This is a genomic window from Nocardia sp. NPDC003963 (assembly GCF_053605105.1).
In genome coordinates this window covers 862246-917243 of record NZ_JBSGIP010000001.1, presented here as the reverse complement: position 1 = coordinate 917243, position 54998 = coordinate 862246, and the positions used below count along the sequence as shown (strand labels likewise).

Here is a 54998-nt window from a genome sequence, read left to right as displayed (position 1 = left end):
ATCCAGTCGAATACCGCGCTCGCGGGTGCGGCGATCGTGCGTTCCACGATGATCGTTTCCATGGCGGTCCCTCCCTTCGCCGAGGATCCCCCTGCCGGAATCCTTCTACTACACCCGATAGTAGATAGAGACCGGGCCACTGTCAGTACTTTTCGGCGATCCATCGCCACCGGACAGGATCGGCGCGATCCTCCCGACACTCACCACGACGCCGTCAGCCGACGATCAGAGGCGCTATATAGGAGTGCGCGAATTCGGTGAGTTGCTCCTCGGATTCGAGAGCGCGCGTACCGACGGGTTGCAGGATCAGCGAATGTACCACGCGGCCCGCGATCTCGATACGGGTGACGAGATCGGGAATCCCGGGCAGTCCCCGCTGCTGTATCACCCCGGCGAGGATGGCGGCGGTGGTGCCGATGGCCGTGGTGAAGAAGGCGCCACCCTCGGTGGTGAGCTGGGGCAGCAGCCGACCGGGTTCGAGACTGAGGACCCGGTTGATCAGCCCGTGCGCACGCCACCGGGTGATCACCGTAACGAAGATATCGGCGACGATATCCGCCAGGTTCTCGTGCCGGGCGGGTATATCGTACAGCTCGGCGAGCAGAACACCCACCTCGCGCGCGCTCACCGCGCGTACGAGGTCCTCACGCGAGCCGATCCGCCGATAGATCGTGCCGCGGTCGACCTCGGCCTGCCGCGCGACGTCGCCGATGGTCGTCTTCTTCACTCCGAACGTCTCGAACTGCGTACGGGCCGCGTCGAGGATGCGGGTTTCGATATCGTCGGCGGCGGACCGGTCCTGCGAGGTAGATGACGGGGCGGACACGGGACCACGCTAGCAGCGATCGGCACTCTTGCAACAATCTGAAAGGATTTGTTGCGACAACATTGCAAGGGATTATGTTGCATTGTACGGTCAGGGTATGTCCGACGACAGTGCCACGACGAGCACCTACCGCGAAGAGGCCCACGCGATCCACGCGCGGGACGTGAACTTCGATTTCTCGACGGTCCCCATGCATTACATCCCCGGCGAGGTGCTCGCAACTCATGTGACCAATGTGATGCACCTGGTACTGCCGGAGGGCGAACGCGCGATGGCCGCCTGCCTGGCCGAAGCATTGCCCGAGATCGACGACGAACGCCTGCGCGAAGAGGTGACCGGCTTCATCGGCCAGGAGTCGATGCACGCCAGCAGCCACGAGGGCGCCCGCAAACATCTGCAGTCGATCGGGCTCGATGTCGACTCCTACGTCGAGAAGATCGGCTGGCTCGTCGACCGTGTCCTCGGCGAACACGGGCTGACCGGCCGCGCCGAGGAGGAGTGGCTCAAGGAACGCCTCGGACTGTTCGCGGGCATGGAACACTTCACCGCCGTCATCGGCGAATGGCTCCTCGAATCGGACGTCCTCGAGGAGCTCGGCATGCATCCGACCATGCTCGACCTGGTGCGGTGGCACGGAGCCGAGGAGGTGGAGCACCGCAGCGTGGTCTTCGACGCCTATATGCACGTGGACGGCGGTTACGCTCGGCGGGTACGCACCGGCCTGCTCGCCAGTGGTCTGCTGTTGCCGCTGTTCGTGGTCTCGACCGCCTACCTGTACCGCAAGGATCCCAGCCCGGCCAAGGGTCGCTTCTGGGGCCAGCAGTTCGTCAGCGCCACCCTGCGCGGGGTCATCCCCAGCTTCACCACCTTCTTCACCGAGATGCCGCGCTATCTGCGGCCGAGCTTCCACCCCTCCCAGCTGGGGTCGATGGACAACGCGCTGCGCTATCTGGCGCATTCCCCCGCGGCGCGATCATGACCACCGCGTCCGGCACCGCGACTCCCGGGCTGCGCATGCTCGGCCTGGCGGTGGATGCCTACAAGAAGGTCTTCACCAATCCGGCCCTGTCGACGCCGAACCCGGTGCGCCGCAGCGGCTTCGATATCGATGTAGTTGTCGACGAGATCGCCGCCGAAGCAGCGGATGTCGTCTCGCTGCGCCTGGTCCGGCCGGACGGAGCACAGTTGCCGTCCTGGCGGCCCGGATCCCATATCGATGTGTTCCTGCCCTCGGGGCAGCAGCGCCAGTACTCGCTCTGCGGTGACCCCGCCGACCGCCACCACTACCGGATCGCGGTCCGCCGGATCCCGGACGGTGGCGGCGGATCGGTCGAGGTGCACGATCTGCGACCCGGTGCCGCCCTGCGGATCCGGGGCCCGCGCAACGCGTTCACTTTCGTCGATTCCGCGCCGGCCTATCTCTTCCTCGCCGCCGGAATCGGTATCACCCCGATCCTGCCGATGGCACATGCGGCCGGGCGCCGGGGGCGGCTGGTGTATCTCGGCCGTTCGCGCGCGACCATGCCTTTCCTGGACGAGCTTCCCGCCGGTTCCGAGATCCGCCCCGACGACGAAGCCGGCCCCTCCGATATCCCGGCACTGCTCGCCACCGCGGCACCCGGCGCCGCCGTCTACGTCTGTGGACCGCCGCCGGTCCTGGAGGCCGCCCAGCACTGCATGTTCGACCTGAACCCGACCGGATCACTACACACCGAACGCTTCTCGGCACCACCGGTCCGCGACGGACAGGAATTCGATCTCACGCTCGCCCGCTCCGGACGCCAGGTCCGCGTCGGTGCCACCGAGACGACACTCGACGCCATCCGCCGCGTCCGGCCGGATGTCGTCTACTCCTGCCGCCAAGGCTTCTGCGGTACCTGCAAGATCGGCGTCTCGGCCGGTTCGGTCGAGCACCGCGACCGGCTGCTGACCGACGGTGAACGCGCCGGCCACATGCTCACCTGCGTCTCCCGGTCGGCCGGTGGCCCGCTGGTACTCGATCTCTGATTGCGAAAGGCTCTCCGCCCCATGAGCGCACGTTATCGCCTCGCCCCCTCCGACGACGCCTTCCTCGACACCGCACCCCACCGCTACACCCATATCGTCGATATCCCGGCGCCGACACCGCGGGTATGGGACACCCTGATCGCGGACGACGCGCTGGTCTCGTGGTCTCCGGTGATCACGGCGGCGACCTGGACCGCACCGCGGCCGTTCGGAATCGGCACCACCCGCGATGTCACACTCGGCGGGTTCGTCCGGCTCGAGGAGCGTTTCTACCGCTGGGACGAGGGTTCGCGGATGACCTTCACCGTCGACGCCGCCTCGATCCCCGGATTGAAACGATTCGCCGAGGACATCACCCTGCTCCCCCTGGCCACCGGAACCCGGATCGTCTGGACCTTCGCGCTGGAGGGCACCGCGGCGCTGCGCCCCCTACTGACGGTCGCGAGCCCGGTCAACCGGTTCGTCACCAAAACCATCGCCGGCGGTACCGGCCGTCGCGTCCGTACCGAGACCGTGGGGGCACGATGAGCGACGCCGCACCCGAACATCACCGCATCGTCGTTCTCGGTGCCGGTTTCGGCGGTATCGGACTGGCGATCAAACTCCGCGAAGCCGGTTTCGACGATCTGGTCGTGCTCGAACGCGCCGACGATCTCGGCGGCACCTGGCAGGCCAATACCTATCCCGGCTGTGCCTGCGATGTCCCGTCGCAGCTCTACAGCTATTCGTTCGCGCCGAACCCCGATTGGTCACGGACCTACGGCAAACAGCGCGAGATCCTGGAGTACCTGCGCCGGGTCGCCGTCGAACACGATGTGGTGCGCCATATCCGGCTCGCTACCGAGCTGACCGAGGCCCGCTGGGACGAGGACGAGCGGGTGTGGCGGATCGCGACCTCCCGCGGGTCGATGACGGCCGATTTCTTCATCTCGGCCGCCGGGATCTTCGCCGAGGCGAAATACCCCGACCTCCCGGGCCTGGACAGTTTCGAGGGCACCGCGTTCCATTCGCTGCACTGGGACCACGACCACGATCTGACCGGAGAACGGGTGGCGGTCATCGGAACCGGCGCCTCCGCGGTCCAGTTCGTCCCCGAGATACAACCGCGGGTGGCGGCGCTGACAGTGTTCCAGCGGTCCGCGCCGTGGATCGTGCCACGGATGGACCGTCCGACCCTGGGCGTCGAACGCACGCTGCTGCGACGGATACCGTTGGCGCAGAAGGCGATACGTGGTACCTGGTACACCCTGATCGAGGGCTTCGGTCTGGTCGGGTTCGTCGACAACCGATTCCGTCACCCCTACGAAATGCTCGGACGGCTCCAGCTGCGGCGCCAGATCCGCGATCCCCACCTACGCCGCAAAGCCACTCCCGACTACATCATCGGCTGTAAACGCGCGATCTTCTCCGACGCCTACCTGCCCGCGCTGGACCAGGAGAACGTCGATGTCGTCACCGACGGTATCGCCGAGGTGCGGGCCCACTCCGTCCTCACCCGGGCCGGGGTGGAGATCCCCGTGGACACCATCATCTACGGCACCGGATTCACCACCATCCCGTCCGCCTTCGAACGGATCATCGGGCTCGACGATCTCTCGATCGCCGATCTGTACCACCACCGGCCGCAGACCTATCTGGGTGCGGCGATGGCCGGGTTCCCGAACTTCTTCTGCACCCTCGGCCCGTTCGGCGCCGCGGGTAATCAATCCGCGATCTACATGCTGGAATCGCAGATCAGCTACATCGTCGACGCCCTGCAGACCCTGCGCAGCCACGGTGCCCAGCGAATCGAGGTGCGCCAGGCGACCCAGGACGCGTTCGTCGAGGAGATGGCCCGCCGTAGCGTCGATACGGTCTGGCTGACCGGCGGCTGCCAGAGCTACTACACCACCCCCGACGGCGGCAATGCGGGCCTCTACCCGAACTGGAGTTTCGAATACCGGCGGCGCACCAGACAATTCGATGCCGAATCCTACGAGGTGACCCGATGAAACCGGCGCTACCGGACCCGCTGGGCTGGATCTCGCACTCCGCGAGCTTCGACGTGAAAGGTAAGACGGTGCTGGTCACCGGTGCGGGACAGGGCATCGGGCTCGAACTGGTCACCATCCTGCACCGGCGCGGCGCCCAGGTGGTCGTGGTCGATATCGACGAGGCGGCCGCCCGGCGCACCGCGGACCAGTTGGGTACCGGCGCATACGGTATCGGCGGCGATGTCGCCGACCGCGCGCGGATGGAAGCGGTGATCGGCGAAGTCGTCGAGAAGTTCGGGAGCCTGGACGTGGTGGTCGCCAACGCCGGGGTCACACCGGTGCCCGCGACCATCCGGACCATGGATCCGGCGGATTTCGACCGGGTCATGAGCATCAACCTGACCGGTGTTTTCAATACCGTGCATCCGGCGCTCGACCATATCGTGCGATCCCGCGGCCATGTGGTCGTCGTCTCGTCCTGCGCGGCCTTCGCACCCGGTATGGGCGGATCGCCCTATATGGTCAGCAAGGCCGCGGTGGAACAGCTGGGCCGGGCCCTGCGGGTCGAACTCGGCGCCTCCGGCGCGACCGCCGGCATCGCCTATTTCGGCGTCGTGGAGACCTCGATGACCCACGATCTGCTCGACGCCGACGATCTGGGCCGCAAGCTCAACGATCTGCTGCCGTGGCCGTTGAACGTCCGCATCACCGCCGAACAGGCCGCACGCACCATCGCCGACGGCATCGGGCGCCGCGCCGCGCGCACCATCGCGCCCAGCGGCTGGCAGCCCTACGCGTTGCTGCGCGGCGCGATCAACACCGTGCTCGACCGCCGGCTCGCCGCCGATTCGACAGTGCACGAACTGGTTCGCGCGATCGAGCGGCGCCGATGACACCACCGGCGCGCGGATCGCTGCGCGCCCGGTCGGTCCGGCAGATTTCCGCGCTCACCGCGCGGCGGCTGGCGGAACTCGCGCCGGTGAACGCCCACACCCTCCCCACTGCCCGGGCACTCATCGACCGGGCGATGCGGACGGCTGCCCCGACGCTGCGCGGAACCACAGTCGACGAGGTCCGCAGCGGAACGGTCGCCGGTGAATGGGTGCGTGGTCCCCGGGCCGTCCGCGACGACGCGGTGATCCTCTACGTGCACGGCGGTGGATTCGTCGCCGGATCGGCCGCCGGATATCGCGGGGTGGCGTCCCGCCTGTCCACCGCCACCCGGTTGCCCGTGTTCACTCTCGACTACCGGCTCGCGCCCGAACACCCGTATCCGGCGGCGCCCCGGGATGTGGCCGCCGCGTTCCGGTGGCTGGTGGCACAGGGCTGTCGCCCCGATCGCCTCGTCGTCGCGGGCGATTCGGCCGGCGGGTTCCTGACCGCCGATTTCGCCATCTCCAACGCGCGCACCGGTTTCCCGGCCCCCGCGGGCATTGTCCTGTTCTCCCCGATGGCGGATCTGAGTCTGGCGCTCGCCGCCGGATTCGAGGGCGCGGCGGCCGAAGGGCTGCTGTCCGCGGGGCTGTCGCGCCGCGCGGTCGCCCATTTCACCGCCGACCCTTACGAACTGCGGCCGGTGCGGGGAATGCCGCTGCCCCCGGCGTTGATCCACACCAGCGATACCGAATTCTTCGGTGGTGACGGCATCGCTCTCGCCGAACGCTGGGTAGCCGCCGGCGCCGCGTGTGAACTACGGGTGTGGCGTGACCAGATGCATGCCTTCCAGGTGCTGCCCGCTCTCGTCCCCGAATCACGCCTCGCCTACCGGGCGGCGGCCCGATTCGTCTCCTCGGTCCTCGATACCGCCGCCACCGCGGTCTGATCCGGAAAGGCTCATCGTGAGCACCGTTCGTTTCGACACACTCCCTGCCGCGTTCCAGCACATCGCCACCGTCGACCCGGCCGCGATCGCCCTGCGCACCCCAGGTGACGCGCACACCCTCACCTGGTCCGACTACGCCACACAGGTTCGTGAGTTCGCCGCGGGCCTGCACGGACTGGGTGTCCGCCGCGGCGATACCGTCGCGCTGATGATGGGCAACCGGATCGAGTTCTACCCGCTCGAAATAGCCGCACAGCATCTCGGCGCCACGTCGTTCTCGGTGTACAACACTCTCCCGCCCGAACAGCTGAACCATGTTCTCGGCAATGCCGGGGCCCGGGTGGTGATCTGCGAACCGCACTACGTCGCCCGGGTCCGGGCCAGCGGGATCGCGCTCGACCACATCGTCTGTCTCGACGACGCGGTGGACGGGACCCGCTCGGTGGCCGAGGTGATCGCCGCGGCGGCCACCGATTTCGATTTCGACGGCGCCTGGCGCGCGGTGCGCGGCGACGATGTGGCCACCCTGATCTATACCTCCGGCACCACCGGAAGTCCCAAGGGTGTGGAGACCACGCACGCCAACCTGCTGTTCCAGGTCTACGGGATCGCCGATGTGCTGGGCATCGAATTCGGTGACACCATCACCTCCTTCATGCCGAGCGCCCATATCGCCGACCGGCTCACCGCCCTCTACGTCCAGGAAGTACTGGGGATCCAGGTGACCTGCGTATCCGATCCCAAACTGATCGCCGCGGCACTGGCGGATCTGCGGCCGACCCTGTGGGGTGCGGTGCCGCGGGTATGGGAGAAACTGCGCGCCGGAATCGAGTACAAGGTTGCCGCCGAAACCGACGAGGACCGGCGCGCGGCACTGCGGTGGGCCCTGTCGGTGGCGACCGCACGAGGCGAACACGAACTGGCCGGGACCCCACTACCCGGCGATCTCGCCGCGGAATGGCAACGCGCCGACGAACTCGTGCTCCAGGGCCTGCGCGCGGCCCTGGGATTCGACCGGATGCGCTGGGCACTGTCCGGTGCCGCACCGATCCCGCCGGCGACCTTGGGATTCTTCGCCGGGATCGGTGTCCCGATCACCGAGATCTGGGGTATGTCGGAGTTGTCCTGTATCTGCAGTGTCAGCCCGCCGCACGAGGTCCGGCTGGGAACCGTCGGAAAGTTGCTGCCGGGTATGGAACACCGCATCGCCCCCGACGGTGAATTCCTCGTCCGGGGCCCGCTGGTGATGAAGAGCTATCGCGGTGAACCGGAGAAGACCGGCGAGGCCCTCGATACCGACGGCTGGTTGCGCACCGGCGATATCGTGACAGTCGACGATGCGGGCTACCTCAGGGTCGTCGACCGTAAGAAAGAGATCATCATCAACGCGTCCGGTAAGAACATGTCGCCGACCCATATCGAGAACGCGGTCAAGGCGGCGACCCCGCTGATCGGAGCCATGTCGGTGATCGGCGACGGTCGCCCCTACAACACCGCGCTGATCGTGCTCGACGCCGAAACCGCCGGCCCCTACGCGGAACAACACGGACTGGCCGACGCTTCGGCCGCCGCGCTGGCCACCGAACCGTCGGTGATCAGGGCGATCCGGGCGGGCGTGGCGGCCGGCAACGCGCAGTTGTCCCGGGTGGAGCAGATCAAACGGTTCCTGATCCTGCCGGTCTTCTGGGAGGCGGGCGGCGACGAGGTCACCCTCACCATGAAACTCAAGCGCCGCGTCGTCGCCGAGAAGTACGCGTCCCGGATCGCCGGCCTCTACCACGATCCTCCGGCAGCCGACGTCCACGAACCCACCGGCGAAGTCCACTCCGTCCCGGCGAGCTGATACCCGTGCGCGGCACCGGCCCGTTTCAGACGTCGAGTTCCTCCTCGATACCCCGCAGCCGGTGCCGGGCCAGTGCCAGATTCGCCCGGGCGCGGTCGAGCGCCAGGTACAGGAACAGGCCCCGCGATTTGCGCCCGGTCATGGGCCGGATGAGATGGTACTGACTGCTGAGCGAGATGAGGATGTCCTCGATATCCTCCTGCAGTCCCAGCTGTTCGATGGTCCGCAACTTCGCGCGCACCACCTCGGTATTACCGGCGGCGGCCACATTCAGGTCCAGTGCCTTCGAGCTGCCGAGCACCCCGAGTGCCATACCGCTGTTGTAATCGACGACGGCTGCCCCGAGGGCACCGTCGATCGACATCATATCCTTCAGAGCCAGATCCATATCGGACACAGGTCGTTCCTCTCGATAATTCCTGTTTACTGAGTACTGCGGTTGTTGCCGGGCTGCTTCGCCGCGGCGGCGAGATGTTCGGCGATCCGGCGGGCCACCGGGCGCGACTCCAGATGCAGCCGGCCGATATTCACCTCGGGGGCCGCGAGCACGGTCAGCGATGCCCAACCGGCCGCGTAGATCACCACATGCCCGCCGGTGCCGGCCACCACGACCTCTCGGAAACCGCCGCCGTGGGCGGTCTGGACGAGCCGGTCCGACAGCGACAGTTCCGCCGCCGACAGCGCGGCCATGCCGGTCGGTTCGATATGCGCGGGTAGATCGTGGGTGACCAGCAGCCCGTCACTCGAGGCCACCAGCGTCCCCTGCAACCGGGGCACGCGTTCCCGCAGCGCCCGAAGTTCCGCCGTCACCACGGCGTTCGGTTCGGGTACGGTCATCGGCACCTTCGTAAGCCTTCCCATCAATTCACCGAGCAGATTCTTACGCGCCGTCACGCGAGTTCCTCCAGAGCGGCTCGCAGGCGGGTGAGCAGTTCCCGATCCACCGGTTCCCACTCGTCCCCTTCGGGGACCGGTGTGGCGTGCCGGACCCGGCGCCGCAACGGCGGGTCCGGTACCGACCCGTCCGACGTCGCCCGGTCCGCCGCGGCCGGGGCCGGCTCGGCATCCGGCGGATCGAACCCGGATGCCGGTGTGCCCAGCGCGGGTTCGATCAACCCGGCCGCGGTCAGATCGCGTACCGCCTCGAGGCAGCCGTACGCCGTCCGGCCCAGATCACGAGCGATTACGGTGACACTGCGACGATTATCCGCCGCGGCCAGGACCTCGGCCTGACCGCCGGTGAGCACCACCCGGCGCCGCCGGACCCGGCGCACCGGGACCACTGCGGCCAGGTCGACCATCTCCACGGGCCACGGCCCCGAACCCGGATCCCCGCGGCGTTCGCACTCCCGTACCAGGGCCCGCGGACGGATATGGCAGACGGCCGACAGCCAATGCGCCGGCGCCTGCCGGAACTCCGGGACATCCGGTGTGGCCAGCAGGAAATACGCCGCGTCGAAAACCGAGAGAAGCGCCAGAGTCTCGAGCAGCGGCCGCCCCAGTATCGGCCCCGGATCGCCGGTGCCCGCGCGCTGCCAGTCCTCGGCACTGGCCACACCGGCTTCGACCACCAAACGGTCCAACCCGGTGGTGCGTGCGCAGGACGCCGACGCGATGGCGCCGTCGGCGAGGTGGAACTCCCCGTCACCTACCCGCAGAACTCCGGTCCGCCCTTCGTCTTCCAGTCGGTGGAGTTCGTCCGCGAGCTCAACGCGCATGACCGTCCTCGGCCAGATCCGCGAGAATATCGCGCAACCGGAATCGGGCCATCGCGAGGTTGCCGGAATCCTCGTCGAACAGGACGTGGAGGAACAGGCGTCCACCGAAATCGCCGTCCACCAGGTTGAGCACGTGATACCCACCGGTACCGCAGACGATGATCTCGTTCACATCGTCATCGGCGTCACCGGTCGTCAGCGCCGGACAGCCGAGGACCGCACGTACTACATCGGTGGTGGTCGCGGCGTCCTCGTGCTCATCGACCAGATCGTGCCGACCCGCGGCGGCCACCGCCAGACCGCTCGCCCCGTCCACCAGAGTCACGCTGCGCGCCCCCGGGATGTCCATGATCCGTTCCAGACATCCATCGATCCCGCTCACTGCGCCTCTGCTCTGTTCATGCGTGTTTCAGATTCGTGGAAACACTACACACACGAGGCGTTCGCTGCCGATCGAACGCATGGCTCAATTGGGCACCCGGGCTGTCCCGGCCGGAATCGGGATAGGCCTCGAGCACGAGATATGCAGTACGGCAATAGAGTTCGACGCCACGCCGGCGATCCCGCGACCGCCGTGTTTTCTCAATCCTGCGCACGCAATCCGAAATCTTCTCGCTCGCACACCGCCGGAGTCACTATGTTCGGTGCATGGCCGATCTGTCTCCCGGACGCGGACGCGCACTACTCGCCGCGGCTGTCACCGTCGTCCTCTGGGCATCGGCGTTCGTGTTCATCCGCACCGCCGGAGCGGATTTCTCGCCGGGAGCGCTGGCGCTGGGCCGATTGGCCTCCGGATCGGTGGTACTGGTGACGATCCTGCTGGTCACCGGCACCGCGCTGCCGCCACGATCGGCCCTGCGCGGAATCCTCGTCTCCGGACTGCTCTGGTTCGGGATCTACATGGTGGCACTGAACTGGGCCGAACAGCACGTCGACGCCGGGACCGCGGCGCTGGTGATCAATACCGGACCGGTCATGATCGCCCTGCTCGGCGGACTCTTTCTCGGCGAGGGCTTCCCGAAACAGCTGATGGCCGGTATCGCGGTGGCGTTCACCGGCGCGGTCGTGGTGGGACTGGCCGGTTCCGAGGGTGCGGCGACCGTGCTCGGGGTGCTGCTGTGCCTCGTCGCGGCGGCCGCGTGGGCGGTGGCGGTGCTGGCGCAGAAACCGGCGCTCGTGCACGGAACAGCGCTACAGGTGACCGCCGGCGGATGCGTCGTCGGCACGATCGCCTGTCTGCCCTTCACCGGTCAGCTCATCGGTGAGGCGGCCGCGGCACCGATCCCGGCGACACTGAGCCTGATCTATCTCGGGGTGTTCCCGACCGCCGTCGCCTTCACCACCTGGGCCTACGCCCTGGCCCGGATGACCGCCGGTCAGGTCGGCGCCACCACCTACGCGGTGCCGGCGCTCGTGGTGGTGCTGTCCTGGCTCGTCATCGGCGAAGTCCCGGCACCACTGACGCTGGCCGGCGGGGCGCTGTGCCTGGCGGGCGTCGCGATAACCCGGTGGCGGCCCGGCCCGCGAAAAGCTCCGGCCCGGCCCACCGACCACGACCTCAGCTCGGACCCGGTATGAGCGTGGGCGTCCGGATCATCGCTGCCCGGACGAGCCCGGTATCGTGCGCTCCCCCTCGTGATCACCCGCGAGTCGGACGGTCGTGACCCGGAGGAACTGCTGTACGAGCGGTCCCATCGCCACCGCGATCAGCACTGTTCCGAGCCCGACTGTCCCGCCCAGCATCCAGCCGATCACCAGGACGACAACTTCGATACCGGTGCGCACCATCCAGATCGGTTTGCCCGAGACGCGTACCGCGCCGGTCATCAGACCGTCGCGCGGGCCCGGCCCGAAACGGGCGCCCAGGTACACGGCGTCGAACCAGGTGAGCATGACCAGACCCACCACGTAGCAGAGCAGCTGCTGCGGCAGGGCCGACGGCGTGGGGAGCACGGCCGCCGCCAGATCGGCGGCGGCGCCGACGACTACGACATTCAGCACGGTCCCCAGGCCGGGAAGTTCGCGCAGCGGGATCCAGAACAGCAGAACGACGACCGCGATGATATTGGTGGCCCAGCCGAACGACAGGCCGGAACGCAGCGCCACTCCTTCGGCCAGGATGTTCCAGCTGGAGGCGCCCAGCGCGGATTCGACCAGCAGCGTGATCGATACGCCGTATCCGGCCAGGCCGAGCAGGAGTTGCGCCGTCCGCCGGACCTTCTTCTCCGCACGCAACTGTTCGACCGCTGTCATCCGGCGTGCGACGGAACGGCCGGAGTCATCGGCTCGGCGGATAGCTGTCATCGTTCTCCCTTGCTGCGGTCCGGCCCATCCGCACGGCGGCGGCACCCGAGTACACGATCTTGCTCGGGTATCGATTCGACCGGAACAGCCGGTTGGGAGAAACCGGACCCCTCGGCGCGGGAGCGACTGCGACTCAGCCGTCGGACGCACCGTATTCGCTGACAGCACCGAGGTATTCGGTGATCGCGGAACGATTGTGCTCGAGGCGGCGGATCCGCTCGTCCATCCGGTCACCTTCGCCCTCGGGCGTCGCCGGCATCTCGGGTGCGGCGTCCGGGAAGTACCGCCCCGGCCTGGACTGGACCAACGACGACCAGCCGTACCCGCGGCGGGTACCCGGCCTGTTCAGCGTCTCCAATTCGGTGGAGTTGAACGACAACACAATGTTTCTCGGCACCGGGCTCACCGGTCCCGATTTCGTCCGGATCGTCCGGGACCAGCCCGACCAGTTGTGGACGGAATCCGCGATCGGCGGCCGCGTACCGGCCCTGGCACTGCGTCCTTTCGTCACCGGTCAGGCGTTCCGGGCACGGTATCTCGACGAGGCGCCCGCGTATATCGTCGAACACCCCGGGGTCCGGGTCACCACCAGCGACGAGATCGCGGCACACTACGCGGCCGGCCGGACCGGCGACGGGCTCAGAAGTACGTCCCGCTGAACGGATGCGCGTCGACCTCGAACAGTACGTCCGCGGCCGCCGCGGCACCGGGCCGATGCTCGGTGACGCGGCCCGCGAGCGCGAGATGACGCCAGCGAGTGCCGCCGAGATAGGCCGCACCCAGGGCGGCGATATCGGTGGTGAGATCGGCGGGTTCGTCCACCGCGGTCACAGTGCCGTCCGCGATCCGGTAGGTCCCGGTGTTGGTGGTCAGGAGCGGGTCGGTCACCGCGACGGTCACCGCCGGCCCCGGCCGGTAGGCGCGGCGGGCCAGCGCGGCCGGTACATCGATCAGCCGCAACCAGGTCTCGTCCCGGATATCGGTGACCCGCAGTGCTCGTTCGTCGGTCAGCAGATACCGCAGCGGGGAGTCGGGCGCGGACGCGTTCAGTACGACCGCGTCGACGATATCGGCACCGAGCAGATGCCGGACCAGGCCGATATAGGCGGCCGGAGTGGTCGCCACCAGATCCTCCACCACCACGGTCCGCCGCGGACCACGGGTCCATTCGGTGGACTCGGCGGCGCGGTAGCGGACGAACCCGTCCTCCGCACCGGGTTCTCCGTGTACGGCGATATGACCGTGCCCCCGCATCAGCTCCTGTAACCGCCACCAGTACGGGGGACGATCGATGGCCCCGGTCCACGCCACGTCCGCGGTGGCGTAGATCTTGGCGGGCACCTCCCAGGCGTCGGCGGGCGCGAGTAGTCGAACCGGCCCGGCCGCGGGGACGGTATCGCGGAGGCGGGCCCGGTGCACATCGATCTCGCAGCGGGCCGAGGACCCGGCGACTCCGTACCCGAACCGTTCGTAGATCCCGCCCTGGGTGGCTCGCAGCGAGGCCACGACCTCCCCGCGCGCGGCGATCTCGCCGAGTTGCCGGCGCAGCAGCGCGCTCGCGATCCCCTGCCGGGCATGCGTGGACAGGACCCCGACATGGGTGACCGCGGCGTGCGGGAGGCGGTCACCGCCCGGCGCCACCAGCCAGCTGGTGTACGAGTTCGCCGTTCCCACCAGGGCACCCTCGACGCGCGCACCGAGCGTGCGACCCGGTTCGTGCAGCGAATCCCCGGCCTCCGCCGACAGCGGCGGGACACCGACCATCGCGGTACGGAACACCTGCTGCGCGGTACGGAGATCCGCCGGATCGGTCAATATATCGATATCTATGGGCATATCGGGTCACTCCGGTGGGTCGGGCTCGATGCGGACACGCGCCGGGCACAGCCGGCCCGCCCGCTGTTGCTCATGGGAAACCTTGTCATATCGGGCGCGGCGCTAGATCACGCACGGTGCCGAGCCCGGCGCCGCCCCCGCGGCCAGGCCCGGCCGCGTCTCCGGTACCGGATCCCACCGTCCCGCCGAGCAGGAGTAGTCCCACCGGGGACCGCGGGCGACCAGCGATCGCACGGCGTCGAGGAGGCGATCGATATCGGCGGCCGTGGTACCGAGGCCGATACTGGCACGCAGCGCGGCGTCGATACCGAATCGGGCCAGCAGCGGATGTGCGCAGAAGCGGCCGTCACGTACGCCGATCGCGTGTTCCGCCGACAGATACGCGGCGACCCGTCCCGCTTCGAAACCGGCGACGGTGAAGGCCACTATTCCCACGCGATCCGGGCTGTCGGCCCAGATCCGCAGGCATCGGACACCGGCGATCCCGGCGAGTCCGTCGCGTAACCGGTCGGTGAGCACACGCTCGTGCGCATCGGCGGAGTCGCCGAGTCCGGCCAGCACGTCACAGGCCGCGGCCAGCGCCGCGGCACCCAGTACGTTCGGTGAACCTGCCTCGTGCCGATGCGGGGCCGCCGCCCATGCCGCGGTTTCGGCGGTGACCTCGGTGACCGCGCCGCCGCCGGCCAGATACGGCGGGGCGGCGTCGAGCCAGTCGCGGCGTCCGGCGAGCACTCCGGCACCGAAGGGCGCGTACAGCTTGTGGCCGGAGAAGACCACATAGTCGATATCCGTGGCGCCCAGATCGATTCGCCGGTGCGGCGCCAGCTGTGCCGCGTCCACCACGATCCGCGTGCCGTGGCGGTGCGCGAGCGCCGTGAGCTCCGCCAGCGGCAGCACCTCCCCGGTGACATTGGACGCACCGGTCACCGCGAGCAGGGCGGCGGGCCGCGCGCGCAGTTCCGCGGCGACCCGGTCGATCGTCCCGGCCAGAGTGTCCGCCGCGGACACCACCCGGCGGCCGCGCCGGGTCCAGGGCAGGAGATTCGCGTGGTGCTCGATATCCAGCACCACGGTATCGCCCGGCACACAACCGGCCAGCAGGTTCAGCGCGTCGGTGGTGTTGCGGGTGAACACGACCTCCTGATCGGCGGCGCAGCGCAGGAAATCACGCACGGTTTCGCGGGCCGCCTCGTAGCACTGGGTGGAGATCCGCGAGGCGTAGCCCGCGCCACGGTGCACACTCGCGTAGTACGGCAGCAGCCCGGCGACCCGATCGGCCACCTGTGCGAGAGCCGGAGCGCTGGCCGCGTAGTCGAAATTCGCGTAGCCGCGAGTACCGCCCTGTACCAGCGGAACCCGCAGCTCGTCGCCGGATACCCGGGCGAGGGCGCAGGAGGGGTCGAGTACAGCGGTCATCACGTGATCCCTTCGTGGAGGGACTCCGGATCTCGGGTGAACGGAGTCCGCGCTTGCCGCGCTCGGTCGAGCAGCGGCCAGGTCGTCACCCGGGGCACCCCACCGCGGAGGAGGGTTGCCGGCCAGCAAGCCGGGGCTTCACGCTGGCACTCATGACCTGGTGCGAGGTTGTCAGAGGACCTCCGGGTTGTCAACTCGACCCGACGACGGCTCGATTTCGGCGCGGCCCGCTCGTCGCCGCGCGCACCCACCGGTCCGCCGGACCGGGTCGTCCGCACCGCCGGTTGCGACCCGGCCGAACCCGTCCCCCGGGTGCCCGCTCAGGAACCGTAGAACGGATCGCCCTCGACCGATTCCGACAGGCGGCCGTCCACGCCCTGCGGTACATCGCCTTCGATCGTCACCCGGTAGAGCACCCGATCGTGTCCGAGGTGCCCGGCATCCGGGATCGCGAGGTGCGCGGTCGCGCGGTTGTCCCAGAACGCGATACTGCCCGGCTGCCAGCGGAAGCGGACGGTGTACTCGGTACGCGTCGCCGCTTCCCACAGGGCGTCGAAAAGATGCGAGCTCAGCCGTGGTCCGAGCTGACGGATGTTCTTGGCCCGGCGGGTGAAGCCGGGGCTCACGAACAGTGCCCGCTCCCCCGTTTCCGGGTGCACCCGGACGACCGGATGGAAGGTGCGCAGCGGGTTGCTGGCGATCGCCTCGGCCCGGCTGCTGCGCCGTGCGGCGCGATTGTCGAAGGTGTGTTCGGCGTCGAGGGTGTCCAGGAAGTCACGCAACTCCGCGGGCAGGTTCGCATAGGCGGCCACCAGATTGGTCCACGCGGTATCCCCACCGTAGGGCGGCAGGATATCGGCCCGCAGGATCGAGAAGGCCGGCGGATTCACCAGCGCGGTGACATCGGTGTGCCAGCTGCTGTCGTAGGACGTGCGTTTACGCCCGTATTGCACGTCGTAGCGCCGGCTGTCGATCGGCAGGATTTCGGGGAACCCCTCCGGCGGATTGTCCTCGTAGGGGTGGGCCGGAGTCACCTTCCCGAATCGGCGCGCGAAGGCGATCTGTTCCGCGTGCCCGATCGTCTGGTCGCGGAAGAACACCACCTTCCATTCGAGCAGTGCCTGCCTGATCTCGGTGATCACCTCGTCGGAGAGATCCCGGGAGAGATCGACTCCGGCGATCTCGGCGCCGGTGTAACCCGATTGCGGCAGCACCGTGATCGCCGGTGCCGCGGAAATGGGTTCTGTCGCTGAGATTGTCATCGGAAACACCGCCTGATTCGTCCGGACGAGATATCGGGGAAAGGCTATGTCCGGCCCGGTCGATTACCCGACCGTTGGGATCGGCAAGATTTTCTGCACATTCGGTCGAGTTCGGCTCGAGATCCGCTCGCCGACCGAGAATTTCGAATCACGGTGATCCGGTTCGTAGCCCGGACCGGGAATACGGCGCATCGTTCTCTCCGTACGACCACCCCTGCCGGTCGGCCGATCACCAGCAAGCGAACAGGAGCCGCCCCGATGGCCGAATACCTCTGGTACATCCCGAATCAGGTGGCCGCCGGGCATCGCGGTGATGCTGTCACCGCCGATCACAACAGTCTGGAAACACTGACTGTCCAGGCTCGGGCACTCGAAGAGTACGGCTGGCAGGGCGCGTTGATCGGTACCGGCTGGGGACGGCCGGATACGTTCACGGTCGCCACTGCGCTGGCGGCCCGGACCACCACCTTCGAACCGCTGGTGGCGATCCGCCCCGGCTACTGGCAACCCGCCCATTTCGCCTCCGCCGCGGCGAGTCTGGACCATCTGACCGGAGGCCGCCTGCGGATCAATATCGTCTCCGGCAAGGACGATCTCGCGGCCTACGGGGCGGCCGAGGAGGATCAGGCCGACCGCTACGCCCGCACCCGGGAATTCATCCGGCTGGTCCGCCGGTTGTGGACCGAGGAGAACGTCACCTACCGGGGTGAGCACTACCGGGTGGACGGATCCACCGTTACGCCGCGGATCGAGGTACGCGGGGGCCGTCCGCACCCGAAGCTCTACTTCGGTGGCGCGTCGGCGGCCGCCGAGCGGGTCGCCGCGACCGAAGCCGATGTCCAGCTGTTCTGGGGTGAACCGCTGGCCGGGGTCCGCGAGCGCATCGAACGGCTGCGCGCGCTGAGCGCGGACCTCGGACGTTCGCTGCCGCCACTGGAATTCGGCCTGCGGATCACCACGTTCGTCCGTGATACCACCGAGCAGGCGTGGGCCGATGCCGAGGCGAAGGTCGCCGAGATGGCGACGAAGCACGATCCGGGGGCGCGCCGCCGGGAGGCGGTCGGCCAGCAGCGGCTACTCGATCTCGCCGCCCGCGGTGAGGTCCTCGACGACAACCTCTACACCACCCCGGGCACCGTCGGCGGTGGGGGCGCGGGAACCACCTGGTTGGTCGGTTCCGCCGAGGAGGTGGCGAAATCGCTGCGCCGCTATCAGGATCTCGGCGTCACCCATTTCGTCCTGTCCGATACCCCCTACCTACCGGAGATCCGCAGGCAGGGGGCGTCGCTGCTGCCGCTGCTGCGCGACTGAGCGCACCGGTTCAGAGATTCAGCCCGGTCCCGTGGATGCCGTGCTCGTCGATGAGGGCGAGCTCGTCGTCGGTGAGCTCCGGGAACTGCAGGGCGGCGATATTGTGATCGAGCTGTGCGGTACTGCTGGCACCGATCAGCGCCGAGGTGACCTCGGGCCGGCGCAGTACCCACTGCAGGGCGAGCTGCGCCAGCGATTGACCGCGCGCGGCCGCGATCTTGTCGAGTTCCGCCGTCCGCCGGCGATAGGTCTCGTCGATCACATCCGGCGACAGGAATGTGCTGTCGGCCGCGCGGGCGCCCTCGGGAATACCGGTCAGGTATTTATCGGTCAGTAATCCCTGCGCCAACGGCGAATAGACAATGGTGCCGAATCCGTCCTGCCGGGCGGTGTCCAGCAGGCCGTTCTGTTCGGGCCGCCGATCGTAGACGGAGTACCGGGTCTGGTGGATGAGCAGCGGTACACCCGCCGCGCGCAATAATTCGGCGGCCTCGTGGGCGCGGTCGGGCAGGTAGTTCGAGATACCGATGTACAGCGCCTTGCCCTGCTGCACCGCGGCGGCCAGCGCGTTCACCGTCTCCTCCAGCGGCGTCCCGGGATCGGGGCTGTGATGGTAGAAGATATCGACGTGATCGGTGCCGAGATCACGCAGGCTGTGTTCGAGCGAGGTCAGCAGCGATTTACGGGATCCGCCCCGCAGATAGGGGCTCGGCCCGATCGGGTTCCCGGCCTTGGTCGCCAGAATCAGCTCGTCCCGGTAGGGCGCGAGATCCCGGGCGAGTACCCGCCCGAAGTTCCGCTGCGCGGCCCGATGCGGCGGGCCGTAGCGGTCGGCATTGTCGAAATGGGTGATTCCCAGATCGAATGCGTGCAGGATGATCTCGCGCTGTGTCTCGAACGGGTAGTCGGTGCCGAACTTCTGCCACAGCCCGAAGGAGAAGGCGGGCAGCTCGAGTCCGGATTCGCCACTGCGCCGATACGGGAGCTCCTCGTAACGATCCGCGGCGGCGCTGTAGGTCAGGTCGAAGGGGCCATAGCTCATCCGGACAGTTGACCATCGACGTATCGGCGAAAGCGACGGGTCTGCTCACCCTGATCGAAATCTCCCATCCGAACGTACCGGCGCGCCGGTCGTGGCCGACCTGTTCGCCCGGCGCGCTCAGTTCCCGGTCCGCGCCGCCAGACCGTCGAGCACCTCGAACCGCTCGGCGGGTACCGCGATATCCATCCACACCGGAGCCTCCGCGCCCGCACCACGGGTGAACCCGAAGGTGAAGAACGAACAGCACTGCGATTCCCGCGCGGCGAGTTCGCGCGCGGCCGCCTCGGCGTTCGCGCTCAGCTCCACCCGCAGCCGGGTCGGCGACAACCGCACGATACTGCGCGCCGCATCCCGGAAGAGGGCGTCGAATTCGGCGACCCGCAGCGGCTGTTCCCGGGTCGGCAGGGTGCACACCTGCACCGGTACCCATGCCGAACCGTGGTCGCCGTCCGCCGCAGTGGCGCCGATCGCGCCGAGCCGGTTGTGCTCGCCCATTTCGTATCCTCCAGCGATTCGTGCACCGGATCCGCCGACATGATGTTCCGGTACCGGTGGCAACCACCACCGAACCGTCGTCATTCCGGCCACCGCCGAGAAGGGGCGCGCCGCGCACCGCGCGGCCACGAAACATCCGGTACCGGCGACAGCGCGGTCAGGCCAGCCCGCCGTTGACGTAGAGCACCTGCCCGTCGATCCAGCGGGCCGGGCCCGCGAGGAAGGCCACCGTCTCGGCGATATCGGCGGGTTCGCCGAGTCGTTCCAGCGGCGACATCCGGGCGAGCCCTTCGATGGCGGCATCGTCCTTACCGTCGAGGAACAGTGGCGTCGCGGTGGGACCGGGGGCCACCACGTTGACCGTCACATCGCGGCCGCGCAACTCCCGGGCCAGGATCAGGGTCATCGCCTCCACCGCGCCTTTGGTGGCCGCGTAGGCGGCATAGCCCGGCTGCTGGAGCCGGATCACCGAGGACGAGAAATTGATCAGCGCGCCACCGGGGTTCAGGATGCGCGCGGCCAGCCGCGAGACGACGAAGGTCCCGCGGACATTGGTGCGGTGCATCCGGTCGAACGCGTCGAGATCGAATTCGGCGACCGGCCCGAGCAGCATGATGCCCGCGGTGTTGACCACCACGTCGATCCCGCCGAAGCGTTCGGTGATCTCGGTGAACAGCTGTTCCATCCGCGCGGGATCGGCCACGTCCCCGCCCAGTGCCGTCGCGGTCCCACCGTGGCCGGTGATGGCGGAGACGACTTCTTCGGCCCGTCCGGCGTTACCGGCGTAGTGCACGACAACGGTCGCTCCGTCCGCGGCGAGGCGTTCGGCCACCGCCCGTCCGATACCACCGGAGCCACCGGTGACCAGGGCTATACGATCGGACGACGCGGGCACGGGCACCTCCGGGGACGTCACTCGAGTGCGGCACCGGCCGGCGGAACCACACGAATTCCGCGTCGATCCTCGCATCGGTGCTCGTGATCGAGCGACGACACGCGGGCGCGGCGCCGGCGAACAGATCGCGCACCGCCGGCGGTCTCCCGGCGCGGATACATCCGGCGCGAATACGGCCGCCGGGTCCGCGTGCTCCCCGCCGGACCACCCGCACTCGGCGACGTCGCTGTCCCGGTGTCAGTACAGTGGAAAACCCTGGGCCGCCAGAGATTCACGCAGCCGGTCCCGGCCCTTCAGCGCTTGTGCCGACGCCAGCCGCGCCAGCACCCGGGCGGTCCACGAATGCGACAGGTCCTGTTCGGCGTAGAACTGCGCGATCCGCTGCTCGTAATCGTCGATCCGGCCGGATTGTGCGGGCCGGTAGATTTCCTCGTGCAGCACGGCGGCCTGCGGCAGGCGCGGTTTGACCCGGGCGCCCTCCACCGGATCCGGTGTACCCACCACCAGCCCGACCACCGCGAACACACCCGAGGGCAATGCCAGCTCGGCCGCAACCTGTTCGGGGTTGTTGCGGATCGCGCCGATATAGACGGTGCCCAGACCCAGCGATTCCGCCGCGACCACCGCGTTCTGCGCGGCCAGCGCGGCATCGAGGAACGCGACATAGCTGGATTCCAGATAGTCGGCTCCGTCCAGCGGCGCACCCCGCCCGGCGGCCAGGCCGCGCAACCGGGCGAGGTCGGCGGTCCACACCAGCAGCAGCGGAGCCTGCCGGATCTGTTCCTGATCGCCGGCCAGGGCGGCCAGCCGCGCCTTGCGCTCCGGATCCCGCACCGCCACCACACTCCACACCTGCAGATTGGAGGAGGTGGGGGCGGACTGGGCTGCCGAGATCAGCAGTTCCAGGACACCGTCGGGCAGCGGATCGGGCAGATAACGCCGTACCGAACGGTGCTCGTGCAGCACCTGTAGCACCTGATTCCATTCGGCCGGGGGCGTCGGTGCGGGATCACGGTAGCGCTGGGCCACCACCTGGTCCGGGGACGGGGCGATCTGGGTCATGGAGCCATCGTCGCCGCCCCGGCGTCCGCGGTCAGCGGTTGGCCGCACCTCGAGCCGAACCGCGGCCCACCGCGTCCACCGCTCGAGCGCCGGAAAGATCCTCCGACAGGTCTCGCGCCTCGACACCTTCGGGCAGCTGCACCTCTTCGATCGACTCGGGCCGGTCATCGTATTCGAGCCGCAGCGCCCGGCAGATTGTCGCGTGCATGTCGTACAGCGTGGTGATGTAGGTGAGCTCGAGGATCTCTTTATCGCTCAGCTCGCCCCGCAGTACCTCGAACACCTCGTCCGCGACTCGGCCGCCGTCGTAGACCAGCGCGTCGGTATAGGCCAGCACCGCCCGCTCGAGCGGCGAGAAACTATCACTGACCTGCCAGTGCGGCACGGCCGCGATCTTCTCCTCGGGCACGCCGAGCGAGCGCATCTGCTTACAGTGCTGCGAGAACACGAACTGGCTGCCCCGGGCGAAACCGGCCCGGCTCTGGCCGAGTTCGCGCAACGTCGGATCCAGGGTCGCGTTGCGGTACACCGCGAAGCCGCGGACCGCGTGCCGGAAAACATCGGGGGACTGGGCGAACACGGTCCACCAGTCGCCGGGCGTGGCATGGACGGTACCGTGATCTACCGCCGGATCCTTGTCCGGCCCGAACAGCCGGTCGTAGTAGAACAGGATCCGTTCGTCGGTGACTTCGGCACGCGGGATCTCACGCAATCTGGGCACGGTGGTGCTCCTTTCGGCTCAGTGCGACGCGGGGACGCGGCGGTCGGCGGCGGTCTTCGGTTCGTGCGAGATATCCGCCTCGGTGAAGGTGCGTGTCCAGCAGGCGAATTCGAGCAGCACCCCGTCGGGGTCCTGGAAGTAGAAGGAACGTACGAAGGTCCCCGGATGCACCTCTCGCGACACCCCGGCGCGGCTGTCGTCGTGATTGAGCACGCGACTGACCTCGATACCTTCGGTGCGCAACCGCTCGTAGTATTCGTCGAATTTCTCCGGCGGGACGGCGAAGGCGACATGGTTCATCGAACCCACCGCGCTGACGAGTTCGCCCGCGTCGGGCAGCCCCTTGGGTGCGGCCACGCCGGGCGCCGCGTCCGGTGCGTCGGCGAGCCAGAAGAAGGCGAGCGTATTACCGTTCCCGCAGTCGAAGAAGAAGTGCTGCCCCAGGTCTCCGGGCAGTTCGATGGTCTTGATCAACGGCATACCGAGTACGCCTGTATAGAAATCGATGGTCCGGCGCATATCGGAGCACACCAGCGCGAGATGATTGATCCCGCGTAGTTCGTACCTCGGGTCGGTGTCGTTCATCGCAATCCTTCCTGTGGGCGACAATGTCGCGTACGCGGCCACGGCGGCGGCCAGCGGGAGGAGCGGAACATGACTTGACAGTCATGTCAGCTTCAGGAATAGTCTGTCCCGTGGCGAAGTCATCTGTCAACAGCTCACCCGCCTCGGTCGACACACTGACCCCCCGGGGACGCAAGACGCGTGACGCACTCCTGGACGCGGCACGTACCGTCTTCGAAACGGTCGGCTTTCTCGATGCGCGGGTGGAGCAGATCGCACAGGAGGCCGGGGTCTCCTATGGCACCTTCTATCGGTACTTCGAGTCGAAGGACGATGTCTTCGGGGAGCTGAGCAATCGACTGTTCGAGGATATGCACCGCCGGGAACCCGCGGCAGCCGGCCTGTCCCCCGCCGAACGATTGATCGCCTCGAACCGGTCGTACTACCAGGCCTACCGGCGCAACGCGCCGATGATGGCCATCATCGAACAGGTCGCGACCTTCAACGACGACTTCCGCCTGCTGCGACACGAACACCGCCGCCAGCTCATCGATCGCACCGCCCGCGCGATCACCCGCTGGCAATCCGAAGGCCTGGTCCCCACCGGGCTCGACCCCGAACTCGCCGCCCGCGCCATCTCCGCCATGGTCGACCACACGCTGTACCTGTGGCTGATCCAGGGCGAGGACGCCGACGAGGAAGCGCTGCTGGAGACGCTCGACAAGATGTGCGTCGGCGCGCTGTATCTCGACCGAACGCCCTGACCGGCGCCACCGCGTCGTATCGCACGAATCCGGCTCCTGCGCGGGACACCCCGTTCGCTACGACAGTTCCCACCCTCTGCCGTTCCGAGGAGGCAAGTATGACAACGGATTCGCAGCCCGGCGCGGACGCGCCGCCGCGCGGCCCGCTCGATGGCTACCGCGTGCTGGAGTTGGGGACCCTCATCGCGGGTCCCTACTGCGGCCGCCTGCTCGGTGACCTGGGCGCCGACGTCATCAAGGTCGAAGCGCCGGATCGTCCCGACCCGCTGCGCGAATGGGGGCAGGCCGAAGGTGGTCACCAGTACTTCTGGACAGTCCACGCCCGCAACAAGCGCTGCGTCGGTATCGATCTGCGGACCGACGCGGGTCGCGCGATCTTTCTCGAACTGGTGCGTACCGCCGATGTGGTCGTGGAGAGTTTCCGGCCGGGGACCCTGGAACGCTGGGGGCTCGGCTACGACGTCCTCACCGCGATCTCGCCCGGCCTGGTACTCGCCCGGGTATCGGGCTACGGCCAGACCGGCCCCTATGCCGCGCGGCCGGGTTACGCATCGGTCGCCGAGGGCATCAGCGGCCTCCGCCACCTCAACGGGTTCCCCGGTCAGGCCCCGCCTCGGATCGCGCTGTCCCTCGGCGACAGCCTCGCCGGGATGTTCGCCTTCCAGGGTGTGCTCGCGGCGCTGCTGGTACGCGAACGCACCGGGCGCGGGCAGATCGTCGACGCGGCACTCACCGAGGCGTCGCTGGCCATCCAGGAGTCGACCGTCCCCGACTATCACAAGACCGGCCATATCAGGCAGCCGTCGGGCACCCGGCTGGACCGGATCGCGCCCTCGAATCTGTACCGCGCGAAGGACGGCCTGTGGGTCATCATCGCGGCCAACCAGGACACCGTGTTCGGGCGGCTGGTCGCGGCCATGGGCCGGCCCGAACTGGCGACCGACCCCCGATACATCGACCACACCGCGCGCGGTCGCAATCAGGACGAGCTGGACGAACTCATCGCGGCGTGGGCGGTGGATTTCACCGCCGCCGAACTCATCGATCTACTGGCCACCGCCGGCGTCGTCGCGGGCCCGGTCAATACGGTCGCCGAAGTGATGGCCGACCCCCAGTTCCTCGCCCGCGATCTCTTCGTCGATCATCACGACCCCGCGGCACGACCTACCGACCCCGAATACGATCCGGTACCGGTCAAAGGCGTCGGAGTCGTACCCAGGCTGAGCGAGACGCCGGGCGGGGTGCGCTGGGGCGGCCCCGGCCGGCCGGGTACCCATACCGACGAAGTCCTCGGCGAGATCCTCGGCTACGACGGCGACCGGCTCCGCGAACTCCGGGCGCAGGGAACCGTCGCATGACCGCCCCGCGGCAGGTCGATATCCGTGAGGTCGCGCCCCGCGACGGCCTGCAGATCGAGGCACCTGTCACCACCGCGGCGAAACTCGAACTGATCGCGGCTCTGGTCGCCACCGGAGTCGGCCGGATCGAAGTCACCTCGTTCGTCTCCCCGCGCGCGATACCGGCACTGGCCGACGCCGAAGCGGTCGCGGCCCAGTTGCACCGCTGGCCGGACGTGACGTTCTCGGCGCTGGTCGCCGGCTTCGGCGGGGTCCGGCGCGCGCTCGCCGCGGGTATGCCCCGGCTCGAGTACGTGGTGTCGGCCTCCGACGGGCACAGTGTGGCCAATGTCGGTCGCACCAGCGAAGAGTCGATCGCACTGATCGGTTCCGTCGCCGATCTGGTCCATCGGGCAGGCGGTGAGCTCGAGGTGATCATCGCGATCGCCTTCGACTGTCCCTTCGACGGACCCACCCCGGCACACCGCGTCGCCGAGATCGCGGCGCGCGCGGTGGCCGCCGGCGCCGACAGCCTTTCCGTCGCCGATACCGTCGGCACCGCCACCCCGCGCCGGACCGCGGAGGTCGTCGACCTCGTCCGCGCCGCGGCGCCGGCCGTGGAGATCGGTCTGCATCTGCACAACACCCGGGGGCAGGGCCTGGCCAACGCGTGGTCGGGATATCTGCACGGTATCCGCCGGTTCGACGCCGCCGCAGGTGGTTTCGGTGGCTGCCCGTTCGCCCCGGGGGCCAGCGGCAATATCGCGACCGAGGAACTGGTCTATCTGTTCGAGGACAGTGGTATCGCCACCGGAATAGATCTGCCCGCCGCCCTGGATGCCGCGAATATCGCCGCCACACTGCTCGGCAGGTCCGCCGACAGCAATCTGCTCCGCGCCGGTGGGCGCCTGATCCCCTCGTCCGTGCCCCAGCACTGAGCCCGTCGCGGGCCGTGCCGGCGGACCAGGTTTTGCCGAAAGTAGAGGACCAGAGATGAACGAACTCGCCGATCGATTCTTCGCCGCCGTCAGCGCCGGTGACGAGGCGGCGCTGACCGAACTGTACGACCCGGACGCCCGGATCTGGCACAACGACAAGAACGCCGAGGAAACCGTCACCGAGAATCTGCGCGTACTGCGCTGGCTCTCGCGCACGCTCGAGAACATGCGCTACGAGGATATCCGCCGATACCCGCTGCCTCAGGGTTTCGCGCAGCAGCACGTCCTGCGCGGAGAAATCCCGGGGCACGGCCCGCTCGACGTCCCGGCGAGCATGTTCGTCGAAGTCCGCGCCGGGCGCATCGTCCGGATCGACGAATACGTCGACTCCGCGGCGACCCTGCCACTACGCGAACTCGCCACCCGGAAGCAGCGGTGACGGCGATGGACAGCCGACTGACCGAACTCACCGGCCTGATGCGCCGGTTCATCGACGACGAGGTCATCCCCCAGGAGCCCACGCTCGCCCGGGACGACGACCAAGCCCGCGAGGTGCTCGCCGGCTTGCGTACGCGAGCGAAGGAACTGGGGATCTGGGCGCTGGGCCATCCGGCCGAGGTCGGCGGCGGTGGACTGCCGTTCCTCGACTTCGTCTACCTCAACGAGATCATCGGTCGTTCCGAGTTCGGGCAACTGGCGGTCGGCTCGGTGTCCATGCAGGACACACTCATGCTGCATCAGCACGGCACCGAGGAGCAGCGGCAGCGCTGGATCCCCGGCCTGGTGTCCGGGGAGATCCTGCCCTCGGTGGGGCTCACCGAACCCGAGGTGGCGGGTTCGGATCCGACCCTGATCGAGACCCGCGCCGACGTCGACGGCGACAGCTGGGTCATCAACGGGCACAAATGGTTCACCACCGGTGCGGAGCAGGCGGCGTTCTGCACCGTGTTCGCCCGTACCGAACCCGACAGCGAGCCCCGGCACGCCCGGATCAGCGCGATCATCGTGCCGACGGACACACCCGGCTTCGAGATCGTCCGTTCGATCCCGACGATGGGGCACGATCCCAGCGATCACTACGAAGTACGTCTCACCGATGTCCGGGTCCCGCTGGAAAGCCTGCTCGGGGAGCGGGGTAGAGGCTTCGCGGTGGCACAGGACCGGCTCGGCGCCGGCCGGATCTTCCACGGTATGCGCTGGCTGGGTCAGGCCCAGCGGGCCTACGAACTCATGTGCGCCCGCGCCGGCACCCGCTTCGCCCACGGGTCGCTGCTGGCGGAGAAGGGCGAAATCCATCGCTATATCGCCGAATCCGCCGCCCAGATCCACGCTGCGCGACTCATGACCCTGGATGCCGCGCAGGCGATGGACAGCGGGGCCGATTACCGCGTACGGGTCGGACTGGTGAAATTCTGGGGTGCCCGGATGCTGCACGATGTCGTCGATCGCGCCATCCAGGTGCACGGCGCGCTCGGTCTCACCGCCGATACCCCGCTGGAACGGATGTACCGCCAGGCGCGGTACGCCCGCATCTACGACGGTCCCGACGAAGTGCACCGGATGTCGACGGCGCGCCGCCTGCTGCGCGACCCCGGGACCGCACCGTGGCTGTGACAACTCCGCCGACCTTCGCCGACGGCGTAGGAGCAATCCTCGGCACAGCCGTCGGCACCGAACTCCGCCTCACCGGCCTGCGCCGGCTCACCGGCGGTGCCAGCCGCGAGATCTTCGCGGTACATGCCGTCGACGACACCGGACGTGAATACAGCGCGGTTCTCCGCCGAGACCCACCGGGACAGGGCGATATCGCGCGGATGCGGGCCGAGGTGGCGTGTCTGCGGGCCGCCGGCGCGGCCGGTGTACCGGTTCCCCGAGTGCTGGCCAGTGGCGACACCGCACCCGGTATCGACGCCCCCTACTTGCTCATGAACACCGTCGCCGGGGAGTCGATCCCGCGAAAACTCCAGCGGGACCCCGAGTTCGCCCCGGTGCGGGACAGTCTGGCCGAAGAGTTCGGGTACCTGCTGGGTCGTATCCACCGCACCCCGGTGGATACGCTCACCATGCTCGACGACCGGGATCCCCTGGACGCCATCGAGGAGACCTATCGCGCCCTGGCCGAACCCCGGCCGGTGGTGGAGATCGGCCTGCGGTGGCTGCGGGAGAACCGGCCGCCGCAGCGATCGGCGTGCCTGGTGCACGGCGATTTCCGGCTCGGCAATCTGCTCGTCGACACCGGCGGAATCCAGGGTGTACTCGACTGGGAACTGGCCCATCTCGGCAACCCGATCGAGGATCTCGGCTGGTTGTGCGTGCGCGCCTGGCGTTTCGGCGCGGCGGCTCCGGTGGGCGGGCTCGGCACCCGGGACCGGCTACTCGACGGCTATCAGCGCGCCACCGGTGACCGGCCCACCGCGGCGGAACTGCACTGGTGGGAGGTGTTCGGCACCCTGAAGTGGCTGGTGCTGAGCAGGTTCCAGGCACAGCGCCATCTCGGCGGTGCGGAACATTCCCTCGAACTGGCCGCGATCGGGCGGCGGGTCTGCGAATCCGAATACGACCTGCTCGACGTCCTCGGCCTGCTCGACTCCGTGCCCGCCCCTGGTGCACCCGAGGATCCCGCACCCGGTGTCCAGGATCGCCCCGATATCACCGAGATCCTCGATCTCGTCACCGGAACTCTCACCGAGGATATCGGTCCGGCCCTGTCCGCCGACGCGCACCAACAGCGCTATCTGCTGCGTATCTGCGTCTCGCTGCTGCGGATCGCCGAGCGGGAACTGCGGGCCGGCCCCGGACCGACGGCGGCGGTGCACGAGATGCTTCGCGCCCTGGACTGTTCCGCGGAGGCAGAACTGGCCGAGCGGTTGCGTGCGGGTGTCCTGTCCGATGGCGACATGCGGGTCCGCACCGTGGTGACAGCCGCTGTCGTCGCGCGGTTACGTGTATCGAATCCGCGCCGCCTCGACTGATCAACCGCGGATCGGTACCGCCGATCGGACCTCGGATCCCGCGCCCACCGCGCCGCGCGATCGGACCGCCGCACTGTCACAACGAAAAACCCGGTTCCGGCTCATAGCCGTGACCGGGTCTTTCTCATGTTCCGCAGCAGCCCCGGGAGATCGACCGGGCCATGACACGAGCAGGGCCGGCCGGTGGTCGATGCACCGGCCGGCCCCGTCCCTCATCCCTCGGGTGCGAACCGCTCCCGGAGCTCTCTTTTCAGGATCTTGCCGGTCACGTTCTTCGGTAGGGCGTCCACGAACTCGACCCGGCGCGGGACCTGGAAACCGGCCAGATGCTCCCGGCAGCCGGCGATGATATCGGCGGCCACGACGGTCACACCGTCGCGCGGCACCACGACCGCGCAGACCACTTCACCCCAGGTTTCGTCGGGTACGCCGATCGCCGCGGCTTCCGCGACGGCGGTCTGCCGGTAGAGGGCCTGCTCCACCATGAGCGAGGCGACATTCTCCCCGCCACTGATGATGAGATCTTTCTTCCGGTCGACGATGTAGACGAAACCTTCGTCGTCCTGCCGGACCAGATCCCCGGTGTGGAACCAGCCGTCGGTGGATGCGTCGGCGGTCGCCTGCGGATCGTTCCAGTACCCGGCCGTGACCTGATCGGCGCGCACCACCATCTCGCCGATCTCCCCGGCCGCGACATCGGCGAAATCCTCGTCGACGATCCGGATATCGGCCAGCCGCATCGGTTTACCCGCCGACATCAGCAGGCCGGTTTCGCCGGCCGCGGCGCGACGATGCGCCGCGGAATCCAGATGCAGCACATTGCCGGCGAGTTCGGTCATGCCCATCCCCTGGTAGAAGTCACAGCCGAACCGCTGCAACCCCTCCCGCAGCACCGCGGCCGGAATCGCCGCCGAACCGTAGCCCACCGCTTGCAACGTTTTCAGCGCACCCGGGTCCAGCGCCGGGTCCCGGAGCAGGAAGCTGATCATGGTGGGTGCCAGGCCGGTCTGCGTGACCTGCCATTCGTCCACCAGCCGGAGGAAGGTGGCGTTGTCGTAGGCGCGCAGGAATCCGACGGTGGCGCCCAGCAGATGGTTGACCAGCGTGACGTATCCGCCCACATGGCACAGCGGGAAGCAGAACAGGAACACCGTGTCCTCGGGCAGTTCCCACTGCAGCGCCGACGAGGTGATCCCGGCGAGCAGGTTGCGGTGACTGAGCATCACCCCCTTCGGGGTGCCGGTCGTCCCGCTCGTGTACACCAGCCAGGCGGTATCGTCGGCGGCCGGGCGAACCGGCGGCTCCGAAGTATCCGCGCGGCCGACGAATACGTCCCATTCCGTCGCGGTTTCGACGGCGCCACCGATCGACACCACCGTGTGCACAGTGGGGACCTCCGCCCGTATTCGTGCCACCAGGTCGGCGAATTCCGCGGCGACGACGAGCACAGCGGCACCGGAATGCTCCAGCAGTGCCATCACCTGATCCGGGTGGGACCGGAAGTTCAGGACGGTCAGCGCCATTCCCGCCATGGGCACGCCGTAGTAGCAGTCGAAATACTCCGTGCAGTTCCCGGACAGGATCGCGACCCGATCGCCGGGCGCGGCAACGCCCAGCAGGGCATTGGCCAGGCGCCGGCTCCGATCACGCAACTCCCGGTAGCCGATTCGCTCGTCCTCGAATCGCAGAGCGATCCGGTCCGGATGTTTACGCGCGCCGTATTCGACGATGTCACCGAGCAGCATCGGTTCCGCTCCCTTTCCGCCGCGTCCCCGCGAACGTTGTCGTCACGGCCCTCATCTGATCGCCAGGGGGTTGATCGGCGAGCCGATACCGCGCGTGAACTGCAGCGGCGGCCCGGCATAGAAGAAGTCGTACCGGCCGTCCGCGGCGCACGCCGCGGCCAAATCCTCGAAGTCGAGCATCTCAGCGAGGGTCAGTCCCATATCCCGGATCAGCACCATATGGAGCTCGAAGGCGGTGCCCGGGTTCTCACCCGGCATCACTTCGACCGCCCAGTTGTCCGAGCCGACCACGGCCACATCACGTTCGCGCAACCACGTCGCGCAGCTCAAGCTCAGTCCCGGCTCTCCCGCCATGAACCCGGCGGCGTCGCCGTCGGACAGGAACTTCTTCCGCCAGCCCGTCCGGATCAGCAGGATATCGCCCGCGCCGACGGTGACCCCCTGGGCCGCGGCGACCTCGTCGAGTTCCTCCGGGGTGATCGCTGTCCCCGCCGCGAGCCAGTCCACGCCGCGCGCCTTCGCGATATCGAGCAGGACGCCGCGCCCCGCGATACCCCCCGCCTGGGTATGGATACCGCATTTGGCGGCGCCCTTGACCGAGACGCCGTCGCCGGGGAAACCGTTGTAGAGCTGGTCGTCGTAGTGGACATGGGCCAGCGAATCGTATTGCGAGCCCGCCTGCAGCGGCATGAACACGTAGTCGTCGGCCCATTTGAAGCCGCCGGGCAGTACCTGTTCCTGGCCGTTCTCCGACATCAAGCGGATCGGATTGATGCGCAGGCCACCGGGCTGCGGACCGTCGCCGTCCAGTGGGATACCCAGGTGGAACACCTCGCCGGTGCGGATCGAGGCGGCCGCGGCGGCGACCCGCTCGGGGGTGATCAGATTCGTGGTCCCCCGTTCGTCGTCGCTCCCCCAGCGACCCCAGTTGCTCACTTCTCGCCCGAGCGCGCGCATATCCGGAACTGCAGGCACCGATGCCTCCTGAATCACTGATAATGACGTGACAGTCATGTCAACTTCCGAGGCAAGTGTGATGGCTGACACGCCGGCTGTCAAGGGTGGGACCTGCGCCCGGATCACCCACCTCGTCTGGATACCGGAGATCCGGGCGGGCCGCTGATCAGCACCGGAACGCCACCAGGGCGACCCACGGAGGCGCGCACCGACGCACCGGCACGACCACACAACTCCGGAACCAGGTGCGCCGGCAACAGGTGCACCGGGGGCGAGCCCGGCGCGAAACCATTTCCGTGACTCGCCCACCTCACCTACGCGTGCGGCACGGAAACCGTTACGCGGGAACCACTCCCACCCTTGCCGGCCGAACCCCGCAGGACCGGCCGAACATACAGAAGTGGCGCCGGCCTACCAGCCGCCGACGTGCACGATGCGGTCCAGATCCGTCCGGGCGGCGGGTTTGAAATCAGTACCCTTCGTGTACGCGACCGGGAGCAGCGCGCCCTGGGACACCGTGTCGTACGGGATTCCGAGAATATCGGCCGCCTCGCGCTCGTATCCGAGATGCAGGGTGGTCCACGCCGTACCGAGGCCGCGCGAACGGGCCGCCAGGCAGAAGCTCCACACCGCGGGGAACAGTGACGACCAATGGGATGCGCTCTGCGCGCTGGGCGCCTCGTCCACCCGGCCCTCGATACACGGAACGAGCAGGGTGGGTACCTCCCCCATCTTCTCCGCCAGATACGTCGCCGAACTCGCGATCCGCTGCCGGGCCGCATCGGCCGCCGAGTCCGCGCCGACCTGGTTTCCGGGGAAGTACTTCGAGGCCGCGTAGCGTTCGAACGCCTTCCGGTACAGCTCCCCCAGCCCACGTTTCTGCTCGGCGTCGGTGACCACCACCCAGTGCCAGCCCTGCCGGTTGGAACCGCTCGGCGCCTGCACCGCCAGTTCGATACACTCCCGCACGACCTCGAGCGGGACCTCGCGATCGAGGTCGAGTCGCTTGCGCACCGCCCGGGTGGTGGACAGCAGTTCGTCGGTCGACAGGTCCAGCTCTATCGGCACAGTTGCCCTTTCGATCGGACCGGGCACCACGCCCGGTTCGGCTGTTCGGATCCACTTCGAGGCTAATCGAGGCAGCGCACGCGGAGAGCCGCGCACGGACGGCTCACGAATGCCGGATTTGCGATAGTTGATTACTGCAAGCAACTGATCTAGTTTTAGTTAGCGAAGGGAACTAACCACCGTTTTGGAGTCATCGTGCCAGTCTCATCCGATACCACACAGAACCTCCTCGGTGAACTGTTCCTGATCAGCCGCGCTCTCCGGAGCACCCTGGCCCATTCCGACGCGGGCCAGCTCCTCCCCGGCGGGCTCGGAGTACTGTCCACCCTCGAAACGGTGGGCCCCTGCCGGCAGGTGGGCCTCGCGGCCGATCTGCGTATCACCCCGTCGGCCATGAGCCGGCACATCACCGAACTGGCCGCCGCCGGATATATCAGCCGTACGGCCGATCCCAGCGACGGCCGCGCCAGCCTGGTCCAGCTCACCCCCGAGGGCCAGGATCTACTGCATCGCGTACGGGCATTCCACACCCGGCACCTCCAGGAGACCCTCGGCGACTGGACCGAGGACGACGTGGAGCAGGCGTACCAGGTGGTACGCCGCCTCCGGAATTCCCTCAATTCCCGGGACCGCTGTGGCACGGCGGACGAGAACCCGCAGGTTTCGAAAGAGAGAGCCGATGTCTGACACCGAGGCGCCAGCCTCTCGCGATCCGCTCGCCATGAGCCATCGCGAAATCCTCGAAGCGATGACCGGTCTGCTGGCGGCGCTGTTCACCGCACTGCTCAGCACGACCATCGTCGCCAATGCCCTGCCCACCATCATCGGCGATCTACAGGCCTCACAGACCGCCTACGCCTGGGTCATCACCACCGCACTGCTCACCAACGCGGCCTCGACGCCGATCTGGGGCAAACTGGCCGACCTGTTCAACAAGAAGACCCTGGTGCAGCTGGGCATCGTGATCTTCGTCGTCGGCTCGGTCATCGCCGGGTTCGCGCACAATGTCGGACTGCTGCTGGCCGCTCGTGCCCTCCAGGGTGTCGGTATGGGTGGTTTGACGGCGCTGGTCGTCGCGATCATCGGCAGCATCATCCCGCCCCGCGAACGCGGCCGGTACTCCGGATACATGGGTGCGGTCATGGCGGTCTCGATGACCGGCGGTCCGATCCTCGGCGGTGTCATCGTGGACAGCCCGCTCGGCTGGCGCTGGTGCTTCTTCATCTGTATCCCGCTCGCCGTTATCGCCCTGCTGCTCCTGCAGCGCACGCTCCGGCTGCCCACCACCCGCAAGAAGGGCGTCAGCATCGACTGGCTCGGCGCCACCCTGCTCACCGCGGGTGTTTCCGTCCTGCTGATCTGGGTCTCCTTCGCCGGTAAGGCCGACTACTACGAGTGGTGGTCCACCGAGTCGGCGATCTTCGTGGGCGGCGGCGTCCTGCTGCTGGCCCTGACGGTGTTCGTCGAATCGCGGGTGAAGGATCCGGTCATCCCGCTCAAGATCGTCACCGAACGCACCACCGCGCTGGCCATCATCGCCTCGATCGCCGTGGGTGTGGGCATGTTCGGTGCCACCACCTTCCTCGGCCAGTACCTCCAGACCGCCCGGGGCTACTCCCCCACCGCCGCCGGTCTGCTGTCGTCTCCGATGGTGGCCGGAATGCTGGTGGCCTCGGTGGTCTCCGGTCAGCTCATCACCCGGTTCGGCAAATGGAAACGTTTCGTCGTCACCGGTGCGGCCCTGCTGGTGATCGGGTTCGCCTTGCTGTCCACTGTCGATCACGCGACCGATATCTGGCTCATCGGCTGCTTCATCACCCTGACCGGCGCGGGCGTCGGCATGATGATGCAGAACCTGGTGCTGGCGGTCCAGAACACCGTGAGTGTGCAGAACATCGGCGCGGCCTCCAGCAGCGTCGCCTTCTTCCGCACCTTCGGCGGCGCCATCGGAGTCTCGGTACTGGGTTCGGTCCTGGCCTCCCGGGTGAGCGAACTGTCCACCGCGCGGTTCGCCGAGCTCGGGATCCAGACGAACTCGTCCGGTAGCGGAAACCTCGATCTCACCGCGCTCCCCGCGCCGATCGCCGAGATCGTGCGCTTCGCCTACGGTGACGCCACCGGGCGGATCTTCCTGATCGCGGCGGTCACCACCGTAGTGGCGCTCATCGCCGCCGCCCTGCTCCCGAACCGCCCGTTGCGGCGCACCATCGATATCGAGACGCCCGTGGACCCCGCGGCGGCCACCGATATGGAGCCCAAGGACCGGGTGCCCGACGATCTCGCCGATCTGGATAGCACCCCGGCGGCACCCGAGCCCGCGGGCCGCCACCACGCGCCGGTGGCCGCGGAAACCGACGATCCACGAACCGAACCGGCACCGGTACCCGTCGGCGCGCTCACCGCACAGGCTCCCACCGGCCAGAACGGCCACGGCGTGTACAGCGCGGCCGTCGCCGACCGGAATTCGCTACCGGTCTCCCGGTACTCCGGAGCAGGTGCGGAGAGCGGATCGTTCCACGGCCGGATAACCCGCGAGGACGGGCGTCCCGTACCGAGCACTGCGCTGACCCTGATCGACCAACGCGGACACCAGGTCGCGCGGGCCGCCGGAGCCACCGACGGGGACTTTACGATCAGCGCGCCCGGACCGGGCAGTTATGTGCTCATCGTGTCCGCCCCGGGACATCGGCCGACAGCGGTCAATGTCGCGCACGCAGTACAGCCCCAGCGCATGGATCTCACCCTCTCGGGGCTGGGCGAACTGTCGGGTACGGTCCGGTCGACCCGCGGCGGTACCCCGCTGGCCGGGGCGACAGTGACCGTCACCGACCAGTACGGCGAGGTCGTCGCGTCGGCCGCGTCCGCCGCGGACGGCGCCTACCTCTGCCACGGCGTGGTGCCGGGGACCTACACCCTGGTGGCGGTCGCCGAGCATATGCGTCCGACCGCGACAGCCCTGACCGTGCCCGACAGCGGCCGGCTGCGCCACGATATCGACCTCGCCCCCATGGCGGTGCTGACCGGATCCGCCCGCGCGGACGGTGGCCGGGCGGTGGCGGATATCCAGATCACCGTCCTCGACGCGACCGGCGACGTCACCGCCACGGCGCGCACCGACGCGGACGGCCACTACACCGTGCCCGATCTCCCCGAGGGGCAGTACACGGTCGTGGCCCGTGGATATCCGCCGGTCACCGGGCAGATCAGTATCTCCGGCGAAGAAGTCGGCTACGACGTCGAACTCGGATACGGAACAGACGGCGAGAAATAACAGAACGGCCGCGGGGCGGTCCGGTACGGACGGCCCCGCGGCAGGTTCTCCGAGCGTGACCATCGGCCGAGTTCCGATGTTGCCGGACCCACGTGGGACGAGCGGGCCGAGATCGTCTCCCGCCCCGGCGAGCCCGGTCGATCGGGACCGCGGCTCGATCACGGCCGAGCCCGCGGACGACCGACCGCGGGCATATCCATGACCGTCACCGGCACCGAGGTAACAGCCCGAGCCGACGACCTCGGTGCGGCCGGACCGCACGGTGGAGAACACAGTGCGATCGAGGAGTTACGGGAGCCGCCGGACGATCGCTCGAACACACCGGTGTTCTTCGAATTACTTTCCGCACTGTTTGTTTTCACCACGCTGCCACGTGCGATTCCCGGCCCGACCCAGTGCATGCTCACGCCAGAATTCGGAATCTCCTCCGTGACGTAGCGATCGATCGCCGTATCCCTCCGACCGCACCACCTCGGTTCGAGGAAGCCTCTCCGAACGAGGCCGGTGTGGTGAACGCAATGGCCGACAGATCCCCACACGCACCAGGCCGATTTCGACCGTAGCCGGGAAGAGTTCGACGCCGGGCATTCCCGGTGCCGGGCCCCTCTCTGTGACCGACGGTCTGCCCCGACGAGCGAACTGAGCGGCTTCCGGACGCACGCGAGGGACGCCGGCGATCCGGCCGGTTTCGACCGCCGGTGGTCCGGCGCGACCTCGGCGCGACCTCCGGCGCGGCCGTCGGTGACCGCACCGTGATCCAGCCGGCGGAAATTGATAATTCCTTGTCTGGTATCCGCTTTGCGAGCGGCGAAAACTAGGAGTGCTGCGCAGATGATATCCGTGCTTTCACTCCGACCGAAGGATTGTGCGATGTCCACCAGAATCACCAAGATCTTCGCCGCGACCGCTATCGCTCTGTCCCTGGGCGCGCTCGCGGCTCCCGCCGCCTCGGCGGCAACCCCCTCCGCCGGCCCGATCGAAGGTTCGGTCGTGATCGGCATCTGCGTTCCGCTGGGAAGCGCCACCGTCTGCATCTGAGAATCCGCTCGCCCGGTAACAGCGCCGGTCACGCGAGTGCCCGAATGTCCCGGCCCGCCGGGTGAGTCACGTCTGTACCGCTCGTCGGATCCAACCGGAGGAGCGCGCGTTGCTCGTCGAGGAGCGTGCGCCGGGATGAGCAGGTCGCCACCACGCGCGACCTGCTCATCCGTTTTCGTTGGGACTCACTGCGGTGCGGTGTTGTGACGCCGGAGCACATCGAACAGTGGATCGGCGGGGCCGATATCGAAAGTCGGGGTGCCCGTTCGGGGATCGGGCACGAAGGCCCACAGCAGCGCACCCGCGGTGCCGGCGGCCCGCTGACCGGTGATCTTGCGGTCGATATCGGCGGCACGCCGATCCCGCTCGGCTCGCGAACCGTCGCAGTACTGTCCGATTTCGCCGACCAGCAGCGCCGTACCGGTAGCCGCGGCCTGCTCGATCCGGCGAGCCAACCCGTTCCACCGGTCACCGGGTAGCGCGATACCGTCGGCCCCGTAGTCGTGGTACTGCACGATATCCACCTGGGGCGATTCGGCGATATAGCGGTAATCGTCCGCGGCGGAACCACACTGGCCTCCGCCGAGCAGTCCCGCGGTGATGAGTTGTCCCGGCGCGAGCCGGCGCACCACCGCACCCGCCTCGTCCATGAAGGTCCGCAGTACCCGGGCGGCGTCGGGTGGGCACGTTCGTTCTCGCGCACCGCTGCCGCGATCGGCGCATACGCTGGTCTCGGGTTCGCCGACGAGTTCCCAGGCGGCCAGCGCACGGGCGGACCGCCACCTGCCGACCGCGGCGATCACCCAGTCGCGAAAGGACGCGGCCGCACCGTGCGGCGCGGTCCGCCAGCCGTCGGCATACCAGTCGTATTCCTTGAACACCTCGTCCTCGCAGGCGCCGTCCTGGGCGGTCAGTACCGGGATCACCCACTGCGTGTGCCCGGGCGGCGGCCGCGAACACCGCGTCGATCGGAGACCAGTTCCGCAGACCGGTGACTTTATCGGTGGCCAGCGATTCGAAGGCGTCGAAACGGGTGAGGGAGTTCGAAGGTAGGGCGGCGAAATAACGGTCGAGATCCACCTGCGCGCCGCATCCGCGGTTGATCGACCAGTCGGTGGCGAGTTGATAGGCAACGAGCCCGGCCGGCCACCAGGGCCGGCCGTCCAAGCGCAGACCACCGTCCACGACCGCTAGCCGGCCAACCGACATGGTTCCGCCTCGATTCTCCCGGGTAGGCCCGGGATCGCTCAGAACATCATCATCATGACCATCATCATCAGCATGTAGCTGAAGAAGTTCCTGGACATCTCCGACTCCCTTCCGTTGGATCGAACCGCCCGGATCAGGACGCCGGACGCAACCGCGGCAACTATGCCGTTGTTGAACGGTACGATATTCAACGGCTTGAGGTTCCGGAGGAACGCTTCCCTTCTCCGGGAACAGGGAACTGCACACACACGCCGCTCCCCACATGGCCCACAATGACGAAAGTCAATGCGGTGAAGGAGTTTTCAGATGCGCCTCGAAGAACGCGAAAACGCGTCGCCACGCATCGTCGGCGGCCTCCGCGTCGTAGCCGAGTCCCGTCACCCGCAGTACGGGGTCCGCCGGTAGCCGGTTGGCGAACCCATGAGTGACTCCGGCATAGGTTTTGATGTCGTGCGCCACGCCGTAGTCGTCGAGCACCTCTTCCATCCGCTGCGCACGACCGATATTGATCGGATCCAGCCGGCCGTAACTCGCGACGATCGGACAACTGCCGCGCAGCGTCTCCGCGTAGTTGCCGCGGCCGGTGGGATAGAAGGGAGCGGCGGCGTCGAAACCCCTTGGCGCGGTGAGCAATGCGAAACCCCCGCCCATACAGAAACCGGCCACCGCGACCCGGCCGGTACACGACGAATCATCGCGCACCCGCCGCAGTGCGGCGAGAATATCGCGCACCGCTTTTCCCTCACCGGTGAACAGCAGCTCGCGGAAAACTCCCGGCACACACCGGGGCCCGCGGGAGAACAGATCCGGTGCTATCACCAGATAGCCGTTATCGGCAAGCATCCGAGCGTTGCGGCGCAGATCGGCGGTCAGGCCGATCGCATCGTGCAACAGCACCACCGCGGGCCACGGTCCGGCGCCTTCGGGCGCCTCCCATACGGCCGCTATATCGCCGTCGGGGGCGGACAGCTCGAGCATCGTCATCAGCGGTCACCTCTGTTCGATCCGGAACTCTCGCAGACAACAGCGGGGGTGAGTCTACTGCCGGAAGTGGTGCCCCCGTGTGATCGGCGATACCGCGGGCGGGTGAACGACGGCGATCCCACCCGACCGAAAAGGGCACCGGCTGCCGCGGTGGTGGCGGCAGCCGGTGCCCGGATATCCGGCGCGAGAGCAGATCAATCGTGGTCGATCGCGCCGACGACCGCGCCGGTCTGCGCGTCCACCGTCACCTCGTATTCCACACCGGCGGAGGTCACGACCTCCACCTCCCAGACCGGCGTGCGATGCTCGGTATCGAATTCGGCCGAGACCGCGCGACTGTCCGGTACCGCGGCCGCCGCGATTTCCATAGCCCGCGAACGATCGATTCCCTGCTCCGCGACCAGTGACAACTCGGTGCTCGGCGTACTCTGCGCGGCGGTGCCGATCTGCGGGGCGTGCCCGAGCGAGACAGCGGCGACGCCGATGCTGGCGCCGACTACCACGGCCGCGACAGTGGCACCGATGAGAATCCAGCGCAGACCGGCGACCGCGTGTCGAATAACGCTTGCCATGGTGAAACCTCCTGGGTGGGTGTTCGTCCCGAATGTGGTCACCACTGTGGCAAGGGGATGCTGAAGACGACCTGAAGCCACCTGAAGAAGATTTCAGCAACCGTCTGCCACTCTTGGTGGATGCGTCTGCTGATCGTGGAGGACGAGAAACGCCTCGCCCTCACTCTGGCGAAAGGGTTGTCCGCGGAGGGTTTCGCGGTCGACGTCGTTCACGACGGAGCCGAAGGCCTGCACCGGGCGACCAGTACCGACTACGATCTGATCATCCTGGACATCATGCTGCCCGGTATGAACGGATACCGGGTGTGCGCGACACTACGCGCCGCCGGTCACGAGACGCCGGTCCTGATGCTCACCGCCAAGGACGGCGAATACGACGAAGCCGAGGGTCTGGACACCGGCGCCGACGACTATCTCAGCAAACCGTTCTCGTATGTGGTTCTGGTGGCCCGGATCCGGGCGCTGCTGCGCCGCCGCACCCGCGGTGGCGTACAGGTCTTGCGCATCGGCGATCTGATCGTCGACCCCGCCACGCACACCTGCCGTCGCGGCGATCGGGAGGTCTCCCTCACGGCCAAGGAGTTCGCGGTACTGGAACAGCTCGCCGTGCGCGCCGGCGAGGTCGTATCGAAAGCCGATATCCTGCAGCATGTCTGGGATTTCGCCTACGACGGCGACCCGAATATCGTCGAGGTCTACATCAGCACGCTGCGCCGGAAGATCGATACGCCTTTCGGCTGCCGGACGATTCTGACAGTGCGCGGGGCGGGGTACCGGCTGGCGGCCCGTGGCTGAGCGGATGCGCCGCCGCGGCACCTGGTGGAGTTCGGTCCGGGCGCGCACCACGACCGCGGCCACGGTGGTGGTCGCCGTCGCGCTCACCGCGACCGGTCTCATCGTGCTCGCGGCACTGCGCGGCAATCTGGTCGACAGTGCGGATCTGCAGGCCACGAAGACCGTTCGCGATATCACAGGGCAGGTGGAGGCGGGGACTCCGCTGGACCGATTACGCCTCCCGGACCCCGAAGACGAGCCGGTCCAGGTCGTTTCGGCCGACGGACTGGTACTGGCCGCCGCGGACGAACTGCGGGGTCAGGGACCGATGGCCGATTTCGGACCGGGCTCCGCCGCCGACGGCGACTCCGAGGAGGAAGACGAGGCTGACAGCGACTCCGAAGACGAGAACGACGAAGACGAAGACGACGAGGACTCCGAGGACGAGGACGAGGACTCCGAAGACGAGAAGGACACAACGGAACCCGGAACCGTTACCTCCGGCACCGGGAACACCGCGGGTGGGGCACGCACCGCCCCGGCGCAGGACACGGCCTCGACCACCGAACCCGTCTTCGGGCAGACACAGTTGACGGTGGGCGATTCCGACCCGGGGAGCTATCGAGTAGCCGCGCTCACGAGTGCGACCACCGACGGCCGACCGGTCACCGTATACGCGGGCGCCTCACTGGACACCGCCGACAGCGCGGTCGCCGATGTCCGGCGAGCCATGCTGATCGGCCTGCCGCTGCTGCTCGCGGTGGTCGCCGCGGTGACCTGGCTGGTGACCCGGTGGGCATTGCGCCCGGTCGAGTCCATCCGGTCCGAACTCGCCGAGATCATGCACGGGGATCTGTCGCGGCGGGTCCCGGAACCTGCCGCACGCGACGAAATCGCCCGGCTGGCCGCGACAACCAACGAGACCCTCGCCGCACTGGAACAGTCCTCCGAACGACAACGCCGGTTCATCGCCGACGCCGCGCACGAACTCCGCAGCCCCATCGCCAGCCTGCGCACCCAGCTCGAAGTGGCGCAGGCCCATCCGGGACTGCTCGAACTCGACGGACTGCTGGGCGATACCGTCCGGCTGGAACATCTCGCGGCCGATCTGCTGCTGCTGGCCCGGCTCGACGCGGGTGAGCAACCCCGGTCGGACCGTGTCGACCTCGCGACGCTGGTCCGGGACGAGCTGGCTCATCGAGTGGGCGACCGCGCACCGGTGAGCTCCGATCTCCCGCGCGAACCGCTGGTGATCACCGGTAGCCGCAGCCAGATCGGCCGGGTTCTGGGCAACCTCGTCGACAATGCGCAGCGGCACGCGGCGACCGCGGTGCGGGTGACGCTGAAACGGCGAGGCGGCCGAGCCGTACTGGCCGTAGCCGACGACGGCCCGGGGGTACCCGAGGCCGACCGGGAGCGGATCTTCCAGCGGTTCGTCCGGCTCGACGACGCCCGCAGCCGGGACGACGGCGGTGCCGGGCTCGGACTCGCGATCGTCCGCGATGTGGTCCAGCGCCACGAGGGCACGATCCGGGTCGAATCCGCGGACTCCGGGGGCGCTCGATTCGTGGTGGAGTTCCGGTTACGCCCTGAACCGGGATGACCGGCACGCATTCGACCAGACCGGACAGAGTGGTCACGAGCCGCCCGGCGCGACGGTATCCGGCAGGAGCGGCGGTGATCACCCAGGTCTGTGTACCTTCGAGCCGTTTCGCCTGCCCCGGAGCCCGACCGACCGCGCGGGCCGGACAGACGGCGCGACGGTAGGTGTTGTGTGCTCGCGCGCCCCGCCGGACCGGGGCTCGGTGGCCCGGCGCGGTGAGGCACCCGCGCCGGCCGGAGCACGGCCGCGGACCTGCGTAGCCGGGGGGCGGGTTAGCATCGGCGATCATGACGCAGGAGGACGGCCCGGCCGAACCGGATTTCCCGATACTGGTGGTCGGCGCCGGGCAATCCGGTCTTTCGGCCGGTTATCACCTGCGGCGGCGCGGACTCGTCCCCGGGCGGGATTTCCTGATCGTCGACCATGCCCCGGGCCCCGGTGGCGCATGGCAGTTCCGCTGGCCATCGCTGACCCTGAGCACCGTGAACCGGGTGCACGACCTGCCCGGTATGGCTTTCGCGGAGAACGCCGCGGCCACCGGCGCGGGTGCGGTCGGCGCCGAGGTCCCGGCCGCGACCGCGGTGCCGCGCTACTACCAGCGCTACGAGCAACATTTCGAGCTGGCGGTCCGCCGGCCGGTCACTGTGCGGGTGGTGTGCGATCGCAGTGAACGCGACGGTCTGCTGCACGCGGAAACCGACCATGCGGGGACGCTGCGGGTACGCGGCCTGATCAACGGCACCGGGACCTGGGAGCATCCGTTCATCCCCTATTACCGCGGCGCGGAGACCTTCACCGGCCGGCAACTGCACACCCGCGACTACCGCGGCCCGGACGAATTCGCGGGGCAGCATGTGGTCGTGGTCGGTGGTGGTATCTCCGCGGTCCAGTTGCTCGACGAGATATCCGGGGTCACCTCCACCACGTGGGTGACCCGGTCCGAACCCGCGTTCCGGCAGACCGGGTTCGACGCGGACGCGGGCCGGCGGGCCGTGGCTGTCGTGGAGGACCGAGTGCGCCGGGGGCTCCCGCCCGGGTCCGTGGTCTCGGTGACCGGCCTTCCGCTCGACGACCGATTGAGCGCGGCCCGGGACCGGGGTGTACTGCGCCGCCGGCCGATGTTCGACCATATCGAGCCAGAGGGCGTGCGCTGGGCCGACGGAAGTTTCCAGCCCGCACAGGTGATCCTGTGGGCGACCGGATTCCGTAGCGCCCTGGACCATCTGGCCCCGCTGCGCCTGCGCGGGCCGGGTGGCGGGATCACCATGACCGGCAGACTCGCTACGCAGGTCGCAGTGGATCCACGTATACATCTGATCGGTTACGGACCGTCCGCCAGCACAGTGGGCGCGAACCGGGCCGGGCGGGCGGCCGCGGCCGAACTCACCGGCTATCTGGGCATGGGCTGAATACCGGGACCACGCGGGCGGGCGGGTCGATCATCGGCACGGCCGCGGACACTCGCCGGACTCAGCGCAGTAGATCGTCCAGGATCCGGCGCGCGGTCGCGACCCGCGCCGCGTCGCCCACTTGCCGGGCCGTATTGGCGGCGCTGACGACGGCATCGAACTCGAAGGCCAGCGCCTCCGCGTCGCGCCCCGTCAGGTCCCCCGTCTCCTGAGTCTTGCGGATCTCCCCGGCGAGGAACCGCATCCAGTCTTCGTGGTCGGCGACGACCGCGTCGCGTACCGGGCCGGGCCTGCTGTCGAATTCGGTGAGCACAGCGGCGCGGAAGCAGCCGCCCGGAAACACCGGATCGGTGATATAGCCGAACCACCGTTCGACCAGAGCCCGCACCCTGGTCAGACCTCTGGGCACGGCGAGCGCCGGGGTGATGATCTGTTCGACGAACACCTCGCGCCCGGCCCGGACCGCCGCCAGCTGGAGTGCTTCTTTGGTTTTGAACAGGGTGGCGATCCCGCTCTTGCTGATGCCCAGATCGGTAGCCAGTCTGCCCAGGCTGACCCCCGCGAGCCCTTCGACCGACGCCACATCCGCGGCGTGCCGGGCGATCGCGGCCCGGGATCGAGCACCTTTCACCAGCCGTTGATCCGTACTCGCCTCCGCCATACGACCCATTCTGGCACTCCCCGCTTGTCAATACGAACGATCGGTCGTATTTTTCTATACGAACGTTCGTACGTTTTGTTTCCTCCAGCCTTCAGGACTTCCATGACCGAAATACCCCTACGGACCACCGGCCCGCAGCCCACCGCACGCGCCGGGGGCGTACTCGCCGTCGCCGCCGGCGCGGCCTTCCTCGCCTTTCTCGACCTGTCGGTCGTCAATATCGCCTTCCCCTCCCTCGCCCGCGACCACCCCGACCACCCTGACCTGGGTGGTCAGCGGCTACGCCGTCGCCTTCGCGGCATTACTCACCCCCGGCGGCCGGATCGCCGACGCGGTGGAACGGCGCACCGTTCTACTCTGGGCCCTGGCGGGTTTCGCGCTCACCTCGCTGCTGTGCGGACTCGCGCCGAACGCCGGCTGGCTCGTCGCCGGACGGGTGGCGCAGGGCGCGACCGCCGCGCTGATGGTGCCCGCCGCCCTCGGCGCACTGCTCGCGGTCACCCCGCGCGAACGGATCGGCGGCGCTGTCGCGGTCTGGTCGGCGGCCGGGGGTCTCGCCGCGGTCGTGGGCCCGGCGCTCGGCGGTGCGCTGGTCGAAACCGCCGGCTGGCGTTCGGTCTTCGTGATCAATGTGCCCGTCGCACTGACCCTGGCCGCTATGGTTTTCCGCCTGCCGGCATCGGATACCGGGCGTACCGACACCGCCCTACCCGACCCGCTCGGCACGATCATGATCGCGCTGGGGCTGGGCGGACTCGTCGCCGGGGTGACCGAGGGGCAGCGCTGGGGCTGGACCGCGCCCGGCACGCTGGCGGTCCTCGGGCTCGCGACGGTGCTCGCGCTCGCCGCGCTGCGTCGATCCTTCCGGCACCCGAATCCCGCGCTCGCGGTGGAACTCTGGCGCAGCAGACCGTTCGCGCTGGCCAATGCCGCCTCGTTCGCGTTCGGTGCCGCCATGTTCGCCTGGCTGCTGGCCGGGCCGATGTTCCTCGACGCGCTGTGGGGCTATTCGGTCCTCGGTTCGGCCGCGGCCATGAGCGTGGGGGCGGTGGCGTCGATGGTGACCGCCACGCTCACCGGGCGTATCACCACACCGGGGATCCGGCGCTGGACCGGTGTGCTCGGTGTCCTGATGTTCGGCACCACGCTCGTCTGGATGAGCACCGATACGTTCGGCCCGGACCCGGCACTGTGGTCGGCGTGGATACCGGCCGGAGCACTCGGCGGCGGCGGTGTCGGTATCGCGGTGACGGTCCTGGGCGCCACCGCCGCGAACGCTCTACCGCCACACCGGTTCGCGGCGGGTACCGGTATGAACCTGACGGCCCGGCAGCTGGGCGGAGCACTCGGCATCGCCGTACTGGCCTCGGTTCTCGCCGCGCACCCCGGACAACCACAGACCGGCTTCCACACCCTGTTCCTGCTGTGCGCGGGCTTCGCCGCCGTCGCCGCCTGCCTCATCGCCGTACCGTCCCGACAGGAGTCGATATGACCCACGACCAGCACCGCACCGAATCCGACGATCCGATGCTGATCGACCCGGCCACCGCCCGCGCTCTACTCGCCGGCGCGCCGTGGCGGCGATACGCGGTACTCGGCGATTCGATTGCCCAGGGAGTGGGCGACGCATCCGCCGGCTACCGCGATATCGGCTGGTCCGACCGTGTCGCGGAGATACTCGCCGCGGCGAATCCCGGTGTGTCCTACCTGAACACCGGCCGGATCGGCGCCACCACGGGACAGCTGCTCGACGAGCAACTCGCCCGAGTACTCGATTTCCGGCCCGACCTCGTCCATGTGAGCTGCGGCGGCAACGATCTGTTCCATCCGGGTGGCGATACCGACCGGCTGCGGGCGAATCTCGACACCGCGTTCTCCGCATTGGCCGCAACCGGCGCCCAGCTGTGCGCGTTCACCGTCGCCGATGTCTGGGAGCCCGCCCGAATGACGCCGATGCGGCCGATGCGGGCGCGCATGGCCGAACTCAACGATATCGTCCACGCGGTGGCCACCCGATACGACGCGGTGCTGGTGGATTTCTGGGCGCATCCGCTGCGCCTGCGCCCGGATCTCATGAGTGCCGACCTCATCCATTTCACGACCAGCGGGCACGCGGTGGTCGCGACGGAGATGGTCCGCGCACTGGCGGCGCGGATCTCGGCACCCGTCCATCCGGCCTGACCGTTGCGCCGGGGAATACCTGGCTGCCCGGTGGGCCGACGGCCTACCGAGCACGACTCCCGCGTCCGGCCGGGCCTGCTCGGGAGCACCCTCCGCTCGGTATCCGCTTCGCGAGGGCCCGACTCGACGGAGCCGGCATTCGCGCGGTGCACGCCGCCCGACGCTGCCCCCGTACCGGCGGTCGAGATACCGTGCTGCCGCGTCGTCGCCGGCGCTGACCGGCGACAGCGATCCGAAGGACCGGCGCCGCAACCGGTCGAGATCGGACCGGTCGACCCCACAGCCGAACTGCGGCCCGCGCACGATTCCGCACCCCCGGGACCCGCCGGCTCCCGGGCGGCCACCGCTCCGGACAGCCGGTGCCCGCACTCGTCCAGGCCACCCTGGAACAGGACGGGCGGGCTCCGTTTTCGAGGGGCTCACCCGGCGCCAGACTGCATATCTCCTCCCGGACGGCGCTGGCCGCGCGCGACCGCCGAGTCGGTCCGGCGCACCGGTATCCGGCGCCGGCCGGCCGAGCGCGGCGGCAGCTCCCCCGGCGGGCAAACTCCCGACAAAATCAACTTTGTCGGCCCGAGCGGTTAAGATCTGCGCCGGGCACGAACGAGGAGGAGTAGGTACCGACGTGGGAAGCTTCGGCCGTAGGTCACGGGCGTGGTGGGGATCCGGGGCAGGGACGACAATCCCCGCGATCACTGCGGGTCGGGGGGTCGACCGGTAGGCTCACGCGAGCATTCACAGGTGGCTGTTCCACCGAGACAACGGAGAACCGGCTCGGTGGATTCCGTTGCCGTTCCCGTTCGGACATACCGGTCCGGACACCTCCCCACATCACCCGTACCGGTGGTGTGTCGCCGAGAGATCGGCCGCCCGGATGGTCGTCGTCGGCCGTATGGGGAGTGGGTAGCGATGTCCGGGCAAACTCGGAGCCCGCACGTTCGGCGGTGATCACCTGTTCGCACCCGGAACCGAGATCTCCACGGCACTGTGCCCGGAGACATCACATTCCCAGGTACCCATCCCGAATCACGCACTGCCCGAACACTGTTCACCATCACGTATTTCCATGAAGGAGTCCCCATGTCCCGACGTTCGCCCGTGCTCCGGATCCCCGGAGTCATGGCAGGCCTCGTCGTGCTGAGCTGTGCTGTGCTGACCCTGTCCGGGTGTAGCGGCGGGAAGGATTCGGTCGAGGGTTCGCCGGCGTCACCGGCCACCACCGTCGCCGGACAGAACGGCGACGACACCGGCGGCGACGTCGACTTCGACGCGGCCATCGGCGATTGCGTCACGCTCTCGGGAACGATGACGGACGCGGAGATCGACCACGCCCAGTGCGGTTCGGCGGAATCGAACTACAAGGTGGTCGCCAAGGCCCCCACCCAGGACGGCTGCGCGTCCGATGTCGATCAGACGTACTACGTGACGCTGGGCGGCCGCGAGCAGGGCGCCCTCTGCCTCGATATCGACTGGGTCGAAGGCGAGTGCATGACGGTGCCGACCGGCAGCGACAGCCCCACCCACAGCCCGTGCACACCGGGTAAGCCCGATACCGTCCGCGTGGTGAAGATCCTGACCGGAACCACCGACGAAGCCGGCTGCCCGGACGACGCGACCAGCTACTACACCTACGACGAGCGCCTGCTCGTCACCTGCGTCGCCGAGGTGTAGCACCACACCGCACAGCTCGGCATGCGTGGCCTCACCTCGGGGTGTGAGGCCACGCGCGCTCTGTCCGGTGCCGGCCGGACCGGCGAGGGCGGACGCTGTCGACCGGCCGCCGCCGGAGATACACTGGGAACCCGGTACCGAAGACGCGTTCTGTCCACATCTGGCGGGGGGATGGCGCTACCAGGACTGCTGCGATGGATATCCGAACAGACGAGATCGCCGACCGTACCTACCGCTTCTCCACCTTCGTCCCCGAGGTGGGCCCGACGGGTTTCACTTTCAACCAGTTCTTCGTCGATGCCGCGGAACCGCTGCTGTTCCATACCGGAATGCGTGGCCTCTTTCCCGCGGTCTCGGCCGCGATAGCGCGCATCCGTCCGGTGGACGAAATCCGCTGGATCACCTTCGGCCATGTGGAAGCCGACGAGAGCGGCGCGATGAATCTGTTCCTCGCCGCCGCTCCGCACGCCCGGGTCGCGCACGGTGTCGTGGGCTGTCAGGTATCCCTGGACGATCTGGCCGACCGGCTGCCGCGCCGGCTGGCCGACGGCGAGGTCATCGATCTGGGTGACCGCCGCATCCAGCATCTGGACACCCCGCACGCACCACACAACTGGGAAGCGCGGGTGCTCTACGAAGAGGACACCGGGGTGTTGTTCTGCGGCGATCTGATGACCCAGCTCGGTGACGGTCCGGCGTTGACCGGCGGCGATCTGATCGGACCGGCCGAGGCCGCCGAGGACGCTTTCCACGCGACATCGCTGGGACCGGCGGTGCCGGCGACGCTGCACCGGCTGGCCGAATTGCGGCCGTCCACACTCGCCGTGATGCACGGTTCCAGCTTCACCGGTGACGGGGCCGCGGCCCTGCACGACCTCGCGACGGTCTACGAGAACCGGCTCGCCGTCTGACAGGCCGTAGGGTTCCACCCGGGTGCCACCCGCACCCGGTGACCGAGCGAGGAGGAACCCGATGAGCGCGCACGAACCACCGGAGCGCACACCCAGCCGATGGGAAGAACTCACCGCGGCCGACCCCGCCCATTCCGACTGGTATGTACAGCGGTTCCGGACACTGGCGGCCGAAGGGCACGATATCTTCGGTGAGGCCCGGCTGATCGATGCGATGCTGGGCCGGCGCGGCCGGGTACTCGACGCGGGCTGCGGTCCCGGACGTCTGGGCGGGCATCTGCACAACGCGGGACATGCGGTGGTGGGGGTCGATATCGACCCGGTACTGATCGCCGCCGCCGAGGCCGACTATCCCGGACCCACCTGGCTGGTCGGCGATCTCGCCGAACTGGATCTACCGTCCCACGGTATAGCCGGGGATTTCGATGTGATCGTCTGTGCGGGCAATGTGATGACATTCCTGGCCCCGGCCACCCGGCCGGCGGTGCTGAACGGATTCGCCCGTCATCTGGCGCCGGCGGGCCGGGTGGTCACCGGATTCGGTGCCGGTCGCGGCTACGATTTCGCGCAATTCCGCACCGACGCGGCCGAACAGGGACTCGCGGTGGATCTCCTACTGTCCACCTGGGACCTGCGACCGTTCACCGCGGATTCGGAATTCCTGGTCGCGGTGTTCTCGCTCGCCCGTGCCGATCGGTGACGAACCGGAATATGCTCCGTTCGGGGAGCACTTCCGATGCGTGATTCCCGAGCCCCGGCCCGAGCGGCACAGTGCTCGAGGGCAGTTCGGTCCGGACGGGTCTCCACGGAAGCCGGCTCGACGTCCCGTCCCGCGCATGACCCGTGTCGTTCTACTGCACCGGGGGCGATCCCCGGGACAGGACAGTGCCGGTCGCTTGTTTCCGGAGTGCCGGTCGATTGTTGCCGAGGCGCCGGCCCGGAAATGCGGACGGCGGCACCCCATGATGTCGACCGCGATAGTGCCCTGCGTAATTCAGCGATCGATCCGGCCCGGATCCGCGATGCCGATCGTGACGCGATCGCGCGCGGCGGCGGATTCACGAGCCGCCTCGAGTATCCGGAGCCCGGCGAGTGCGTCGGCGGGGTCGACCGGGACCGGAGCACCGTCGAGGACGGCGGCGGCGGTGGCCGCGTAGAAGGCGGGGTAGTCGCCGGGCAGGGTCGGGTACGGCGCCACCTCGGAACCGGCGCCGAGCACCCCGTGATCCGATTCGGCCGCGACACCCCACGGTTCGCCGTCGCCCGGCCGGCGGCCGTCGCGGAGCGCCGCCTCCTGGGGATCCATACCGTGCACTTCGTACCCGGCCCGATCACCCAGGACCCGGAACCGGGGCCCCAGCAGTGGCGCCACCGCGCTGGCCCAGAGATGCGAATGCACACCGCCGGCGTGGGTGAGTGCCAGGAACATATCGTCATCGGTGGTGACACCCGGACGGCGATCGGCCAGTTCGCAGTAGACGGTCTCGACCGGCCCGAACAAGGTCAGCGCCTGGTCGACCAGATGACTACCCAGGTCGTACAGGATCCCCGCGGCATCGGCCGCGCCGCCGACCTCACGCCAACCGCCCTTGGGTACCGGACGCCAGCGTTCGAACCGTGATTCGAAGCGGCGCACCGGTCCCAGCGCACCGTCGGCCATGAGCTCTCTAACCGTCCGGAAATCGCCGTCCCAGCGCCGATTCTGAAAAACGGTGAGCGTTCCCCCGCGTTCGCGCGCGCAGTGCAGCAGATCCTCGGCTTCCATCACCGTGACGGCGAACGGTTTGTCGACGACGACCGCGACTCCGAGTTCGAGCGCCCGCCGCGCCAGTTCGGCGTGGACCCGATTGGGCGCCGCCACCACTACCAGGTCGATACCGGAGATATCGGCGAAGAGACTGTCGGCATCGGGCAGCACCCGGACCCCGGGGTGTTCGCGCCGCGCCTGTGCTGCCCGTTCGGCCGAACCCGTCACCACCGCGGCGACCCGCATCCGGGGTTCGGCGGCGACGAGCGGCGCGTGGAACACCGATCCGGCCAGCCCGTATCCGATGATGGCGACTTCGAGGCTGCTCATACCCGCCGACGTTACCCGGCTGCCGCGTTCACCCCGCGGAGGTCAGAAAAGACAAGCGCACCTCGCGCTCCGGATTGTCGATATTGATATCGACCAGCGCGATCGACTGCCAGGTCCCCAGCGCCGGTTCGCCGTCCAGCACCGGAACTGTCGCATAGGGGGCGATGAGCGCGGGCATCACATGGGAGCGCCCGTGCCCGCGCGATCCGTGTGCGTGCACCCACCGATCATCGGCCGGCAGCAGATCGCGCAGAGCGGACAGTAGATCCTCGTCGCTGTGCGCACCCAGTTCCAGGACGGCGACTCCGGCGGTGGCATGCGGTACGAAGAGGTGCAGGAGGCCGTCACCGCCTGTTTCGTTCACGAACGCCCGGCACTCCGGGGTGATGTCACGGACCATTTCGTTGCGGCCGGTGTGCACCGCGATCACTGTGCTGCGCATAACCGGGGAGCCTACGCGGATCCGGTGGCCGCGGCCGCCGGGCGCGCTCCACGGCCCCGGCAACGTTCGGCCAATCCCGCCAGCACCGGCGAACATCCGGCGTCGAACCGGCGGTGCGCCAGGTCGTCGCTGCGGGTGGCGCCGCGGTTCACGATCACGACCGTGCCACCGTTGCGGGCGACCCGGTGGACGAATCGTCGACCCGACAGCACCGTCAGACTGGATCCGGCGACCAGGATCACCTCGGCCGCATCGACCAGCTCGTAGGCGGCCGCGACCCGTTCGGCCGGTACGCTCTCCCCGAAATAGACGATATCCGGCTTCCACATCCCGCCACAGCGCGGACAGTCCACCATGCGGAAACCGCTGGTGTCCTCGACGACGGCATCGGCATCGGGCGCCACCTCGAGGCCGGTCACCGAATCGGCCGCGAAACCCGGATTGGCCAGCTCCAGATGTTCGGCCAGCGCCATCCGGGAGATCTTCGCACCACACCCCAGACAGCGCACCTGGGCATAACTACCGTGCAGATCGATCACCCGGCGGCTGCCCGCCTTGGTGTGCAGCAGATCGACGTTCTGGGTGATCACACCGGTGACCACTCCCCGCCGTTCCAGTTCGGCCAGCGCACGGTGGCCGGTGTTCGGGCGAGCGGCGTCCATATGCCGCCAGCCCACATGATTCCGCGCCCAATAGCGCTGACGGAATACGGGATCACCGACGAACTGCTGGTAGGTCATCGGATTGCGCGGCGGCGCATCGGGTCCGCGATAATCCGGGATACCGCTGTCGGTGGAGATACCGGCGCCGGTGAGCACGACCATCGATCGGCCACCGATCAACTTGACCAGATCGTCGAGGCTATCGGCCCGGGTATCCGAGTGATGTTCGTGGAGTGACGCCGTGACAGGCATCTTCCGAGCCTACGTGCCGAGCGGCGACCGGGGTACGGCCGCCACCCGAGACGGTGCACCGATCGGTCAGGTCTGGATACCCGCGAGTTTGCCCGCTTCCGCGTCGAGACCCAGCATGGCGAGCAGATTGCGGCAGTCGGCGGCATCGGTGGAATGGCCGGCGACGATCCGGGCGGCGACAGCAGTGATTCTGTGGCCGATGCTGTCGAGAAGTACTGGAAGCGGTAATGCTGATCGGCCTCGCGCTGGGGACCATCCCGGGGATCGCACTCGCGGTCTTTACGTGGTTCCTGAGGCGGGGCGAACGGGAGGCATCGCTCTACGGGAAGCTGGCCGGCTCCGCCCCTGGAGCGAATGGACCGGGCCGAAGCCAGGCCGGAAATCGTCGAAGGCACGCTGTCCAGGCTCCGCACCGAGATCGGTACCCACCGCGCCTGGGATGACCAGGTCTACCGCAAGCCCTGGAGTCCGATCCGCACTACCCATCTCCTCCGCCGCCGAGCATCTGAAAGGCCCCACTCGCTGGGATCGGTAAACGGTCCTGACGAGTGGGGGGCTTTCGTTTTGGTCAGCGGCCTTCGCGGTGCAGGTCGCGCGTCAGATCCTGCCCTCGACCACGACCTCGGGTAACCGCTGGCGCCTGGCGTTCGGGCCCATGAGTCCCGGGTGGTGGGCCCGAAAGTGCAAGGAAATCCCTGGCTTCCATACCGGTCGTCTTGGGCGGTTCGCCACGCGCCACAGCTTCCCTTTCCTCTTGCATACGCTCGGCAAGTCGCTGGGCTGCTTCTCGTCGTTCGCGAAGTTCCCGTTCTCGCTCTCGGGCCTCCCGCTCCAGCCGCTGTTTCTCGATGGCACGTTCGGCCGCCTCCTGGGTGCGGGCCTTTTCGCGGCGTCTTTCCTCCCGCTCCCGCATCCGCTGCTGCGTCCGGAGTGCCTTCGAATCGAACAACTCCGGCTGTGCGAGCTCACGTTCGCGTTCGATCCTCCGGCCGGCCAGGCGTGCCTCTCTTGCCTGAGTCTTGGTGACTTCGACGACGCGAAATCTCTCGCTGAAGTCTCGCTCCATCGCTTCCAGCTCTCGACGGAACTCGCGGCCGGCCGATCCCTGCACGAGGACCCAAGTTCCCCGGGCGTTGATGTCGCGCTCGAGGATCTCCCGGTCCTTGGCCAGCTGCCCCTTGGCGGTATCGCCGCTGACGAGATTGCCGCCCTTGTACTCGGTGAAGTCCAACCCACCGCGCTCGTTCATCCGGGCGGTATCGTGCCTGCGCTCCCGGTTGTTGCCGAGCTTTACCGTTGCTTCGTATCGCCAGCCGCTCTCTCGCGTCTCGCCGCGCGCCTCGGCCATCCCGAGATGAAAGCGGCGACCCCGTTCATTGTGTTTGCGCCCCCGTTCGGACCGACGACGACGTTCATCCTCGACGGACATCCCCCGACATCTCCGGGCTTATCCGTTGGCGAGGTCGACACCCTTGTGGGGCAACCCGTGAACTTCGGCGAATTCGGTCTCACGGTCGTACCACTCGTCGGTGATGACCGTGAAGTCACCCTCTTCGACAGCGCTGTAGAGCAGGTCCACCGGGAAGTCGACTCGCTCCTGTGTCCATTCGTAAACGACCGCGGGCCCGTAGCTGTAGAGCGCACCATCTGCCACCCTGGGGATGTTGACGAGCCGACCGCCGCAGTGCTGGGTGAAGTAGTTCACGATGTAGCACACCCACTGGTCCACCATCAGCGGATCATCGGAACCGACCAGCGCGTCCTCGTTCGGGAGGAAGTAGCCGAACACCCCCGGAATCCACTCCAGGGCCATGTCATCGCTGTACCGGTCGGCCTGCGGCATCGGGGACACCGGATCACCGGCAGGAGTTTCCCAGCCGCCCGCGCCACCGACAGGAACCTTCGGCAGTGTTTCGGTGAACAGTCGGTCCACCTGTTCGGAAATCCGCTCGGGGCGAGAGAATTCCTTCCACTCCGGAACCTGCTGCGCCTCTTCGTCGTACCTGGAATCGCTCATTCTGTATCGCCTTCCCCTCGTTACCCCGGAACTCAAAATCGCGTCAACCCTAACTCGCTCGAAACCAGAACACCGTCAGCCCTAGCAGGGCCGTTACCAGCACCACCAGGACCATGTTCGCCATCAGGAACCGTCCTCGACCCACCGCCGCATGGACTCCAAGAGCCGCTCGAGGTGGGGGATGGTCGGAACTATCCACCACTTGCTGCGCGGCACTTCCCCATCGGCGTAGCACCGCACTCTCGTCGGCAATGGTTCTCGTGTCGTCTCGTGCATCTGAACCCCTGTCGTTCGACCCCTATTTGGCTCGCCCCGCCGTCGGGGACTTCCCGAACACCCGACGGCGCGGCGCCCATCCGACGCTACGGACGCGATGGTCCAGCGGG

The 54998-nt window shown here is 68.2% G+C and carries 59 protein-coding genes, 1 pseudogene and 1 riboswitch (1 of these 61 running past the window's edge); of the genes and pseudogenes, 29 read left to right on the top strand and 31 right to left on the bottom strand.

The genetic code is table 11. The annotated features are described in order from the left end of the window. Together ACWEWT_RS04285 and ACWEWT_RS04280 are read right to left on the bottom strand one after the other, a co-directional pair. Window positions 1–62, bottom strand: the beginning of a protein-coding gene (locus ACWEWT_RS04285; RefSeq protein ID WP_452556010.1) for an SRPBCC family protein. 391 nt of this gene lie to the left of the window's left edge; 62 of the gene's 453 nt are visible here — the first part of the coding sequence; its start codon is at window positions 60–62; its stop codon lies off the left edge, out of view. A gap of 152 nt (window positions 63–214) precedes the next feature. Further along, window positions 215–826, bottom strand: coding sequence for a TetR/AcrR family transcriptional regulator (locus tag ACWEWT_RS04280; protein ID WP_452556008.1), 612 nt, complete (start codon window positions 824–826; stop codon window positions 215–217). A gap of 97 nt (window positions 827–923) precedes the next feature. Here ACWEWT_RS04280 and ACWEWT_RS04275 point away from each other — a divergent pair, with 97 nt between their 5' ends. From ACWEWT_RS04275 to fadD11, 7 genes are read left to right on the top strand one after another with little or no spacing between them, the layout of a single operon-like run. After that, a complete protein-coding gene (locus ACWEWT_RS04275; RefSeq protein WP_452556006.1) occupies window positions 924–1805 on the top strand; it encodes a metal-dependent hydrolase in 882 nt (293 codons plus the stop codon). Continuing rightward, on the top strand, window positions 1802–2833 hold the full coding sequence (locus ACWEWT_RS04270; protein WP_452556004.1) for a PDR/VanB family oxidoreductase: 1032 nt from the start codon (window positions 1802–1804) through the stop codon (window positions 2831–2833). Before ACWEWT_RS04275 ends, ACWEWT_RS04270 begins: the two co-directional genes overlap by 4 nt. Window positions 2834–2854: 21 nt before the next feature. Next, the gene (locus tag ACWEWT_RS04265) at window positions 2855–3361 is read left to right on the top strand and encodes an SRPBCC family protein (RefSeq protein ID WP_452556002.1); all 507 of its coding nucleotides are present in this window, start codon (window positions 2855–2857) and stop codon (window positions 3359–3361) included. Next, the gene (locus ACWEWT_RS04260; protein ID WP_452556000.1) at window positions 3358–4824 is read left to right on the top strand and encodes a flavin-containing monooxygenase; all 1467 of its coding nucleotides are present in this window, start codon (window positions 3358–3360) and stop codon (window positions 4822–4824) included. The genes ACWEWT_RS04265 and ACWEWT_RS04260 overlap by 4 nt, the downstream gene beginning before the upstream one ends. Further along, a complete protein-coding gene (locus ACWEWT_RS04255) occupies window positions 4821–5699 on the top strand; it encodes an SDR family oxidoreductase (RefSeq protein WP_452555999.1) in 879 nt (292 codons plus the stop codon). The genes ACWEWT_RS04260 and ACWEWT_RS04255 overlap by 4 nt, the downstream gene beginning before the upstream one ends. Beyond that, entirely contained in the window at window positions 5696–6628 is a 933-nt protein-coding gene (locus ACWEWT_RS04250; protein ID WP_452555997.1) for an alpha/beta hydrolase, read from the top strand. Before ACWEWT_RS04255 ends, ACWEWT_RS04250 begins: the two co-directional genes overlap by 4 nt. A 13-nt stretch (window positions 6629–6641) precedes the next feature. Further along, a complete protein-coding gene (gene fadD11, locus ACWEWT_RS04245) occupies window positions 6642–8471 on the top strand; it encodes a fatty acid--CoA ligase FadD11 (RefSeq protein WP_452557664.1) in 1830 nt (609 codons plus the stop codon). A gap of 25 nt (window positions 8472–8496) precedes the next feature. On the opposite strand, the gene ACWEWT_RS04240 is transcribed toward fadD11, so the two are convergent. From ACWEWT_RS04240 to ACWEWT_RS04225, 4 genes are read right to left on the bottom strand one after another with little or no spacing between them, the layout of a single operon-like run. Next, window positions 8497–8868 (bottom strand): hypothetical protein, encoded by a 372-nt coding sequence (locus ACWEWT_RS04240; protein WP_452555995.1) that lies wholly within the window; start codon window positions 8866–8868, stop codon window positions 8497–8499. A 26-nt stretch (window positions 8869–8894) separates the two neighbouring features. Beyond that, window positions 8895–9365 (bottom strand): roadblock/LC7 domain-containing protein, encoded by a 471-nt coding sequence (locus tag ACWEWT_RS04235; RefSeq protein ID WP_452555993.1) that lies wholly within the window; start codon window positions 9363–9365, stop codon window positions 8895–8897. Continuing rightward, window positions 9362–10189 carry a hypothetical protein gene (locus tag ACWEWT_RS04230; RefSeq protein WP_452555991.1) on the bottom strand — a complete coding sequence of 276 codons (828 nt, stop codon included), beginning with the start codon at window positions 10187–10189 and terminating at the stop codon, window positions 9362–9364. Before ACWEWT_RS04230 ends, ACWEWT_RS04235 begins: the two co-directional genes overlap by 4 nt. Beyond that, window positions 10179–10571, bottom strand: coding sequence for a hypothetical protein (locus ACWEWT_RS04225; RefSeq protein WP_452555989.1), 393 nt, complete (start codon window positions 10569–10571; stop codon window positions 10179–10181). The genes ACWEWT_RS04230 and ACWEWT_RS04225 overlap by 11 nt, the downstream gene beginning before the upstream one ends. A gap of 266 nt (window positions 10572–10837) precedes the next feature. On the opposite strand from ACWEWT_RS04225, the gene ACWEWT_RS04220 reads away from it, so the two are divergent. Then, the gene (locus tag ACWEWT_RS04220) at window positions 10838–11767 is read left to right on the top strand and encodes a DMT family transporter (protein WP_452555987.1); all 930 of its coding nucleotides are present in this window, start codon (window positions 10838–10840) and stop codon (window positions 11765–11767) included. Window positions 11768–11782: 15 nt separating this feature from the next. Here ACWEWT_RS04220 and yczE read toward each other — a convergent pair whose 3' ends face one another. Beyond that, window positions 11783–12493, bottom strand: a complete 711-nt coding sequence (gene yczE / locus ACWEWT_RS04215; protein WP_452555985.1) for a membrane protein YczE — start codon at window positions 12491–12493, stop codon at window positions 11783–11785. A 133-nt stretch (window positions 12494–12626) separates the two neighbouring features. Beyond that, on the bottom strand, window positions 12627–12872 hold the full coding sequence (locus ACWEWT_RS04210; protein ID WP_452555983.1) for a hypothetical protein: 246 nt from the start codon (window positions 12870–12872) through the stop codon (window positions 12627–12629). Between ACWEWT_RS04210 and ACWEWT_RS04205 the strand changes: the two genes are divergently transcribed. Beyond that, the gene (locus tag ACWEWT_RS04205; protein WP_452555981.1) at window positions 12862–13152 is read left to right on the top strand and encodes a hypothetical protein; all 291 of its coding nucleotides are present in this window, start codon (window positions 12862–12864) and stop codon (window positions 13150–13152) included. The genes ACWEWT_RS04210 and ACWEWT_RS04205 overlap by 11 nt on opposite strands. Here the strand turns inward: ACWEWT_RS04205 and ACWEWT_RS04200 are convergent. The 3 genes from ACWEWT_RS04200 to ACWEWT_RS04190 form a co-directional block, all read right to left on the bottom strand. Next, the gene (locus ACWEWT_RS04200; protein ID WP_452555979.1) at window positions 13133–14329 is read right to left on the bottom strand and encodes a GNAT family N-acetyltransferase; all 1197 of its coding nucleotides are present in this window, start codon (window positions 14327–14329) and stop codon (window positions 13133–13135) included. The genes ACWEWT_RS04205 and ACWEWT_RS04200 overlap by 20 nt on opposite strands. A 102-nt stretch (window positions 14330–14431) precedes the next feature. Continuing rightward, a complete protein-coding gene (locus tag ACWEWT_RS04195; protein ID WP_452555977.1) occupies window positions 14432–15745 on the bottom strand; it encodes an aminotransferase class V-fold PLP-dependent enzyme in 1314 nt (437 codons plus the stop codon). Between the two features lie 44 nt (window positions 15746–15789). Next, window positions 15790–15903: riboswitch (SAM riboswitch) on the bottom strand. A gap of 162 nt (window positions 15904–16065) precedes the next feature. Continuing rightward, the gene (locus ACWEWT_RS04190) at window positions 16066–17007 is read right to left on the bottom strand and encodes a TauD/TfdA dioxygenase family protein (RefSeq protein ID WP_452555975.1); all 942 of its coding nucleotides are present in this window, start codon (window positions 17005–17007) and stop codon (window positions 16066–16068) included. Between the two features lie 258 nt (window positions 17008–17265). On the opposite strand from ACWEWT_RS04190, the gene ACWEWT_RS04185 reads away from it, so the two are divergent. After that, window positions 17266–18318: an LLM class flavin-dependent oxidoreductase gene (locus ACWEWT_RS04185; protein ID WP_452555974.1), complete on the top strand. Its 1053-nt coding sequence runs from the start codon at window positions 17266–17268 to the stop codon at window positions 18316–18318. A 10-nt stretch (window positions 18319–18328) separates the two neighbouring features. On the opposite strand, the gene ACWEWT_RS04180 is transcribed toward ACWEWT_RS04185, so the two are convergent. The 6 genes from ACWEWT_RS04180 to ACWEWT_RS04155 form a co-directional block, all read right to left on the bottom strand. Continuing rightward, window positions 18329–19360 (bottom strand): aldo/keto reductase, encoded by a 1032-nt coding sequence (locus ACWEWT_RS04180; RefSeq protein ID WP_452555972.1) that lies wholly within the window; start codon window positions 19358–19360, stop codon window positions 18329–18331. Window positions 19361–19477: 117 nt separating this feature from the next. After that, window positions 19478–19855, bottom strand: a complete 378-nt coding sequence (locus ACWEWT_RS04175; RefSeq protein ID WP_452555970.1) for a hypothetical protein — start codon at window positions 19853–19855, stop codon at window positions 19478–19480. 157 nt (window positions 19856–20012) lie between these two features. Then, window positions 20013–20750 carry an SDR family oxidoreductase gene (locus ACWEWT_RS04170; RefSeq protein WP_452555968.1) on the bottom strand — a complete coding sequence of 246 codons (738 nt, stop codon included), beginning with the start codon at window positions 20748–20750 and terminating at the stop codon, window positions 20013–20015. Between the two features lie 237 nt (window positions 20751–20987). Further along, on the bottom strand, window positions 20988–21812 hold the full coding sequence (locus tag ACWEWT_RS04165; RefSeq protein WP_452555966.1) for an NADPH-dependent oxidoreductase: 825 nt from the start codon (window positions 21810–21812) through the stop codon (window positions 20988–20990). Window positions 21813–21843: 31 nt separating this feature from the next. After that, on the bottom strand, window positions 21844–22533 hold the full coding sequence (locus tag ACWEWT_RS04160) for a carboxymuconolactone decarboxylase family protein (RefSeq protein ID WP_452555964.1): 690 nt from the start codon (window positions 22531–22533) through the stop codon (window positions 21844–21846). Window positions 22534–22551: 18 nt separating this feature from the next. Then, the gene (locus ACWEWT_RS04155) at window positions 22552–23118 is read right to left on the bottom strand and encodes a VOC family protein (RefSeq protein WP_452555963.1); all 567 of its coding nucleotides are present in this window, start codon (window positions 23116–23118) and stop codon (window positions 22552–22554) included. Between the two features lie 110 nt (window positions 23119–23228). Here ACWEWT_RS04155 and ACWEWT_RS04150 point away from each other — a divergent pair, with 110 nt between their 5' ends. The 6 genes from ACWEWT_RS04150 to ACWEWT_RS04125 all read left to right on the top strand — a co-directional run bounded on the left by ACWEWT_RS04150 (window position 23229) and on the right by ACWEWT_RS04125 (window position 29108). Further along, the gene (locus ACWEWT_RS04150; protein WP_452555961.1) at window positions 23229–23861 is read left to right on the top strand and encodes a TetR/AcrR family transcriptional regulator; all 633 of its coding nucleotides are present in this window, start codon (window positions 23229–23231) and stop codon (window positions 23859–23861) included. A gap of 98 nt (window positions 23862–23959) precedes the next feature. Further along, the gene (locus ACWEWT_RS04145; protein ID WP_452555959.1) at window positions 23960–25219 is read left to right on the top strand and encodes a CaiB/BaiF CoA transferase family protein; all 1260 of its coding nucleotides are present in this window, start codon (window positions 23960–23962) and stop codon (window positions 25217–25219) included. Further along, the gene (locus ACWEWT_RS04140) at window positions 25216–26136 is read left to right on the top strand and encodes a hydroxymethylglutaryl-CoA lyase (RefSeq protein WP_452555957.1); all 921 of its coding nucleotides are present in this window, start codon (window positions 25216–25218) and stop codon (window positions 26134–26136) included. The genes ACWEWT_RS04145 and ACWEWT_RS04140 overlap by 4 nt, the downstream gene beginning before the upstream one ends. Before the next feature lie 55 nt (window positions 26137–26191). After that, the gene (locus ACWEWT_RS04135; protein WP_452555955.1) at window positions 26192–26575 is read left to right on the top strand and encodes a nuclear transport factor 2 family protein; all 384 of its coding nucleotides are present in this window, start codon (window positions 26192–26194) and stop codon (window positions 26573–26575) included. 5 nt (window positions 26576–26580) lie between these two features. After that, window positions 26581–27750 (top strand): acyl-CoA dehydrogenase family protein, encoded by a 1170-nt coding sequence (locus ACWEWT_RS04130; RefSeq protein WP_452555953.1) that lies wholly within the window; start codon window positions 26581–26583, stop codon window positions 27748–27750. Further along, complete coding sequence (locus tag ACWEWT_RS04125) at window positions 27741–29108, top strand: phosphotransferase (RefSeq protein WP_452555951.1); 1368 nt, start codon at window positions 27741–27743, stop codon at window positions 29106–29108. Before ACWEWT_RS04130 ends, ACWEWT_RS04125 begins: the two co-directional genes overlap by 10 nt. Before the next feature lie 212 nt (window positions 29109–29320). Here the strand turns inward: ACWEWT_RS04125 and ACWEWT_RS04120 are convergent, their stop codons facing one another. The 3 genes from ACWEWT_RS04120 to ACWEWT_RS04110 all read right to left on the bottom strand — a co-directional run bounded on the left by ACWEWT_RS04120 (window position 29321) and on the right by ACWEWT_RS04110 (window position 32872). Further along, complete coding sequence (locus tag ACWEWT_RS04120) at window positions 29321–30853, bottom strand: AMP-binding protein (protein WP_452555950.1); 1533 nt, start codon at window positions 30851–30853, stop codon at window positions 29321–29323. A 51-nt stretch (window positions 30854–30904) separates the two neighbouring features. Beyond that, the gene (locus ACWEWT_RS04115; RefSeq protein ID WP_452557663.1) at window positions 30905–31810 is read right to left on the bottom strand and encodes a cyclase family protein; all 906 of its coding nucleotides are present in this window, start codon (window positions 31808–31810) and stop codon (window positions 30905–30907) included. Window positions 31811–32221: 411 nt separating this feature from the next. Further along, window positions 32222–32872 carry a nitroreductase family protein gene (locus ACWEWT_RS04110; protein ID WP_452557662.1) on the bottom strand — a complete coding sequence of 217 codons (651 nt, stop codon included), beginning with the start codon at window positions 32870–32872 and terminating at the stop codon, window positions 32222–32224. 201 nt (window positions 32873–33073) lie between these two features. Between ACWEWT_RS04110 and ACWEWT_RS04105 the strand changes: the two genes are divergently transcribed. The 5 genes and pseudogenes from ACWEWT_RS04105 to ACWEWT_RS04085 all read left to right on the top strand — a co-directional run bounded on the left by ACWEWT_RS04105 (window position 33074) and on the right by ACWEWT_RS04085 (window position 37187). Continuing rightward, window positions 33074–33565, top strand: coding sequence for a MarR family winged helix-turn-helix transcriptional regulator (locus ACWEWT_RS04105; protein ID WP_452555948.1), 492 nt, complete (start codon window positions 33074–33076; stop codon window positions 33563–33565). After that, window positions 33558–35094, top strand: a pseudogene (locus tag ACWEWT_RS04100) (MFS transporter); the annotation flags it as partial. The gene ACWEWT_RS04105 and the pseudogene ACWEWT_RS04100, both read left to right, overlap by 8 nt. A 32-nt stretch (window positions 35095–35126) precedes the next feature. Next, complete coding sequence (locus tag ACWEWT_RS04095) at window positions 35127–36149, top strand: MSCRAMM family protein (RefSeq protein ID WP_452557661.1); 1023 nt, start codon at window positions 35127–35129, stop codon at window positions 36147–36149. 198 nt (window positions 36150–36347) lie between these two features. Continuing rightward, window positions 36348–36587 carry a hypothetical protein gene (locus ACWEWT_RS04090; protein WP_452555946.1) on the top strand — a complete coding sequence of 80 codons (240 nt, stop codon included), beginning with the start codon at window positions 36348–36350 and terminating at the stop codon, window positions 36585–36587. Window positions 36588–37019: 432 nt separating this feature from the next. Then, a complete protein-coding gene (locus ACWEWT_RS04085) occupies window positions 37020–37187 on the top strand; it encodes a hypothetical protein (RefSeq protein ID WP_452555944.1) in 168 nt (55 codons plus the stop codon). 185 nt (window positions 37188–37372) lie between these two features. Here ACWEWT_RS04085 and ACWEWT_RS04080 read toward each other — a convergent pair whose 3' ends face one another. From ACWEWT_RS04080 to ACWEWT_RS04065, 4 genes are all read right to left on the bottom strand, one after another. Then, window positions 37373–38113 carry a beta-mannosidase gene (locus ACWEWT_RS04080; RefSeq protein WP_452555942.1) on the bottom strand — a complete coding sequence of 247 codons (741 nt, stop codon included), beginning with the start codon at window positions 38111–38113 and terminating at the stop codon, window positions 37373–37375. Window positions 38114–38434: 321 nt separating this feature from the next. Further along, window positions 38435–38587 (bottom strand): hypothetical protein, encoded by a 153-nt coding sequence (locus ACWEWT_RS04075; protein WP_452555940.1) that lies wholly within the window; start codon window positions 38585–38587, stop codon window positions 38435–38437. A gap of 91 nt (window positions 38588–38678) precedes the next feature. After that, window positions 38679–39380 carry a dienelactone hydrolase family protein gene (locus tag ACWEWT_RS04070; RefSeq protein ID WP_452555938.1) on the bottom strand — a complete coding sequence of 234 codons (702 nt, stop codon included), beginning with the start codon at window positions 39378–39380 and terminating at the stop codon, window positions 38679–38681. Window positions 39381–39574: 194 nt separating this feature from the next. Continuing rightward, window positions 39575–39952, bottom strand: a complete 378-nt coding sequence (locus tag ACWEWT_RS04065; protein ID WP_452555936.1) for a PepSY domain-containing protein — start codon at window positions 39950–39952, stop codon at window positions 39575–39577. A 120-nt stretch (window positions 39953–40072) separates the two neighbouring features. On the opposite strand from ACWEWT_RS04065, the gene ACWEWT_RS04060 reads away from it, so the two are divergent. The 3 genes from ACWEWT_RS04060 (at window position 40073) to ACWEWT_RS04050 (ending at window position 43738) form a co-directional block, all read left to right on the top strand. Beyond that, entirely contained in the window at window positions 40073–40747 is a 675-nt protein-coding gene (locus ACWEWT_RS04060; RefSeq protein WP_452555934.1) for a response regulator, read from the top strand. Then, the gene (locus tag ACWEWT_RS04055) at window positions 40740–42329 is read left to right on the top strand and encodes a sensor histidine kinase (protein WP_452555932.1); all 1590 of its coding nucleotides are present in this window, start codon (window positions 40740–40742) and stop codon (window positions 42327–42329) included. The genes ACWEWT_RS04060 and ACWEWT_RS04055 overlap by 8 nt, the downstream gene beginning before the upstream one ends. Window positions 42330–42616: 287 nt before the next feature. Further along, on the top strand, window positions 42617–43738 hold the full coding sequence (locus ACWEWT_RS04050; protein ID WP_452555930.1) for an NAD(P)-binding domain-containing protein: 1122 nt from the start codon (window positions 42617–42619) through the stop codon (window positions 43736–43738). Window positions 43739–43799: 61 nt separating this feature from the next. On the opposite strand, the gene ACWEWT_RS04045 is transcribed toward ACWEWT_RS04050, so the two are convergent. Beyond that, entirely contained in the window at window positions 43800–44399 is a 600-nt protein-coding gene (locus tag ACWEWT_RS04045; protein ID WP_452555928.1) for a TetR/AcrR family transcriptional regulator, read from the bottom strand. A gap of 268 nt (window positions 44400–44667) precedes the next feature. On the opposite strand from ACWEWT_RS04045, the gene ACWEWT_RS04040 reads away from it, so the two are divergent. From ACWEWT_RS04040 to ACWEWT_RS04020, 5 genes are all read left to right on the top strand, one after another. Then, the gene (locus ACWEWT_RS04040) at window positions 44668–45891 is read left to right on the top strand and encodes an MFS transporter (RefSeq protein ID WP_452555926.1); all 1224 of its coding nucleotides are present in this window, start codon (window positions 44668–44670) and stop codon (window positions 45889–45891) included. Continuing rightward, on the top strand, window positions 45888–46580 hold the full coding sequence (locus tag ACWEWT_RS04035) for an SGNH/GDSL hydrolase family protein (protein ID WP_452555924.1): 693 nt from the start codon (window positions 45888–45890) through the stop codon (window positions 46578–46580). Before ACWEWT_RS04040 ends, ACWEWT_RS04035 begins: the two co-directional genes overlap by 4 nt. 1080 nt (window positions 46581–47660) lie before the next feature. Beyond that, a complete protein-coding gene (gene lppU, locus ACWEWT_RS04030; RefSeq protein ID WP_452555922.1) occupies window positions 47661–48251 on the top strand; it encodes an LppU family putative lipoprotein in 591 nt (196 codons plus the stop codon). A gap of 194 nt (window positions 48252–48445) precedes the next feature. Continuing rightward, window positions 48446–49162 carry an MBL fold metallo-hydrolase gene (locus ACWEWT_RS04025; RefSeq protein WP_452555920.1) on the top strand — a complete coding sequence of 239 codons (717 nt, stop codon included), beginning with the start codon at window positions 48446–48448 and terminating at the stop codon, window positions 49160–49162. Between the two features lie 61 nt (window positions 49163–49223). Beyond that, window positions 49224–49862, top strand: a complete 639-nt coding sequence (locus ACWEWT_RS04020) for a class I SAM-dependent methyltransferase (protein WP_452555918.1) — start codon at window positions 49224–49226, stop codon at window positions 49860–49862. 294 nt (window positions 49863–50156) lie between these two features. Here the strand turns inward: ACWEWT_RS04020 and ACWEWT_RS04015 are convergent, their stop codons facing one another. The 6 genes from ACWEWT_RS04015 to ACWEWT_RS03990 all read right to left on the bottom strand — a co-directional run bounded on the left by ACWEWT_RS04015 (window position 50157) and on the right by ACWEWT_RS03990 (window position 54612). Beyond that, entirely contained in the window at window positions 50157–51239 is a 1083-nt protein-coding gene (locus ACWEWT_RS04015; RefSeq protein WP_452555916.1) for a Gfo/Idh/MocA family protein, read from the bottom strand. A gap of 28 nt (window positions 51240–51267) precedes the next feature. Then, on the bottom strand, window positions 51268–51681 hold the full coding sequence (locus ACWEWT_RS04010; protein ID WP_452555914.1) for a secondary thiamine-phosphate synthase enzyme YjbQ: 414 nt from the start codon (window positions 51679–51681) through the stop codon (window positions 51268–51270). Between the two features lie 11 nt (window positions 51682–51692). Beyond that, complete coding sequence (locus ACWEWT_RS04005) at window positions 51693–52595, bottom strand: Sir2 family NAD-dependent protein deacetylase (RefSeq protein ID WP_452555912.1); 903 nt, start codon at window positions 52593–52595, stop codon at window positions 51693–51695. Between the two features lie 66 nt (window positions 52596–52661). After that, complete coding sequence (locus tag ACWEWT_RS04000) at window positions 52662–52865, bottom strand: hypothetical protein (RefSeq protein WP_452555910.1); 204 nt, start codon at window positions 52863–52865, stop codon at window positions 52662–52664. A 298-nt stretch (window positions 52866–53163) separates the two neighbouring features. Beyond that, window positions 53164–54024 carry a hypothetical protein gene (locus tag ACWEWT_RS03995; RefSeq protein ID WP_452555908.1) on the bottom strand — a complete coding sequence of 287 codons (861 nt, stop codon included), beginning with the start codon at window positions 54022–54024 and terminating at the stop codon, window positions 53164–53166. 18 nt (window positions 54025–54042) lie between these two features. Further along, complete coding sequence (locus ACWEWT_RS03990) at window positions 54043–54612, bottom strand: hypothetical protein (RefSeq protein ID WP_452555907.1); 570 nt, start codon at window positions 54610–54612, stop codon at window positions 54043–54045. Window positions 54613–54998: the final 386 nt, after the last annotated feature.

What these genes read in the sequence shown, in the direction of transcription:
- ACWEWT_RS04275 (WP_452556006.1), top strand. Translation starts at nt 924, where the DNA reads ATGTCCGACGACAGTGCCACGACGAGCACCTACCGCGAAGAGGCCCAC.
- ACWEWT_RS04270 (WP_452556004.1), top strand. Translation starts at nt 1,802, where the DNA reads ATGACCACCGCGTCCGGCACCGCGACTCCCGGGCTGCGCATGCTCGGC.
- ACWEWT_RS04265 (WP_452556002.1), top strand. Translation starts at nt 2,855, where the DNA reads ATGAGCGCACGTTATCGCCTCGCCCCCTCCGACGACGCCTTCCTCGAC.
- ACWEWT_RS04260 (WP_452556000.1), top strand. Translation starts at nt 3,358, where the DNA reads ATGAGCGACGCCGCACCCGAACATCACCGCATCGTCGTTCTCGGTGCC.
- ACWEWT_RS04255 (WP_452555999.1), top strand. Translation starts at nt 4,821, where the DNA reads ATGAAACCGGCGCTACCGGACCCGCTGGGCTGGATCTCGCACTCCGCG.
- ACWEWT_RS04250 (WP_452555997.1), top strand. Translation starts at nt 5,696, where the DNA reads ATGACACCACCGGCGCGCGGATCGCTGCGCGCCCGGTCGGTCCGGCAG.
- ACWEWT_RS04230 (WP_452555991.1), bottom strand. Translation starts at nt 10,189, where the DNA reads ATGCGCGTTGAGCTCGCGGACGAACTCCACCGACTGGAAGACGAAGGG.
- ACWEWT_RS04220 (WP_452555987.1), top strand. Translation starts at nt 10,838, where the DNA reads ATGGCCGATCTGTCTCCCGGACGCGGACGCGCACTACTCGCCGCGGCT.
- yczE (WP_452555985.1), bottom strand. Translation starts at nt 12,493, where the DNA reads ATGACAGCTATCCGCCGAGCCGATGACTCCGGCCGTTCCGTCGCACGC.
- ACWEWT_RS04200 (WP_452555979.1), bottom strand. Translation starts at nt 14,329, where the DNA reads ATGCCCATAGATATCGATATATTGACCGATCCGGCGGATCTCCGTACC.
- ACWEWT_RS04195 (WP_452555977.1), bottom strand. Translation starts at nt 15,745, where the DNA reads ATGACCGCTGTACTCGACCCCTCCTGCGCCCTCGCCCGGGTATCCGGC.
- ACWEWT_RS04190 (WP_452555975.1), bottom strand. Translation starts at nt 17,007, where the DNA reads ATGACAATCTCAGCGACAGAACCCATTTCCGCGGCACCGGCGATCACG.
- ACWEWT_RS04185 (WP_452555974.1), top strand. Translation starts at nt 17,266, where the DNA reads ATGGCCGAATACCTCTGGTACATCCCGAATCAGGTGGCCGCCGGGCAT.
- ACWEWT_RS04180 (WP_452555972.1), bottom strand. Translation starts at nt 19,360, where the DNA reads ATGAGCTATGGCCCCTTCGACCTGACCTACAGCGCCGCCGCGGATCGT.
- ACWEWT_RS04175 (WP_452555970.1), bottom strand. Translation starts at nt 19,855, where the DNA reads ATGGGCGAGCACAACCGGCTCGGCGCGATCGGCGCCACTGCGGCGGAC.
- ACWEWT_RS04165 (WP_452555966.1), bottom strand. Translation starts at nt 21,812, where the DNA reads ATGACCCAGATCGCCCCGTCCCCGGACCAGGTGGTGGCCCAGCGCTAC.
- ACWEWT_RS04155 (WP_452555963.1), bottom strand. Translation starts at nt 23,118, where the DNA reads ATGAACGACACCGACCCGAGGTACGAACTACGCGGGATCAATCATCTC.
- ACWEWT_RS04145 (WP_452555959.1), top strand. Translation starts at nt 23,960, where the DNA reads ATGACAACGGATTCGCAGCCCGGCGCGGACGCGCCGCCGCGCGGCCCG.
- ACWEWT_RS04140 (WP_452555957.1), top strand. Translation starts at nt 25,216, where the DNA reads ATGACCGCCCCGCGGCAGGTCGATATCCGTGAGGTCGCGCCCCGCGAC.
- ACWEWT_RS04135 (WP_452555955.1), top strand. Translation starts at nt 26,192, where the DNA reads ATGAACGAACTCGCCGATCGATTCTTCGCCGCCGTCAGCGCCGGTGAC.
- ACWEWT_RS04130 (WP_452555953.1), top strand. Translation starts at nt 26,581, where the DNA reads ATGGACAGCCGACTGACCGAACTCACCGGCCTGATGCGCCGGTTCATC.
- ACWEWT_RS04120 (WP_452555950.1), bottom strand. Translation starts at nt 30,853, where the DNA reads ATGCTGCTCGGTGACATCGTCGAATACGGCGCGCGTAAACATCCGGAC.
- ACWEWT_RS04115 (WP_452557663.1), bottom strand. Translation starts at nt 31,810, where the DNA reads ATGCGCGCGCTCGGGCGAGAAGTGAGCAACTGGGGTCGCTGGGGGAGC.
- ACWEWT_RS04095 (WP_452557661.1), top strand. Translation starts at nt 35,127, where the DNA reads ATGGAGCCCAAGGACCGGGTGCCCGACGATCTCGCCGATCTGGATAGC.
- ACWEWT_RS04090 (WP_452555946.1), top strand. Translation starts at nt 36,348, where the DNA reads ATGACCGTCACCGGCACCGAGGTAACAGCCCGAGCCGACGACCTCGGT.
- ACWEWT_RS04085 (WP_452555944.1), top strand. Translation starts at nt 37,020, where the DNA reads ATGTCCACCAGAATCACCAAGATCTTCGCCGCGACCGCTATCGCTCTG.
- ACWEWT_RS04070 (WP_452555938.1), bottom strand. Translation starts at nt 39,380, where the DNA reads ATGACGATGCTCGAGCTGTCCGCCCCCGACGGCGATATAGCGGCCGTA.
- ACWEWT_RS04065 (WP_452555936.1), bottom strand. Translation starts at nt 39,952, where the DNA reads ATGGCAAGCGTTATTCGACACGCGGTCGCCGGTCTGCGCTGGATTCTC.
- ACWEWT_RS04060 (WP_452555934.1), top strand. Translation starts at nt 40,073, where the DNA reads ATGCGTCTGCTGATCGTGGAGGACGAGAAACGCCTCGCCCTCACTCTG.
- ACWEWT_RS04050 (WP_452555930.1), top strand. Translation starts at nt 42,617, where the DNA reads ATGACGCAGGAGGACGGCCCGGCCGAACCGGATTTCCCGATACTGGTG.
- ACWEWT_RS04045 (WP_452555928.1), bottom strand. Translation starts at nt 44,399, where the DNA reads ATGGCGGAGGCGAGTACGGATCAACGGCTGGTGAAAGGTGCTCGATCC.
- ACWEWT_RS04035 (WP_452555924.1), top strand. Translation starts at nt 45,888, where the DNA reads ATGACCCACGACCAGCACCGCACCGAATCCGACGATCCGATGCTGATC.
- lppU (WP_452555922.1), top strand. Translation starts at nt 47,661, where the DNA reads ATGTCCCGACGTTCGCCCGTGCTCCGGATCCCCGGAGTCATGGCAGGC.
- ACWEWT_RS04025 (WP_452555920.1), top strand. Translation starts at nt 48,446, where the DNA reads ATGGATATCCGAACAGACGAGATCGCCGACCGTACCTACCGCTTCTCC.
- ACWEWT_RS04020 (WP_452555918.1), top strand. Translation starts at nt 49,224, where the DNA reads ATGAGCGCGCACGAACCACCGGAGCGCACACCCAGCCGATGGGAAGAA.
- ACWEWT_RS04015 (WP_452555916.1), bottom strand. Translation starts at nt 51,239, where the DNA reads ATGAGCAGCCTCGAAGTCGCCATCATCGGATACGGGCTGGCCGGATCG.
- ACWEWT_RS04010 (WP_452555914.1), bottom strand. Translation starts at nt 51,681, where the DNA reads ATGCGCAGCACAGTGATCGCGGTGCACACCGGCCGCAACGAAATGGTC.
- ACWEWT_RS04005 (WP_452555912.1), bottom strand. Translation starts at nt 52,595, where the DNA reads ATGCCTGTCACGGCGTCACTCCACGAACATCACTCGGATACCCGGGCC.
- ACWEWT_RS03995 (WP_452555908.1), bottom strand. Translation starts at nt 54,024, where the DNA reads ATGTCCGTCGAGGATGAACGTCGTCGTCGGTCCGAACGGGGGCGCAAA.
- ACWEWT_RS03990 (WP_452555907.1), bottom strand. Translation starts at nt 54,612, where the DNA reads ATGAGCGATTCCAGGTACGACGAAGAGGCGCAGCAGGTTCCGGAGTGG.